This is a genomic window from Actinomadura citrea (genome assembly GCF_013409045.1).
Taxonomy (GTDB): Bacteria; Actinomycetota; Actinomycetes; order Streptosporangiales; family Streptosporangiaceae; genus Spirillospora; species Spirillospora citrea.
In genome coordinates this window covers 3768568-3823981 of the sequence record NZ_JACCBT010000001.1, presented here as the reverse complement: position 1 = coordinate 3823981, position 55414 = coordinate 3768568, and the positions used below count along the sequence as shown (strand labels likewise).

At 73.3% G+C, this 55414-nt stretch carries 51 protein-coding genes and 1 riboswitch; of the genes, 24 read left to right on the top strand and 27 right to left on the bottom strand.

Annotated elements, in window-relative coordinates:
• The first annotated feature begins 275 nt into the window (after window positions 1–275).
• A complete protein-coding gene (locus BJ999_RS18000; protein ID WP_179838629.1) occupies window positions 276–1142 on the top strand; it encodes a helix-turn-helix domain-containing protein in 867 nt (288 codons plus the stop codon).
• A gap of 10 nt (window positions 1143–1152) precedes the next feature.
• Here the strand turns inward: BJ999_RS18000 and paaI are convergent, their stop codons facing one another.
• Window positions 1153–1593 (bottom strand): hydroxyphenylacetyl-CoA thioesterase PaaI, encoded by a 441-nt coding sequence (gene paaI / locus BJ999_RS17995; protein WP_308427296.1) that lies wholly within the window; start codon window positions 1591–1593, stop codon window positions 1153–1155.
• A gap of 90 nt (window positions 1594–1683) precedes the next feature.
• Between paaI and BJ999_RS17990 the strand changes: the two genes are divergently transcribed.
• The 9 genes from BJ999_RS17990 (at window position 1684) to BJ999_RS17950 (ending at window position 10263) form a co-directional block, all read left to right on the top strand.
• A complete protein-coding gene (locus BJ999_RS17990; protein ID WP_179834367.1) occupies window positions 1684–2085 on the top strand; it encodes a nitroreductase family deazaflavin-dependent oxidoreductase in 402 nt (133 codons plus the stop codon).
• Window positions 2086–2190: 105 nt separating this feature from the next.
• On the top strand, window positions 2191–3342 hold the full coding sequence (locus BJ999_RS17985; protein WP_229810697.1) for a phosphotransferase enzyme family protein: 1152 nt from the start codon (window positions 2191–2193) through the stop codon (window positions 3340–3342).
• A 151-nt stretch (window positions 3343–3493) separates the two neighbouring features.
• On the top strand, window positions 3494–4360 hold the full coding sequence (locus BJ999_RS17980; RefSeq protein ID WP_179834366.1) for an NAD(P)-dependent oxidoreductase: 867 nt from the start codon (window positions 3494–3496) through the stop codon (window positions 4358–4360).
• 62 nt (window positions 4361–4422) lie between these two features.
• Window positions 4423–4812, top strand: coding sequence for a VOC family protein (locus BJ999_RS17975; protein WP_179834365.1), 390 nt, complete (start codon window positions 4423–4425; stop codon window positions 4810–4812).
• A gap of 13 nt (window positions 4813–4825) precedes the next feature.
• Entirely contained in the window at window positions 4826–5428 is a 603-nt protein-coding gene (locus tag BJ999_RS17970; protein WP_179834364.1) for a class I SAM-dependent methyltransferase, read from the top strand.
• A gap of 66 nt (window positions 5429–5494) precedes the next feature.
• Window positions 5495–6334 (top strand): hypothetical protein, encoded by an 840-nt coding sequence (locus BJ999_RS17965; RefSeq protein WP_179834363.1) that lies wholly within the window; start codon window positions 5495–5497, stop codon window positions 6332–6334.
• Window positions 6331–7425 (top strand): hypothetical protein, encoded by a 1095-nt coding sequence (locus BJ999_RS17960; RefSeq protein WP_179834362.1) that lies wholly within the window; start codon window positions 6331–6333, stop codon window positions 7423–7425. The genes BJ999_RS17965 and BJ999_RS17960 overlap by 4 nt, the downstream gene beginning before the upstream one ends.
• A 7-nt stretch (window positions 7426–7432) precedes the next feature.
• Window positions 7433–8905 (top strand): hypothetical protein, encoded by a 1473-nt coding sequence (locus BJ999_RS17955; RefSeq protein ID WP_179834361.1) that lies wholly within the window; start codon window positions 7433–7435, stop codon window positions 8903–8905.
• A 29-nt stretch (window positions 8906–8934) separates the two neighbouring features.
• A complete protein-coding gene (locus BJ999_RS17950; protein WP_373292894.1) occupies window positions 8935–10263 on the top strand; it encodes an AAA family ATPase in 1329 nt (442 codons plus the stop codon).
• 33 nt (window positions 10264–10296) lie between these two features.
• Here the strand turns inward: BJ999_RS17950 and BJ999_RS17945 are convergent, their stop codons facing one another.
• The gene (locus tag BJ999_RS17945; RefSeq protein WP_179834359.1) at window positions 10297–11085 is read right to left on the bottom strand and encodes an ABC transporter ATP-binding protein; all 789 of its coding nucleotides are present in this window, start codon (window positions 11083–11085) and stop codon (window positions 10297–10299) included.
• 193 nt (window positions 11086–11278) lie between these two features.
• On the opposite strand from BJ999_RS17945, the gene BJ999_RS17940 reads away from it, so the two are divergent.
• The 3 genes from BJ999_RS17940 to BJ999_RS17930 all read left to right on the top strand — a co-directional run bounded on the left by BJ999_RS17940 (window position 11279) and on the right by BJ999_RS17930 (window position 12939).
• Window positions 11279–11794 (top strand): hypothetical protein, encoded by a 516-nt coding sequence (locus tag BJ999_RS17940; protein WP_179834358.1) that lies wholly within the window; start codon window positions 11279–11281, stop codon window positions 11792–11794.
• 101 nt (window positions 11795–11895) lie between these two features.
• Window positions 11896–12585 (top strand): thioesterase family protein, encoded by a 690-nt coding sequence (locus tag BJ999_RS17935; RefSeq protein WP_179834357.1) that lies wholly within the window; start codon window positions 11896–11898, stop codon window positions 12583–12585.
• Window positions 12586–12717: 132 nt separating this feature from the next.
• Entirely contained in the window at window positions 12718–12939 is a 222-nt protein-coding gene (locus tag BJ999_RS17930) for a hypothetical protein (RefSeq protein WP_179834356.1), read from the top strand.
• Window positions 12940–12972: 33 nt separating this feature from the next.
• Here BJ999_RS17930 and BJ999_RS17925 read toward each other — a convergent pair whose 3' ends face one another.
• Both BJ999_RS17925 and pip read right to left on the bottom strand, forming a co-directional pair.
• Window positions 12973–14505 (bottom strand): coiled-coil domain-containing protein, encoded by a 1533-nt coding sequence (locus BJ999_RS17925; protein WP_179834355.1) that lies wholly within the window; start codon window positions 14503–14505, stop codon window positions 12973–12975.
• 27 nt (window positions 14506–14532) lie between these two features.
• Complete coding sequence (pip, locus tag BJ999_RS17920; RefSeq protein ID WP_179834354.1) at window positions 14533–15540, bottom strand: prolyl aminopeptidase; 1008 nt, start codon at window positions 15538–15540, stop codon at window positions 14533–14535.
• Window positions 15541–15615: 75 nt separating this feature from the next.
• Between pip and BJ999_RS17915 the strand changes: the two genes are divergently transcribed.
• Window positions 15616–15840, top strand: coding sequence for a hypothetical protein (locus BJ999_RS17915; RefSeq protein ID WP_179834353.1), 225 nt, complete (start codon window positions 15616–15618; stop codon window positions 15838–15840).
• Here BJ999_RS17915 and hrpA read toward each other — a convergent pair.
• Window positions 15837–19769 (bottom strand): ATP-dependent RNA helicase HrpA, encoded by a 3933-nt coding sequence (gene hrpA, locus BJ999_RS17910; RefSeq protein ID WP_179834352.1) that lies wholly within the window; start codon window positions 19767–19769, stop codon window positions 15837–15839. The genes BJ999_RS17915 and hrpA overlap by 4 nt on opposite strands.
• Before the next feature lie 218 nt (window positions 19770–19987).
• Here hrpA and BJ999_RS17905 point away from each other — a divergent pair, with 218 nt between their 5' ends.
• On the top strand, window positions 19988–21406 hold the full coding sequence (locus tag BJ999_RS17905) for a serine/threonine-protein kinase (protein WP_179834351.1): 1419 nt from the start codon (window positions 19988–19990) through the stop codon (window positions 21404–21406).
• Between the two features lie 14 nt (window positions 21407–21420).
• Here the strand turns inward: BJ999_RS17905 and BJ999_RS17900 are convergent, their stop codons facing one another.
• Entirely contained in the window at window positions 21421–22329 is a 909-nt protein-coding gene (locus tag BJ999_RS17900) for an SDR family oxidoreductase (RefSeq protein ID WP_179834350.1), read from the bottom strand.
• Entirely contained in the window at window positions 22326–23099 is a 774-nt protein-coding gene (locus tag BJ999_RS17895; RefSeq protein WP_179834349.1) for an SDR family oxidoreductase, read from the bottom strand. The genes BJ999_RS17900 and BJ999_RS17895 overlap by 4 nt, the downstream gene beginning before the upstream one ends.
• Window positions 23100–23210: 111 nt before the next feature.
• On the opposite strand from BJ999_RS17895, the gene BJ999_RS17890 reads away from it, so the two are divergent.
• From BJ999_RS17890 to BJ999_RS17875, 4 genes are read left to right on the top strand one after another with little or no spacing between them, the layout of a single operon-like run.
• Window positions 23211–23957 carry an enoyl-CoA hydratase family protein gene (locus BJ999_RS17890; protein ID WP_179834348.1) on the top strand — a complete coding sequence of 249 codons (747 nt, stop codon included), beginning with the start codon at window positions 23211–23213 and terminating at the stop codon, window positions 23955–23957.
• Entirely contained in the window at window positions 23954–24817 is an 864-nt protein-coding gene (locus tag BJ999_RS17885) for a CoA transferase subunit A (protein WP_179834347.1), read from the top strand. The genes BJ999_RS17890 and BJ999_RS17885 overlap by 4 nt, the downstream gene beginning before the upstream one ends.
• Window positions 24814–25545, top strand: a complete 732-nt coding sequence (locus BJ999_RS17880) for a CoA-transferase subunit beta (protein ID WP_179834346.1) — start codon at window positions 24814–24816, stop codon at window positions 25543–25545. The genes BJ999_RS17885 and BJ999_RS17880 overlap by 4 nt, the downstream gene beginning before the upstream one ends.
• Window positions 25542–26639: an NAD(P)H-dependent flavin oxidoreductase gene (locus BJ999_RS17875; RefSeq protein ID WP_179834345.1), complete on the top strand. Its 1098-nt coding sequence runs from the start codon at window positions 25542–25544 to the stop codon at window positions 26637–26639. The genes BJ999_RS17880 and BJ999_RS17875 overlap by 4 nt, the downstream gene beginning before the upstream one ends.
• Here the strand turns inward: BJ999_RS17875 and BJ999_RS17870 are convergent.
• A complete protein-coding gene (locus tag BJ999_RS17870) occupies window positions 26636–27256 on the bottom strand; it encodes a TetR/AcrR family transcriptional regulator (protein ID WP_179834344.1) in 621 nt (206 codons plus the stop codon). The genes BJ999_RS17875 and BJ999_RS17870 overlap by 4 nt on opposite strands.
• A gap of 67 nt (window positions 27257–27323) precedes the next feature.
• On the opposite strand from BJ999_RS17870, the gene BJ999_RS17865 reads away from it, so the two are divergent.
• A complete protein-coding gene (locus tag BJ999_RS17865; protein ID WP_179834343.1) occupies window positions 27324–27905 on the top strand; it encodes a peroxiredoxin-like family protein in 582 nt (193 codons plus the stop codon).
• Between the two features lie 33 nt (window positions 27906–27938).
• On the opposite strand, the gene BJ999_RS17860 is transcribed toward BJ999_RS17865, so the two are convergent.
• The 7 genes from BJ999_RS17860 to BJ999_RS17830 all read right to left on the bottom strand — a co-directional run bounded on the left by BJ999_RS17860 (window position 27939) and on the right by BJ999_RS17830 (window position 34906).
• Window positions 27939–28919, bottom strand: a complete 981-nt coding sequence (locus tag BJ999_RS17860) for a quinone oxidoreductase family protein (RefSeq protein WP_179834342.1) — start codon at window positions 28917–28919, stop codon at window positions 27939–27941.
• Window positions 28919–29929, bottom strand: coding sequence for an aldo/keto reductase (locus BJ999_RS17855; RefSeq protein ID WP_179838626.1), 1011 nt, complete (start codon window positions 29927–29929; stop codon window positions 28919–28921). The genes BJ999_RS17860 and BJ999_RS17855 overlap by 1 nt, the downstream gene beginning before the upstream one ends.
• Window positions 29930–30035: 106 nt before the next feature.
• Window positions 30036–30896 carry a helix-turn-helix transcriptional regulator gene (locus tag BJ999_RS17850; RefSeq protein ID WP_179834341.1) on the bottom strand — a complete coding sequence of 287 codons (861 nt, stop codon included), beginning with the start codon at window positions 30894–30896 and terminating at the stop codon, window positions 30036–30038.
• A 58-nt stretch (window positions 30897–30954) separates the two neighbouring features.
• Window positions 30955–32157, bottom strand: a complete 1203-nt coding sequence (locus BJ999_RS17845; protein WP_179834340.1) for a CaiB/BaiF CoA transferase family protein — start codon at window positions 32155–32157, stop codon at window positions 30955–30957.
• Window positions 32154–33335: an acyl-CoA dehydrogenase family protein gene (locus tag BJ999_RS17840; protein WP_179834339.1), complete on the bottom strand. Its 1182-nt coding sequence runs from the start codon at window positions 33333–33335 to the stop codon at window positions 32154–32156. Before BJ999_RS17840 ends, BJ999_RS17845 begins: the two co-directional genes overlap by 4 nt.
• A gap of 13 nt (window positions 33336–33348) precedes the next feature.
• On the bottom strand, window positions 33349–34149 hold the full coding sequence (locus BJ999_RS17835) for an enoyl-CoA hydratase/isomerase family protein (RefSeq protein ID WP_179834338.1): 801 nt from the start codon (window positions 34147–34149) through the stop codon (window positions 33349–33351).
• A gap of 67 nt (window positions 34150–34216) precedes the next feature.
• On the bottom strand, window positions 34217–34906 hold the full coding sequence (locus tag BJ999_RS17830; protein ID WP_218935111.1) for a GntR family transcriptional regulator: 690 nt from the start codon (window positions 34904–34906) through the stop codon (window positions 34217–34219).
• A gap of 127 nt (window positions 34907–35033) precedes the next feature.
• Between BJ999_RS17830 and BJ999_RS17825 the strand changes: the two genes are divergently transcribed.
• Window positions 35034–36203: an acyl-CoA dehydrogenase family protein gene (locus BJ999_RS17825; RefSeq protein ID WP_179834336.1), complete on the top strand. Its 1170-nt coding sequence runs from the start codon at window positions 35034–35036 to the stop codon at window positions 36201–36203.
• Here BJ999_RS17825 and glpK (BJ999_RS17820) read toward each other — a convergent pair.
• Both glpK (BJ999_RS17820) and BJ999_RS17815 read right to left on the bottom strand, forming a co-directional pair.
• Complete coding sequence (glpK, locus tag BJ999_RS17820) at window positions 36200–37726, bottom strand: glycerol kinase GlpK (protein WP_179834335.1); 1527 nt, start codon at window positions 37724–37726, stop codon at window positions 36200–36202. The two genes, BJ999_RS17825 and glpK (BJ999_RS17820), sit on opposite strands and share 4 nt — an antisense overlap.
• Window positions 37727–37795: 69 nt before the next feature.
• Window positions 37796–38563 carry an IclR family transcriptional regulator gene (locus BJ999_RS17815; RefSeq protein WP_179834334.1) on the bottom strand — a complete coding sequence of 256 codons (768 nt, stop codon included), beginning with the start codon at window positions 38561–38563 and terminating at the stop codon, window positions 37796–37798.
• A gap of 246 nt (window positions 38564–38809) precedes the next feature.
• Here BJ999_RS17815 and BJ999_RS17810 point away from each other — a divergent pair, with 246 nt between their 5' ends.
• The 3 genes from BJ999_RS17810 to BJ999_RS17800 all read left to right on the top strand — a co-directional run bounded on the left by BJ999_RS17810 (window position 38810) and on the right by BJ999_RS17800 (window position 43009).
• Window positions 38810–39634 carry an MIP/aquaporin family protein gene (locus tag BJ999_RS17810; protein ID WP_179834333.1) on the top strand — a complete coding sequence of 275 codons (825 nt, stop codon included), beginning with the start codon at window positions 38810–38812 and terminating at the stop codon, window positions 39632–39634.
• Window positions 39635–39676: 42 nt separating this feature from the next.
• Window positions 39677–41197 (top strand): glycerol kinase GlpK, encoded by a 1521-nt coding sequence (gene glpK / locus BJ999_RS17805; protein ID WP_179834332.1) that lies wholly within the window; start codon window positions 39677–39679, stop codon window positions 41195–41197.
• Between the two features lie 147 nt (window positions 41198–41344).
• Window positions 41345–43009 carry a glycerol-3-phosphate dehydrogenase/oxidase gene (locus BJ999_RS17800; RefSeq protein ID WP_179834331.1) on the top strand — a complete coding sequence of 555 codons (1665 nt, stop codon included), beginning with the start codon at window positions 41345–41347 and terminating at the stop codon, window positions 43007–43009.
• Between the two features lie 16 nt (window positions 43010–43025).
• Here the strand turns inward: BJ999_RS17800 and BJ999_RS17795 are convergent, their stop codons facing one another.
• The 10 genes from BJ999_RS17795 to BJ999_RS17750 form a co-directional block, all read right to left on the bottom strand.
• Window positions 43026–43832: an HTD2 family dehydratase gene (locus BJ999_RS17795; RefSeq protein WP_229810687.1), complete on the bottom strand. Its 807-nt coding sequence runs from the start codon at window positions 43830–43832 to the stop codon at window positions 43026–43028.
• Window positions 43833–43851: 19 nt separating this feature from the next.
• Window positions 43852–44829, bottom strand: coding sequence for an SDR family NAD(P)-dependent oxidoreductase (locus BJ999_RS17790; RefSeq protein ID WP_179834330.1), 978 nt, complete (start codon window positions 44827–44829; stop codon window positions 43852–43854).
• 34 nt (window positions 44830–44863) lie between these two features.
• Window positions 44864–46030, bottom strand: coding sequence for an NADH:flavin oxidoreductase (locus BJ999_RS17785; RefSeq protein WP_229810686.1), 1167 nt, complete (start codon window positions 46028–46030; stop codon window positions 44864–44866).
• A gap of 91 nt (window positions 46031–46121) precedes the next feature.
• Entirely contained in the window at window positions 46122–47279 is a 1158-nt protein-coding gene (locus tag BJ999_RS17780) for an acetyl-CoA C-acetyltransferase (protein WP_179834328.1), read from the bottom strand.
• A 25-nt stretch (window positions 47280–47304) separates the two neighbouring features.
• Entirely contained in the window at window positions 47305–47922 is a 618-nt protein-coding gene (locus BJ999_RS17775; RefSeq protein ID WP_179834327.1) for a TetR/AcrR family transcriptional regulator, read from the bottom strand.
• Window positions 47923–47948: 26 nt separating this feature from the next.
• Entirely contained in the window at window positions 47949–48728 is a 780-nt protein-coding gene (locus tag BJ999_RS17770; protein ID WP_179834326.1) for an SDR family oxidoreductase, read from the bottom strand.
• On the bottom strand, window positions 48725–49963 hold the full coding sequence (locus BJ999_RS17765; protein ID WP_179834325.1) for an acyl-CoA dehydrogenase family protein: 1239 nt from the start codon (window positions 49961–49963) through the stop codon (window positions 48725–48727). The genes BJ999_RS17770 and BJ999_RS17765 overlap by 4 nt, the downstream gene beginning before the upstream one ends.
• A gap of 24 nt (window positions 49964–49987) precedes the next feature.
• Window positions 49988–51250 carry a glycosyltransferase family 4 protein gene (locus tag BJ999_RS17760; RefSeq protein ID WP_179834324.1) on the bottom strand — a complete coding sequence of 421 codons (1263 nt, stop codon included), beginning with the start codon at window positions 51248–51250 and terminating at the stop codon, window positions 49988–49990.
• Window positions 51234–54125 (bottom strand): bifunctional glycosyltransferase/CDP-glycerol:glycerophosphate glycerophosphotransferase, encoded by a 2892-nt coding sequence (locus BJ999_RS17755; protein ID WP_179834323.1) that lies wholly within the window; start codon window positions 54123–54125, stop codon window positions 51234–51236. Before BJ999_RS17755 ends, BJ999_RS17760 begins: the two co-directional genes overlap by 17 nt.
• Window positions 54126–54329: 204 nt before the next feature.
• Window positions 54330–55097, bottom strand: a complete 768-nt coding sequence (locus BJ999_RS17750; RefSeq protein ID WP_179834322.1) for a CHAP domain-containing protein — start codon at window positions 55095–55097, stop codon at window positions 54330–54332.
• 11 nt (window positions 55098–55108) lie between these two features.
• A riboswitch (cyclic di-AMP (ydaO/yuaA leader) is annotated at window positions 55109–55264 on the bottom strand.
• Window positions 55265–55414: the final 150 nt, after the last annotated feature.

Below are 55414 nucleotides of genomic sequence, written 5' to 3'. Positions count from 1 at the left end.
CAACTCGGATGCAACGACACTGCAACGTTCCGCAGCCGCACCGCCACCGACAGCACTGGTCACGGGACTCTGCGGCGGCTTCGCGCACGTCAACCGCCGTTCGGGCGCACCCGGACCGCAAGGCGGTATTCCAACTTCCCAAAATCGTCCGCGCATCCTCTAACATAGGGCGGTGCCGTTCCGCCCACGAGCAGACCCGTCGACTGGCTGGTGACCCCTTGTCCCAGGATTCAGCTGCCCCAACACCTCCGTCCGAAGGTGATCCGGCCGGACGGCTGATCGATTATCCGCGCCGCGGCGGGCCCACGGTCCTGCGCATTCTCCTCGGCGCGCAGTTGCGGCGGCTGCGCGAGTCGCGCGGCATCTCCACCGAGCAGGCGGGCTACGAGATCCGCGGCTCGCACTCCAAGATCAGCCGGATGGAGCTGGGCAGGGTCGGCTTCAAGGAGCGCGACGTCGCCGATCTGCTCACCCTGTACGGCGTCTCCGATCCCGCGGAGCGGGCCCCGCTGCTGGCGCTCGCCAAGGAGGCCAACACCCCCGGCTGGTGGCACCGGTACGGCGACATCCTCCCGAGCTGGTTCGAGGTGTACCTGGGGCTGGAGGAGGCCGCCTCCCTGCTGCGCACCTACGAGCTGCAGTTCGTGCCCGGGCTCCTGCAGACCGAGGACTACGCGCGTGCCGTCGTCCGGCTCGGGTACTCCGACGCCAGTGACGAGGAGGTCGAGCGCCGCGTCCAGGTCCGCACCACCCGGCAGGAGCGGTTCACCTCCCCCGAGGCGCCGACCCTGTGGGCCGTGCTGGACGAGGCGGTCGTGCGCCGTCCGCTCGGCGGCCGCGAGGTGATGCGCGAACAGATCCGGCACCTGATCGAGGTGTCGGAACTGCCCAACGTCACGCTGCAGATCGTGCCGTTCGGCGCGGGAGGGCACGCCGCCGCGGGAGGCCCGTTCACCATCCTGCGCTTCGCCGAGCCCGGCCTGTCCGACGTCGTCTACCTGGAGCAGCTCACCAGCGCGCTCTACCTCGACAAGCCGACCGACGTCGACACCTACATGCGCGCGATGAACAACCTGTGCATCACCGCCGAGCGTCCCGACGAGACCTCGCGCTACCTCACCAGGGTCCTGGACGAGCTGTGACCCGTGCGCCTCAGGGCGCGCCGCCGTCCAGGACGCGCTGGTCCCGGCTGCGGCTCCCGCCGCGGAACTCCGCGATGACCTCGCCGCCGGGGACGCGGCGGACCGTGACGTCGTAGATGCCGCTCCGCCCGTACCGGGTGCGTTCGACCGCGGTCGCTTCCAGGACGTCACCGCCGCGCGCGCTCGCGACGAAGACCACGTCGGCCGACGCCGCGACCGTCACGGAGTCATAGGTGTTGCACGCGTAGGCGAAAGCCGAGTCGGCGAGCAGGAACAGGTAGCCGCCGTGAGCGATCCCGTGCCCGTTCACCATGGTGCCGGCCACCGTCATCCGCAGCCGCGCCCGCCCCGGTGCGATCTCGGTGATCTGCATGCCGAGGTCCTGCGCCACCCTGTCCTGCGCGTACATCGTCTCGGCGCACCGCCGCGCCACCTCCGCCGCATCATCCACCACGCCAGGGTAGTGATCCCGAGAAGGGCGGCTCCGACCCGCGGGTTGCAGAAGAGCGCCCTTATGGCCATGGCAAAGTGAGGGGAAACCATGCTGTACGGCAAGGAACACGTCGAGCGGTACCAGGAGACCGACGGCGCGGAGGGACACGACTGGCAGGGCACCGTCACCCTCCTGCTCACCACCACCGGGCGGCGCAGCGGCAAGGAGCGCACGACGCCGCTCATCTACCAGCCGGAAGGCGACGCCTACCTCGTCGTGGCGTCCAAGGGCGGGGCGGACGCCCCGCCGCTCTGGTACCTCAACCTCCGGGACAACCCCGAGGTGAAGGTGCAGGTGAAGGGCGACAGGTTCACCGCTCGGGCCCGCACGGCGACGCCGGAGGAGAAGCCCGCCCTGTGGCGGAAGATGACCGCCACCTGGCCGGACTACGACGAGTACCAGAAGAAGACGGACCGCGACATCCCCGTCGTCGTCCTCGAACGCGCCTGAGGCGCCGGACCGCGCGGTTCACTTTCGCGCCACGGCCGGGACGTGTAGCGTCGGCGTAGAACATCCATTCGACCGCCGTCCGTCCGAAGCAGCCGAGGTGCCGAGGTGCCGACGTCCCAGAGTGCTGACGCCAGAGACAGGGCTGACACCGAACACCGGGCCGGCGCGGCGAACCGGGCCGACGGGAGCGGGCAGGCGAAGGCGGACGGCGGGCCCGGCGCCGAGCCTCTCCCGCCCCGGCTGCTGAAACGCTGGGAGATCGGCGCGCCGGACGTGAGGACCCCGCCGGCCACCGGGCAGGGCCACCGGAGCTGGCGCGTCGACACGGCCGGCGGCGCGTTCTTCCTCAGGGAGCACGCCGGCGCCGACCGGCGCCGCGTGCTGTTCCAGCACGGCGTCACGGCCGCGCTCGACGCGGCCGGTCTTCCGGTGCTCGCGCCCGTGCCGGCGCGCGGCGGCCGCACGCTGGTCACCGCCGCCGGCCGCGGATACGCCCTGTACCCGTGGGTCGGCGGCCGCGGCCGCGGCGGCCTGGAGCTGACGTTCGCCCAGTGCGAGGCCCTCGGCGAGCTGCTCGGACGGCTGCACGCCGCGCTCGACGAGCTCACGCCGCCCGTCCAGCAGAGCATGCTCGTGCCGGCGCCGCGGGCCGCCGACGCGGCCGCGGCCGTCGAGGCGACGCTGCGCGACGTCCCGGACGGCGGGGGCGGCACCGACTTCGACGCGCTGACCGCGCGCCGCCTTCGCGAACGCCGCGATCTGCTCACCGAGTTCGCCGGGCACCAGCCGCCCGACGTCGAGGTGAGCACGGTCGGGCACCTGCACGGCTCCTTCCACGCCGAGCACCTGCGCTACGGCGGGTCGGGCAACGTCACCGCCGTGCTCGGCTGGGGCGGCCTCACCACGGGCCCGGTCGCCGGGGAGGTCGTGCGCTCGGCGGCACGGCTGTTCGCCTGCGAGGACGAGCGCGGCCTCGATCTCGACCGCGTCCAGGCGTTCGTGCGCGGGCACCGCTCCGCCTTCCCGCTGGACGCCGGGCAGATCCAGTCGGCCGTGCACCGCGAATGGTGGGAGCGGCTCTGCGACGTCGCGCCGCTGCGGCACCGCTACCTGGGCGGGCACGGCGCGGGCGAGCGGGGTCCATCCACACTCGTGAGCTGGTGGTCGGCCCACCTCGACCGCACCCTCGACGCCTTCGCCGTGCCCTACACCGCCGTGTACGCCGACGCGCCCGGCGACAGCCCCGCCTACGGCTGACCGGCCCGGCCGGCCGCCGCCCGATCGGACGGCGCGGCGAGGCATTCCCGCCTCCGGACGGGTAGGGGTTCCTGCGGATGCGCATCAGGCCGTGATGTGCGAATGTTGTCCCCGCACCATTCTGTATCAAGCAGTCCAAAAGGAGGGGCAGATGACTCAGGTCGCAGTGCTCGGCACCGGGATCATGGGCGCCGCGATGGCCCGCAACCTGCTGAGGAACGGCCACGGGGTCGCCGCCTGGAACCGCACGGCCGCCCGCGCGGAACCGCTCGCCGCCGACGGCGCCGCCGTCGCGGCCTCCCCCGCCGACGCCGTCCGGGACGCCGACGTGGTCATCACCATGCTGAACGACGGGGAGACGGCCCTGGCGGTGATGAACGACGCCGCGCCCGCGCTGCGCGCCGGGCAGGTCTGGGCGCAGATGGGCACGGTCGGCGTCGCGGACGTGCCCGCGCTGGCGCGGCTCGCCGCCGACCACGGGCTGACGTTCGTCGACTCCCCCGTCCAGGGCACCAGGCAGCCCGCCGAGCAGGGCAGGCTCGTCGTCCTCGCCGCCGGGCCGCAGGACGCGCGCAAGGCCCTGGGGCCGGTCTTCGACGCGGTCGGCGGCAAGACGGTGTGGCTGGACGAGGACGGCGCGAGCGGCGCGGGCACCCGGCTCAAGCTGGCCGCCGTGAGCTACGCCATCTCGCTGACCTCGGTCGTCGCCGAGTCGGTGGCGCTGACCAAGGGCTTCGGACTCGATCCGTCCCTGCTCGGCGAGGTCCTCACCGGCGGCCCGCTCGACAGCCCCTACCTGCAGACCAAGATGAAGGCGATGCTCGACGGCGACTTCGAGCCGAGCTTCGCCGTCCGCAACGCCGAGAAGAACACCCGGCTCATCCACGACTCCGCCGAGGCGGCAGGCGTCCGCGTCGACGTGAACGACGCGGCGGGCGAGCGTTTCCGGCGTGCCATCGAGCAGGGGCACGGCGACGAGGACATGGCCGCCACCTACCGCGCCAGCTTCGCGGACTGACCCGGGCCGGCACCGGGCGCGCCGGTGCGCGCGCCGGGCGGCGCCGGGGTCAGGATGGTGGCATGGACGTACTGAGCAGCCGCATCCTGCTTCGCTCCGGCGACCCGGCGCGCACCCGGCGCTTCTACCGTGACGTGCTGGGCCTCGCCGTGTACCGGGAGTTCGGCCCGGCCGACTCTCCCGGCGTGGTGTTCTTCCTCGGTCCGGGCTTCCTGGAGGTGTCGGGGCACGGCGACGGCGGGGCCGGGGCGTCGCCGATGCTCTGGCTCCAGGTCCGCGACGTCCGGGCCGAGCACGAACGGCTCGCGGCCGCCGGTGCCCGCGTCACGCGGGAGCCGCGGGAGGAACCGTGGGGACTGGTCGAGATGTGGATCGAGGACCCCGACGGCGTCAAGATCGTTATTGTGGAGGTGCCGGCGGGGCACCCTCTCCGCCGCGACCCGCGCTCCTGACCCGGCGGTGACGATGACCGGCGACTACTGGAACCACAACACGCACTACCACGGTGTCGTGCTGCGCAACGTGCCGCGCGGGTGCGGGGAGGCGCTGGACGTCGGCTGCGGGGACGGCCTGCTGGTGCGCCGCCTCGCGCCCCGCGCGACGCATGTCACCGGTCTCGACCGGTCGCCGGACATGGTCGCCGAGGCGGCGCGGTCGAGCAGGGGCGCCGGCAACGTCGACTTCGTCGAGGCGGGTCTCCTCGAATACGACCTGCCGGAGGACTTCTACGACTTCGTCTGCAGTGTCGCCGCGATCCACCACATGGACTTCGCCAAGGGCCTGTCGGCGATGCGCGGCGCCGTCCGGCCGGGCGGCAACCTCGTGGTCATCGGGCTGGCGAACAACAAGGGGCTCCGTGACCGGGCGTACGCTGCCACCGGCCTCCCCGCGCACTACGTCCACCGGCTCCGCAACCGGGGGCGCGCAGGCAACCCCGGCGCCCCGGTCATGGATCCCGACATGACGTGGGGCGAGGTCCGGGACGAGGCACTGCGGCTGCTGCCCGGCGCCGTGTTCCGCAGGCACCTGCTGTGGCGCTATTCCCTCGTGTGGCGCAAGCCGCGCTGAGCCCGCCTGACACCACAAAACTGGAAAACACTGGAAGTGTCGGGAAGTACCTGTACTGTCTGCCGCATGTCCCGGTCCCCCGGCGTCCCGTCCCCCGACGAGCTGGAGACGCGCATCGCCGAGCTGCGCGCAGCCGTGCGCCGGGCCATGGCCGCCGGCGACCGGGCACGGGCCCGCGAGCTGCGCTCTGAGCTGCGCAGCACCGAGACCGCGTGGGACGACGCCGTCCTCGGCGACACCACCGGGTCCGGCGGCCGCCGCGACGAGGACGACGGCCCGCGCGGCCTGCTGCCCGTCCGGGAGCAGGTCCACCAGGCGCTCACCCTGCTCGGGGCGCCCGCCGCGCCGAAGCTGATCGGGTCGGTGTACGCGGCGTTCTTCCCCGGCCGGATCCCGGGGAGCCGCCTGACGAGCCTGCGCCGCGACGAGGAGCGCTCCTTCCGCACCGCCCCGTACGCGCGCCCGTACTACCTGTGCGCCGCGCTGACCGCCGACCTGCTCGCGCCCGCGCGCGGGCTGCTCACCGTGAGCACGTGGCCGCTGGAGCAGCGCATCGTCGGGCCCCTCAGCCCGCGCACCGACTTCCTCACCTGCGCGCTGCGGCTGGCCGAGCACGCCGGGCGCGGGACGCCGTCGCCGGACGTGCAGCGGCTCCTGTGGCGTTTCGCGTCCAACATTCCCGGTGCGGTCACCGGTACGGTCGGTACAGTCGATCCGGCCGTGCTCGCCGAGGCCGCCCGGGCCGAGCTGGACGTGCACCGCGACCCGGACCGGCGGCGGCGCGAGTCGGCCGCGGCACGCGCCCGGGAGCGGCTCGACGACGCCGAACGGCTGTTCGGCACCCGGCTGCGGGCCCTGCGGGATCCCGGCCGGCGCCCCGCCATCAACGGAGAGACGGACCGATGACCGACACCGCGCCGGACCTGGACCGGCTGCGCGGCGACGCGCCCCCGCGCAACCACGACGCCCGCACGATCGCCGCGCTCACGTCCAATCCGGGCTGCGCCCGCCGCGGGGTGATGGACGCGGCGGGAGTCGACAAGGACGCGGTGGCGCGCGCACTGGGGTTCCCCGCGCCGTTCGGCCAGTCCCAGTTCGCGATAACGCGCGGGAACGCGTTCGAGGCGCAGGTGAAGGCGGACGGCTGCGCGGAGCTGCTGACACTGCTGCGCGAGCGGATCGGCCTCGCCGTTCCCGAGGTCGCCTACGACGACCTTGAGGTGGTCGCGGGCAACGAGGGCCGGGAGCTGCGGCACTCGCGCACGCGGCGGCTGGTCGCCCGCGCGCTGGAGACCGGCGAGGGGACGCTGTTCGACCATCCGCTGCTGCGGCTGGAGATCGGCGGGCGGCCCGCCTACCTGGAACCGGACGTGATCGCGTTCCAGCTCGAAGGCCGGATGCACGTCATCGAGATCAAGTCGTTCGCGGTCGTGGACGGGCAGGCCGAGCCGGAGCAGGTCGCGGCGGCGGCCCGCCAGTCGGCGGTGTACGTGCTGGCGCTGCGGCGGCTGGCGGCGGAGCTCGGGCACGACCCGGCGCGCGTGTCGCACGAGGTGTTCCTCGTCTGCCCGGAGAACTTCTCGAACCGTCCCACGGCGACGCCGCTGGACGTGCGGCCGCAGCTCGCCGTCCTGGAACGGCAGCTCACGCGCCTCACCCGCGTCGACGCCATCCTCGCCGAACTGCCGGACGACCTGTCGTTCGAGCCCGGGGAGGCGCTCGCGGAGTCCGTGCGGGCCGTCGAGGCGCGGTACGCGCCCGAGTGCATGGCGGGCTGCGAGATGGCGCTGTTCTGCCGGGACGAGGCGCGGGCGTGCGGCGCGACGGGCGCGCTCGGCCGGTCCGTCCGCGACGACCTCGGCGGCGTCGACACGATCGGCGCCGCGCTCGCGCTGGCGGACGGGTCGCTGCATCCCTCCGACGACCTGGCCGAGACGGCCGAGCAGCTGCGCGCCGCGGCCCGTCTGCGCGACGAGGCGCTGCACGGGGCCGCGTGATCCGCCCATGACTGCGCTGTCCTCGCTCGCGCGGTTGCAGGCGGTGTCCGCCGGGATCGCGCAGCCGCTCGCGACCGTGCGGCACTGTCATGTCTCCGGCGCCCCGCTCGTGCTCGTCCCACTGAAGCTCGCCGGGGAGGCGGCGGCACCGCTGGCCGTGATGCTCGGCAGCGCGCCGGACGACGCGACGGTGCTCGTGGTCCCGCAGCCGCGCAACCGCGACCTGCGGTTCGCCTTCGCGGCGACCCTCGCCAAGCTCGTGCTGAACCACATCGAGACGAGCCGGGGCCCGGTGGAGGAACTGCCGCCCGGCAAGGACGGGGAGGAGCGGATCCGGTACGGGGACGCGCCGCAGCTGCTCGTGCCGAACCGGGGCGGCGTCGCGTTCCTGCGGATGGTGGGCCGGTCGACGCGGTTCCGCAGCACCGAGGGCCCGTACGCGGTGGACCCGGCGGTGCCGGTGCTCGGCCGATGGCTGACCTGGTTCGCCGACCGCCACGACCATCCGGGGTCGTCCCTGCTCGGGGCGGTGACGGAGCTGCTGCGGCTGCACTGGGCGACCGGGCAGAGCTCGCTGGAGGACGGCAACCTCGCCGCGCTGATCGGCTGGATCGAGCCGCCGGACGGCCTCGACGGCCCGGCCGCGGCGGCCCGCGCCGAGGACCCCGTCGTCTGCCCGCCCGCGGGCCCGACGACCGACCCGACCTTCGACAACGAGGTCCTCGCCCCCGCGATCGCCGCCTACGACCGGTCGGGCGGGGCCCCCGCCACCGAGGAGCGGCTGCGCGCCGCGGTCGCGAGCCAGCTGACCCCGACCTGGGAGCTGATGTGGCGGGCCGTCGGGCTGCTGCGCGCGCTGCCGGAGGGGGCGAGCGTCCCGCGCCGCTGGGAGCGCGACCGGGACGCCTTCACCTATTACCACCAGACGTTCGGCGAGGCGTATCCTCAGGCGCGCCGAGACCCGCCCGTCCGCGCGGCGCGGCGGCTGCACGACCTCGAACGCGCGCAGGACGCCTACGACGCGCAGCGAGCGTTCGACGACCCCCTGGTGATGGCCGAGCACCGGCTGGCCGGCCAGGCGTTCGGGGGGACGGTCACCGAGTGCGACCCCGCCCGGCTGGACGAGACGGGCAAGCGGCCGAAGCTGCGCCCGCTGCTGCGGGTCGGCACCCGGGACCCGGTGCGGCTGGACGCCGGCACGACCGTGTGCAGTGCCGCCAGACCGGCGCTCAAGGGGAGGATCGTGGAGTTGGACGACGGCGGCGTGCTGCTGGAGCTGACCGGCGGGATGGGCCGCAAGCTCACCCCCGAGGCGGGCTCCGTGCCCGAGGTCGGCGACCGGGTGTGCTTCACCTCGCTGACGGAGGGCTCGTTCGGCGCGGCGAGGTTCCCCGACCGGGAGGACACGCCGTGGACGCACGGCGGGCCGCCCGTCGAGTACGTGCCGACCGACGAGGACGCCGAAGAGGAATGGTCGTGACCGGATACGCGGGCCGTCACCTGGCGCCGGTGGCGGCGCGGGACCCGGAGCCGTCCCTCGATCCCGGCGTCGCCGCGGCGCGGGTCGTGGACGGCGTCCTGGCCGACCTCGGCGGCGGGCACCGCGGCGTGGTGGTCGACTCCCCGCCGGGCGCGGGCAAGTCGACGCTGGTGGTCCGCGCGGCCGCGCACCTGGCCGAGGCCGGCGAGCGGCTGATGATCGTGGCGCAGACCAACGAGCAGGTCGACGACCTCATCGACCGGATCGCCGCGAAGCACCCCGGCATCACGCTGGGACGGCTGTCGGCGTCGGGCTACCTGCCGTCCGAGCGGGTCATGGCGCACCCGTCGGTACGGGTGGCGCAGAAGGCCGACGACCTCGCCGAGCACACCGTCGTCATCGCGACGGGCGCGAAGTGGGCCACGCTCTCGGAGGGGTCGTGGCCGTGGGCGATCGTGGACGAGGCGTACCAGATGCGCTCGGACCTGCTGCTGCGCATCGCCGGGCGGTTCGAGCGGGCGCTGTTCGTCGGCGACCCCGGCCAGCTCGACCCGTTCTCCACCGTCGAGGTCGAACGCTGGGCGGGCCTGACCTGGGACCCGATGCGCAGCGCCGTGTCGGTCCTGCTGGCGCACAACCCGGAGCTTCCCGTCCACCGGCTGCCGGTGTCATGGCGGCTGCCCGCGTCGGCGGCGCCGGTGGTCTCGGAGGCGTTCTACCCGTTCACCGGATTCCGCGCCGGGACGGGGCCGGGCGACCGGAGGCTGGAGTTCGCCGCGCGCGGCATGGGCACCACCTACGACCACGCGCTCGAAGAGGCGGCGGCCACCGGCTGGGCCCTCTACGAGCTGCCCGCCCGGCACACGCTGCGCACCGACGCCGAAGCCGTCCGCGCGACGGCGGCGCTCGCCGTCCGGCTGCTGCAACGCGGCCCCGTCGCCCACTCCGAGCTGGGCTCTGACCCGGTGGACGCCGCGCGCGTCGCGATCGGCGCGGCCCACCGCGACCAGGTCACCGCGATCCGCGCCGCGCTCGGGCCGCACGGCGAGGGCATCACCGTCGACACCGCCAACCGGCTCCAGGGCCGCGAGTACGACGTGACGGTCGTGCTGCACCCGCTGTCGGGGCGCCGCGACGCGACCGCGTTCCACCTGGAGTCGGGGCGGCTGTGCGTGCTGGCGTCGCGGCACCGCCACGCGTGCGTCGTGGTGGCGCGGGCGGGCATCCCCGAACTGCTGGACGCGCATCCGTCCGCCGAGCCGGTGCACCTCGGCGTGCCGGTCAAGTTCCCGGACGGGTGGGAGGCGAACCAGTCGGTCCTGGCCCACCTGGCCAAGCACCGCGTCGCCGGCGGCTAGCCCGGGGAACCGCCGGCGCTCGGGAGGGGCCGGTCAGGCTCGTCCGGCGGTCGCGGCCCAGCGCCCGCGGTTCCGGCTGATGGTGATCGGATGGTCGAAGCACGCGCTGACCAGCTCGGTCGTGAGGACGTCGTCGGCCGGGCCGGAGGCGAGCACCCTGCCCTCGCGCAGCAGCAGCGCGTGGCTGGTGCTGACGGGCAGCTCCTCCAGATGGTGCGTGACGAGCACGGTGGTCAGGTCGGGCCGCCCGGCGCGCAGCTGGTCGAGGCCGGCGAGCAGCCGCTCACGGGCGGCGACGTCCAGCCCCGTGGCGGGCTCGTCGAGCAGCAGCAGCGGCGGGTCGGGCATCAGCGCCCGCGCGATCAGCGTGCGTCCCCGCTCCCCCTGCGACAGGTTCGGCCAGCGGGCGTCCGTGCGGGGCGTGAGGCCCATCAGCGCGATCAGCTCGTCCGCCCGGCGCAGGTCCTCCGCGGCCGGCGTCCAGCGGGGCACCAGCTCGATGGTGCCCGTCACGCCGGTCAGGACGATCTCGCGCACCGTCCGCGCCGACTCCAGGGGGTGGCGCGGGTCGACCTGCCCGATCAGCCTGCGCAGCTCCCGGACGTCCACGCGGCCGAGCCGGCGCCCGAGGATCTCCGCCGTGCCGCGCGTCGGGTGGGTGTAGGCGCCGAGGATGCCGAGCAGCGTGCTCTTGCCGGCCCCGTTCGGGCCGATCAGCGCCCAGTGCTCGCCGCGCAGCACCGTCAGCGTGACGCGGTCGAGCAGCGGCCGCCGCTCGCGCACCAGATCGATCTTGTCGGCGTTCAGCACGACATCGGGCACGGGACCTCCCGTTCGAGAGCACGGAATGAGGGCACGCGGATGGATGTGCGGCGTGCGGACGCGGGAGACCGGGGTCGCCGGGGCGGATGCGTCGGTGAAGGGTCCTCAACGTACCCGAACGCCGCGGCCTGGTACGAGCGAGGCGTCCGGACGGATACTGTGAGAGCCGGTGCCTCAGCGATCGGGGAGGGACATGGAGGACCTCGGCTTCATGTGCGCCCGCTGCGGCGGCGAGGTGCACGACGTGACGCACAACCGCGAAGGCTCGCTCGACGGCGTCGGCTACCGCCACAACCGGCGGGTGGAGCCGTGGGACCACGAGCTCGAGCTCGCGGTCGGCGAGCCCGCCCCGCTCGACCAGGTGTGCGACTTCTGCGGCGTGGCCGCGCCGCGCTGGCTCTACTACCCCACGCTCGACCCCGACGACACCGACATGTTCGAGGTCGAGCTGGACACCACGCACCTGTCGGACGACGACACCGCCGTGGCCGTTCTCAACATGCTCTATCCCTGGTACGGGTGCGACACGTGCTCCGTCCTCGTCGCCGACCGCAACGTCGACCTTCTCATCGACCGGGCCCTCGACCGCACCCCCGTCCCCGCGGACGGTCCCGTCGACGAGGACACCGCCCGGGCCCGCCTGCGGGGCTCCCTCTCGGTCTTCTTCACCACCCGTCCGGGCAGGCCGCAGCCTTCCCGGGCGGTGTAGCGCGGGCGGCGCCCGGCTACCCCCGGGGGGTGGGTTGTCGGTGGGGCTCAATATGATCGGTCCCGTTTTGGTTTGGCGGTTGTGAGCACGGGGGACATGAAATGATCATCGAGAGGCGGTTCCACGGGCCGGACGGGTCCGGGAACGGCGGGTACGTGGCGGGGCGCCTGGCGGGGAGGGTGCCGATCGACACGGTGACGGTGACGCTGCGGCGGCCGCCGCCGCTGGACACCGAGCTCCGCGTCACGGTCGAGGACGAGCGCGGGCACAGCGCGCGGCTGTGGGACGGCGACCGGCTCGTCGCCGAGGCGCTCGCGGGAGCGATCGTGGTACCGCCCATCGCGGCGGTGCCGTTCGAGGAGGCGCTGACGGCGGCGGAGAAGTACCGGACGGCGGAGAACCACCCGTTCCCGGGCTGCTTCGTGTGCGGGCCGGAGCGCGAACCCGGCGACGGGCTGCGGCTCGAACCGGGGCCCGTCTCCGAGGGCACCGTCGCGGCGCCGTGGATCCCCGAGCGGGTGCCCGAGCGGGAGCTGGTGTGGGCCGCGCTGGACTGCCCCGGCGGCTGGTCGTTCGACGTGGCGGGCCGCCCGGCGGTCCTCGGCACGATGACGGCGCAGGTCATGGACGTGCCGGAAGCCGGCGAGCGATGCGTCGTGATGGGTCTCGCGCGCAGCCGCGAGGGCCGCAAGATGCACGCGGCGACCGCCCTGTACGGGGCGGACGGGCGGCTGCTGGGCCGCGCCGAGCAGATCTGGATCGAGGTCGATCCCGAGACGTTCGGGCGCTGACCGTCCGGCCGACGATCCGACGGCGCAGCCGCCCGGGTCCGCCCGTTTCGGCGAACTGTGTCGTCCGACACTGTCACTCGCGCCGGATCCGCTGTTCAATCTGAGCTTCCGCGGAAAACGGGAGGCGGATCGATGCGCGGAGACGGGTTGCTCATCGTGGGGCTGGCGGCGCTGACCGTGTACATCGGGGCTTACTGGGAGCACGCCCGCCGCGCCGCGGTGGACATGGGGCGTGGCCATCGGAGGGTTCTCACGCCGCGGCGGATCGCGGCGAGGAAGCGCGACCAGGTCCTGGTGTCCGCCTCGGTGGCGGCGCTGGCGCTGGCGCTGGTCCTCGTGGTCGGCCTCCGCTGAGCCCGGACGGCGCGGCCGCCCGGGCCCGGTCGGTCAGGGACCGGTGAACAGGGGGTCCTCCCAGTCGACACCGTTGAGGGAGCGGCCCTGGTCCGGGGGGTTGCCGCCCGGGGCGGGATGGCCGCCGGTGGTCGAGGCCGGCGTCCCGTTCGGGGCGGGAGGCGGGTTCGGGACGGGGGCCCCGAGGGGTACCGGCGCGCCGGGGCGGGCCGGCGTGCCGCCCGGGAAGGGGCCGCCGATCGGGGGCGGGCCCGGCGGCATGCCGGGCGCCGGGGCGGTGCCGGGGGCTCCGGTGGGCGGCACGCCGGGCGGGGGCCCCGGGTGGCCGCCGCCGGACATCCGCCCGCCGGGCGGGAAGTTCGACGAGAGCGTGTTGTGGGTGAGCTGGTCGATCTGGCGCCGGGCGCGGTCGGCCTCGGCGCGGGCGGCGTCGCGCTCCTCGGCGAGGGCGGTGAGCGCGGCCTGCTGCTCGGCGACCGACTGCGACAGCTGCCGCAGCTGCACCGCCTGGTCGTTGACCTTGGTGTTCAGCTCGTCCCGCTCGGCCGTCGCGGCCGTGGCCTGCGCCTGCGCGGCTTCGCGCTCCTTGGCGGCCTCGTCGGCGCGGGCGTTGGCGCGGACGACCTCCGCCTCGGCCTCCGACTGCGCGCGCAGGGCGGTGGTGCGCTCGGCCTCGGCCTTGCTGGCGGCCTGCATGGCGCGCTGCCGCTGGGCCTCGGTGTCGCGCATGGCGTTGCGCAGGTCCTCGGCGCCCTGCTTGGCGACCGCGGCCTCCACGCGCTGCGCCTCGGCGGCGCCCTCAGCCTCGGCGAGCTTGGCGTGCAGGCCGACGAGCTCGGCCCGCGCGGCCTCCAGCGCGGCGAGCAGCTCGGTCTCCCGTGCCGCGACCCGGTCGCGCTCGCTCTCGGCCGCGAGCTTGGCCGTCATGGACTGCTGCGCGATCTGGTGGGCCTCCTCCCACGCCTGCTGCGCCGCGTCACGCTTGGCGGTGGCGAGCTTGGCCTCCTCGCGGGCGCGCCCGGCGTCTCCCTCGGCCGTCTCGGCGCGCTTGCGGGACGAGACGGCCTCGTGCCACGCCTCCTCGGCCTTGCGCTGGGAGGCGTCGCGCTCGCTCTGCGCGATGGCGAGCTCGCGGGCGGCCTCGGCGCGCACCTCGGCGACGCGGCGCTCCACGCCGGCGACGCTCAGCTCGGAGGTCAGCGACTCGGCGAGCGCGTCGGCGGCCCGCTCCATCCGCTCGACGAGCTCCCACGCCGACGCGACCTGCCCGGTGAGGCCCGGCGCGTCCCGGCCGCGGTCGCGGCGCTCGCGCGCCTCGCGGGCGCAGGCGCCCTCGTTGTCCTGGCAGTAGCGGACGGTGCGGGCGGCGCCGACCGGCTGCGGGACGGGCCTACCGCAGTTGGCGCACGGCCAGACCGTGACCGGGTCGCCCATGCGCGCGACCGCGGTCTCGGCGGGCGCCCCTGACACCGTGCCCTCGTACGCCGAGCCCTCGGAGACCGCGCCCTGGGGAGCCGCGGCCATCTCCTGGGGGCCGCTATTGTCGCGCTCATCGCTGTTAGGCATGGAATGAACCTTACGCACCCCTGCGCGTCACTGCAGTGACTTGGGTGGTACATGTGGGGGCGCCCACTTCGTGGAGAAGTGAGCGGCGAAAGCGTCGGTGGCCTCGATGAGGCGGTCGCGCGTGCCGGGCTCGCCGCCGCCGTGCCCGGCGTCCTCGACGATGTGGAACCTCGCCTCCGGCCACGCGCGGTGAAGATCCCACGCCTGCTCCAGCGGTGTCTTCATGTCGTAGCGCCCGTTCACGATCACGGCGGGGATGTGCCGGACGCGGTCCACGCCCGCGAGCAGGCCCCCGGCCGGGAGGAAGCCCCCGTTCGCGATGTAGTGGTGCATGATGCGGGCGAAGGCCACCGTCACCGCGTCGTCCAGCTCCGGCGGCGGGACGGGCAGGAGCGTGTTGGCCGTCAGCTCCCACGCGGCCCAGGCTCGGGCGGCGGGAACGTGGACGGCCGGGTCCGGGTGGCCGACGCGGCGCCCGTAGGCGGCCAGCAGGTCGTCCCGCTCGGCGGGCGGGATCGCGTCCCGGAACGCCTCCCACTCGGCCGGGAAGAGACGCGCCGCACCGGTCGCGGCCAGCCCCCACGCCTCGTCCCACGGGCGGACGAGCCAGATGCCGCGCAGCACCATCGCGCTGACCCGGCCGGGATGCGCCTGCGCGTACGCGAGCGCCAGGGTGCTCCCCCAGCTGCCCCCGAACACGAGCCAGCTCTCGATCGACAGGTGCTCGCGCAGGCGCTCGATGTCGGCCACCAGGTGCGGCGTGGTGTTGTGGTCGAGGGACGCCGCCGGGTCGCCGGCGCAGGGCAGGCTCCGCCCGCAGTTGCGCTGGTCGAACAGCACGATGCGGTACCGGGACGGGTCGAAGAACCGCCGGTGGTCGGGCAGGACTCCGCCTCCGGGCCCGCCGTGCAGGAACACCGCGGGCAGTCCCTCCGGATTGCCGCAGGTCTCCCAGTGGACACGGTTGCCGTCGCCGACGTCCAGCAGCCCGGAGTCGTACGGCTCGATCGGTGGGTAGTACTCCCGCGAGGCCATGTCCCAGTATCACCCGAATATGATCATGCGTCAGCCCCCGCCCCCCGCGCCCGCATGACCCGCTACCCTCCCGGCATGACGCAGCCGACGTGCACGCAGTGCGAGGGCGACGACCTCGAATTGGGCTTCATCGAGGACGCGGGCGAGTCCTCCCGCGGTTACGCCCGCTGGATCCTCGGGCCGCTGGAGAAGGGGGTCTTCGGCGGGGCCAAGCGCATGGGCCGGCCCCGCTGGCAGATCGACGCGCTGCGGTGCCGCCGGTGCGGGCACCTGGAACTGTTCGCGCGCACCCCCGCCTAGAGCTGGGCCATCGCCTTGCGGATGCGCTTGTCGGAGACGGGGAAGCGGGTGCCGAGCTGCTGGGCGAAGAGGCTGACCCGCAACTCCTCCAGCATCCAGCGGATCTGCCGCGCCGGCTCCTCCTCGCGCCGGGCCGGATGGAGCCGGCGCAGGGTCTGGTCGTACTCCTGCGTCAGGACCTCGACCTGGTGCGCGAGCATGCGGTCGCGTCCCGGGTTCTCGGGGAGCTTGTCGAGCCTGACCTGCAGGGCGCGCAGGTAGCGCGGCAGATCCGGCAGCCGGGCCCAGCCGGTCGCGGTGACGAACCCCGGCCGGACGAGCGTGCCGAGGTGGCCGCGGACGTCGGTGAGCGCCGGGACCAGGGTCAGGCTCGCCGTGCCGCGCAGACGCCGGTCGATCTCGTGCGCCTCGGCGAGGACGCGCTCGACCAGGCCGACGATCTGGGCCGTGGCGTCGTGCAGGTCGGCGCGGACCCGGTCGTACAGGGCGCGGTAGCCGTCCTCGTCCCACGCGGGTCCGCCCGCCTCGGCGATGAGCCGGTCGGCGGCGGCGGTGACGCAGTCGTCGAACAGCGCCGCGACGGAGCCGTGCGGGTTGTGGCTGAGCGCCAGCTTGCCCTGGTTGGTCAGGCGGCCCTGGATGAGCTTCACCGGCGACGGCGCGTTCAGCAGGATCAGCCGCCGCGTGCCGAGCCACATCGCGCGCCGCTGCTCGGCCTCCGTCTCGTACATGCGGACGGCGACGGTGTCGCCCTCGTCGGTGAGCGCGGGATAGGCCTTGACGTCGTAGCCGGCCTGGTTGCGCTCATAGGTGCGGGGCAGCTCGCCGAGCGTCCACGCGGTGAGCCCGGACCGCTCGATCGTGGACGCCGCCTTGGACAGCGTCCCGCGCACCTTCCCGGCTAGGCGGCGTTTCAGTTCGTCCAGGTCGGTGCCCTCGCCGAGGGACCGGCCTGCCGCGTCCACGACCCGGAAGGTGATGCGCAGGTGGGCGGGCAGCCGGGACGGGTCCCACGCCTCGCGTGCGACCGGCACGCTCGTCATCGCCGTCAGCTCGCGCTCCAGGGCGTCCAGCAGGGGCTCGGTGCGCGGTGCGACGCGGTCGAGGATCTTGCGCGCGTAGTCGGGCGCCGGGACGAAGTTGACGCGCAGCTGCTTCGGCAGCGACCGGATCAGCTCGGTGACCAGTTCGGTGCGCAGGCCCGGCACCTGCCAGTCGAAGCCGGCCGGCCGCACCTGGTTGAGGACCTGGACGGGGATGTGCAGGGTGACGCCGTCGGCGTCGGTGCCCGGCTCGAACTGGTAGGTGAGGCGCAGCCGCAGGGCGCCCTGCTGCCACACGTCCGGGTAGTCGGACTCGCTGACCCCGCCCGCGGACTCGTTGATGAGCATCGACTTCTCGAACCCGAGCAGGTCGGGGTCGGCGCGCCGGGCCTTCTTCCACCAGGCGTCGAAGTGCCGCCCGGACACGACGTCCTCGGGGATCCGCGCGTCGTAGAAGTCGAAGAGGGTCTCGTCGTCGACGAGAATGTCGCGGCGCCGGGCGCGGTGCTCCAGCTCCTCCACTTCGTCCAGCAGGGCGCGGTTGTCGTGGAAGAACCGGTGGTGGGTCTCCCAGTCGCCCTCGACGAGCGCGTGCCGGATGAACAGCTCGCGTGACAGCGCCGGGTCGATGGCGCCGTAGTTGACGCGGCGGTCGGCGACGATCGGGACCCCGTAGAGGGTGACCTTCTCGCGCGCCATGACGGCCGCCTGCTTCTTCGACCAGTGCGGCTCGCTGTAGTTGCGCTTCACCAGGTGCTGCGCGAGGGGCTCGACCCACTCGGGCTCGATCCGGGCGTTGATCCGCCCCCACAGCCGGGAGGTCTCGACCAGCTCGGCCGACATCACCCAGCGCGGCGGCTTCTTGAACAGCGACGACCCCGGGAACACCGCGAACTTCGCGCCCCGGGCGCCGAGGTACTCCTGCCCGCGCCGCTGCTTGTCCTTCTTGTCGACGTCCATCAGGCCGATGTGGGAGAGCAGGCCGGCGAGCAGCGAGGTGTGGATGCGGTCGGGCGGCGCGTCGGCGGTGTTGAGCGTGACGCCGAGCGACTTTGCGACCTGCTTGAGCTGGCCGTGCAGGTCCTGCCACTCGCGGATGCGCAGGTAGTGCAGGAACTCGTTCTTGCACATGCGGCGGAACGCGCTGCCCGACAGCTCCGCCTGCTGCTCGCGCAGGTGGTTCCACAGGTTCAGGTAGGCCAGGAAGTCGGAGCCGGGGTCGGCGAACCGGCGGTGCCTCTCGTCGGCGGCCTGCTGGTTGTCGGCGGGGCGCTCGCGCGGGTCCTGGATGGACAGCGCAGCCGCGATGATCAGGACCTCGCGGACGCAGCCGTTGCGGTCGGCCTCCAGGATCATGCGCCCGAGCCGGGGGTCGACGGGCAGCTGGGCGAGCCGGCGGCCGAGCTCGGTGAGGCGCTTGCGCGGGTCCTTCTCGGCCGGGTCCATCGCGCCGAGCTCGTGCAGCAGGTCCACGCCGGCCTTGACGTTGCGGCGGTCCGGCGGCTCCACGAACGGGAAGGCGGCGATGTCGCCGAGGCCGAGCGCGGTCATCTGCAGAATGACCGACGCGAGGTTGGTCCGCAGGATCTCCGGCTCGGTGAACTCCGGGCGGGACTCGAAGTCCTCCTCGGAGTACAGCCGGACGCACACGCCCTCGGAGACGCGGCCGCAGCGGCCCTTGCGCTGGTTCGCCGAGGCCTGCGACACCGGCTCGATCGGGAGCCGCTGGACCTTCAGCCGGTGGCTGTAGCGGGAGATGCGCGCGGTGCCGGGGTCGACGACGTACTTGATGCCGGGGACCGTCAGCGACGTCTCCGCGACGTTGGTGGCGAGCACGACCCGCCGCCCCCGGTGCGGCTGGAACACCCGGTGCTGCTCGGCCGACGACAGCCGCGCGTACAGCGGCACGACCTCGGTCGTCCCCTTCTGCCGGGTGAAGTGCTTGGTGAGCGCGTCGGCGGTGTCGCGGATCTCCCGCTCGCCGCTGAGGAACACCAGGACGTCGCCGGGCCCCTCGCGGCCGAGCTCGTCGACCGCCTCGACGATCGCCTGGACCTGGTCGCGGTCGGGGTCGGCCGACGGGTCGTCCGGGTCGGTGACGGGGCGGTACCTGACCTCGACCGGATAGGTGCGCCCGGACACCTCCACGATCGGCGCGTCCCCGAAGTGCGCGGAGAACCGCTCCGGGTCGATCGTGGCGGAGGTGATGATCACCTTCAGGTCGGGGCGCCGGGGCAGGATCTCCCTGATGTAGCCGAGGAGGAAGTCGATGTTCAGGCTGCGCTCGTGCGCCTCGTCGATGATGAGCGTGTCGTACTGGCGCAGCAGCCGGTCGGTCTGGATCTCGGCCAGCAGGATGCCGTCGGTCATCAGCTTCACGAGCGTGTCGTCGCTCGACCGGTCGGTGAAGCGCACCTTGTAGCCGACCGCGTCGCCGAGCTCGGTGCCGAGCTCCTCGGCGATGCGGTCGCCGACCGTCCGCGCGGCGAGCCGCCGCGGCTGGGTGTGGCCGATGGAGCCGAGCACGCCCCGGCCCAGTTCGAGGCAGATCTTGGGAATCTGGGTGGTCTTGCCGGAGCCGGTCTCTCCCGCGACGATCACGACCTGGTGGTCGCGGATCGCGGCGAGGATGTCGTCCTTCTTCTTCGACACCGGCAGCTGCGCCGGATAGGTGATCGCGGGCACGGCGAGGCGCCGCCGCTCGACCCGCCGCTCGGCGGCCTCGACGTCGGCGGCGATCTCCTCGGCGACCCTGGCCCGGCGCGCGGCGTCCCGCGTCTTCTGGGCGCCGTCGATCCTGCGGCGCAGCCGGTGCTGGTCGCGCAGCATCAACTGCGGCAGGCGCGCGCGCAGGCCGGCGAGCGGCGATTCCACACTCGTCCCCATAACCATCGACAAGGATAGGGTTCCGGGCCCCCCGGGCCCCACTGACCCCACAACCTTCGCACCGTAGCCGGAACACGCCGCGTGGGGCGATCCATTATCCGGCCGATACAACGCCGGGCCGGGAGAGCGCATTCCATCGTCCGCGGCCGCATTCCGTACCTGATCCTTCACCCAAAGCCACTGCACCGCCCCTTGTCCGTCATTCATGATTAGGAGACGTGGAGACCCCGATCGCCGCCGGGCGCTACCGGATCGACAGCCATCTCGGATCTGGCGGCTTCGCCTCGGTCTGGCGGGGGCACGATCCCGACCTCGACTCCCCCGTCGCGATCAAGATCCTGGCCGGGCACTGGACGCTGCGCACCGACGTGCGGGACCGGTTCGTCCAGGAGGCGCGGCTGCTGCGCCGCGCCGACTCGCACCGGCTGGTGCAGGTCTTCGACATCGGGGAGCTGCCGGACGGCCGGCCCTACTTCGTGATGACCTACGCCGACCGCGGCACGCTGGCCGAGCGGCTCGCCGGCGGGCCGCTCCCGCCGGGCGAGGCCCTGCGCACCGCGCAGGAGATCATCCGGGGTGTACAGGAGCTGCACGACCTCGGCATCGTGCACCGCGACCTGAAGCCGTCCAACGTGCTGCTGCGGTCCGCGCCCGGCGGCGGCGAGCGCATCATGATCGCCGATCTCGGCATCGCGCGCACCGGGGAGCACCTGTCGAGGCTGACGCTCCCCGCCGGCTCGCCCGGATACATGGCGCCCGAGCAGACACTGGTGGACGGCGCGCCGGACCGCCGCGCGGACGTCTACGGGCTGGGCGCGCTGACCCACCACCTGCTGACCGGCGAACCGCCCGCCGTGCCGCCGCGCCCGCCCGGTCAGACCCGGGCCGCGATCTCGCCCGGGGTCAGCGCGGCCGTGATGCGCGCGCTCCATCCCGACCGGGACAAGCGCTGGGCGTCGGCGGCGGACTTCGGGGCGGCACTGGCGCGAACCTCCGGGGAGACGCGCACCGGCGCGTTCACCCCGAGGAGGCGTCCGCTGGGAAAGCGCTCGCGCGGCCGGCGGCGGGCGGTCGCGGGAGCCGGGGTGGCCGCCGCGGTGGCACTGGCCGCCGTCGCGTTCATGGGGCTCCCCCACCGGGGCGACGGCGGCACGGCGCCGGAGGAGCGGAACCGGCAGTGGCTGCGGGCGGGATCGGACGTCCCCGCCCGCTACCGGGACCTGATCGTCCAGGCCGGGACGTGGTGCGAGCTGCGCGGGCTGAGCCCGACGCTGATCGCGGCGATGCTGAAGGCGGAGAGCGGCTTCGACCCGCACCTGTCCGACCCGGCGCACGACGAGTACGGCATCGCCCGGTGGACTCCGCACGTCCTGGCGTTCTGGCAGCCCGGCGGGCTCGACAACCCCGAGCCGAGGCCCGCCCAGATCACGCCGGAGCTGTCCATCCCCGCGATGGGGCGGTTCCTGTGCTACTGGGGGAAGGACCTGAAGGACCTTCCGGGCGACCCGGCGCTGAACCTCGCCGCCGCCTACCGGACCTCGGCCACGACGGTGGTGAAGACGGGCGGCGTCCCTGCCAGGACCCGGCCCTACGCGGAGCAGGTGAGCCGGTACATGGACGGCTACCGGCCTCAGTGAGGCGCGGGCGCCGGTCAGCCCGCTCCGTACACCGGTTCGGGGTTGGGGGCCTTCGCCAGGAGGTCCCTGACGACGTCGCCGACCTCGGCCGGGTCCCACCTCGCGCCCTTGTCGGCGGCGGGGCCGTGGCGGAAGGCGTCCATCACGCAGATCTTGCCTCCCTCGGCCTCGAAGACCCGCCCGGTGACGTCCCGCGACTGCGCGGAGCCGAGCCAGACGACGAGCGGCGAGACGTTCTCGGGCGCCATGGCGTCGAACTCGCCCTCGGCGGGCGCGGCCATCGTCTGCGCGAAGACCTCCTCGGTCATCCGGGTGCGGGCGGCGGGCGCGATCGCGTTGACCATCACGCCGTACCGGCCGAGCTCGGCGGACGCCACGAGCGTCAGCCCGACGATGCCCGCCTTCGCGGCGGAGTAGTTGCCCTGGCCGACGCTGCCGAGCAGCCCGGCACCGGAGGAGGTGTTGACGACGCGCGCGTCCACGGCGCGGCCGGCCTTGCTCTCGGCCCGCCAGTGACGCCCGGCGTGCTTGAGCGGCAGGAAATGGCCCTTGAGGTGCACGCGCATGACGGCGTCCCACTCGTCCTCACCGAGGTTGACCAGCATCCGGTCGCGCAGGAACCCGGCGTTGTTGACCAGGGTGTCCAGCCGCCCGAACGTGCCGGTCGCCGCGGCGACGAGCGCGGCGGCGCCCTCGTCGGTGGCGATGTCGTCGGTGCTGGCGACCGCCCGTCCGCCGAGCGCCTCGATCTCCCGCACGACGTCGTGGGCGGGGCCCTCGGAGGCGTCGCCGGTGCCGTCGCGCGCGACGCCGAGGTCGTTGACGACGACGAGGGCGCCCTGCCGGGCGAACTCCAGCGCGTGCGCGCGGCCGAGGCCGCGTCCGGCGCCGGTGACGGCGACCACCCGGTCCTTGCAGATCATCGCGTTTCCTCCTTGTTGACGGTGGCGGCGTCCAGGAAGGCGGGGCGCTCTCCCCCGCCGTGCACCTGCATCGACGAGCCGGTCACGTAGGACGCCAGGTCGGACGCCAGGAACACGCAGGCGGCGCCGATGTCGTAGGGGTCGGCGAGGCGGCCGAGCGGGACGGTCCTCGCCACCGCCGCGATGCCGTCCTCGTCCCCGTAGTGCAGGTGCGCCAGCTCGGTCCGGACCATGCCGAGGATCAGCGTGTTGACCCGGATGTGCGGCGCCCACTCGACCGCCAGGGACTGGGTGAGGTTGTGCAGCCCCGCCTTGGCCGCGCCGTAGGCGGCGGTGCCCGGCGACGGGCGCACCCCGCTCACGCTGCCGATGTTGATGACCGAGCCGCCGCCCCGCCTCATGATCAGCGGCCGCAGCGCGCGGGCCATGATCAGCGGCGCCGTCAGGTTCAGCTCCATGATCTTGACGTGGGTGCGCAGGGCGCCGTCCGCCACCGGCAGGTACGGGGCGCCCCCCGCGTTGTTGACGAGCACGTCCGCGCGGTCGAGGTCGTCCGCGAAGTCCTGTACGGCGTCGGGGTCGCGCACGTCCAGCGAGACGAACCGCGCGGTCCGGCCGCCGGCCTCGGGCACCGAGTCCGGCTCGCGGCGGGCGACCGCGACCACGTCGGCGCCCGCCTCCAGGAAGGCGCGGCTGATCCCGGCGCCCACCCCGCGCACGCCCCCCGTCACCACGACGGTCCTGCCCTCCAGGTCGAGCGTCAGCGACATGCCGCCTCCGGCTCCGAGTGACCTGCCGCCTCCGGCTCCGATGACATTCCGCCTCCTCCGAACGGCTCTGCTACCGTCTGTTCTAACAAATGTTTGGTGGAAAGGTAGCGCATGGGAGTCTCCACCACGACCCTGGACGGGGTCGCCGAGATCGTCGTGGACGCGCCGCCGGTCAACGCCCTGACCGTCGCGGGCTGGTACGAGCTGGCCGACGCGGTGCTCGCGGCGGGCCGCGACCCGGGGGTCGGCGCCGTCGTGCTCCGCGCCGAGGGCCGGGGCTTCAACGCGGGCGTCGACATCAAGGAGATGCAGAGCACCGCGGGCCACGCCGCGCTGGTCGGCGCCAACCGCGGCTGCTTCGCGGCGTTCGCCGCCGTCTACGACTGCGAGGTCCCGGTCGTGGCCGCGGTTCACGGCTTCTGCCTCGGCGGCGGCGTCGGCCTCGCCGGCAACGCCGACATCGTGATCGCCTCGCGGGACGCCTACTTCGGGCTTCCCGAGGTGGACCGGGGCGCGCTCGGCGCCGCCACCCACCTGGCCCGGCTCGTCCCGCAGCACCTGATGCGGGCGATGGTCTACACGTGCCGCAACGTCACGGCCGAGGAGCTGCACCATCACGGCTCGGTACTGGAGGTCGTCCCGGCCGAGGAGCTGCGCGCCAAGGCGATGGAGGTCGCCACCGGCATCGCCGCAAAGGACCGGTACGTGATCCGGCGCGCCAAGGAGTCCCTCAACGGCATCGACCCGGTCGACGTCAGGCGCAGCTACCGCTACGAGCAGGGGTTCACGTTCGAGCTGAACCTCGTCGGCGCGGGCGACGAGCACCGCGACGCGTTCGTCGCCAAGGGGGCCCGATGAGCTCCAAGGTGATGTCCGTCGAGGAGATCGCGGGGTCGCTGGAGAGCGGCATGACGATCGGGATCGGCGGCTGGGGCTCCCGGCGCAAGCCGATGGCGCTGGTGCGGGCGATCCTGCGCTCCCCCGTCACCGACCTCACCGTCGTCGCCTACGGGGGGCCGGACGTGGGGCTGCTGTGCGCGGCGGGCAAGGTCCGCCGGCTCGTCACCGCGTTCGTGACGATGGACTCGATCCCGCTGGAGCCGCACTTCCGGCGGGCGCGCCAGTCCGGGGCCATCGAGCTGACCGAGTACGACGAGGGCATGTTCATGTTCGGGCTGTACGCGGCGGCGCACCGGCTGCCGTTCCTGCCCACCCCGGTCGGCCTCGGCTCCGACGTGATGAAGGTCAATCCGGAGCTGCGGACGGTCCGGTCGCCCTACGAGGACGGGCGGGAGCTCGTCGCCGTCCCCGCGCTGCGCATGGACGCGGCGCTGGTGCACATGAACCGCGCCGACGCGCGCGGCAACGCCCAGTACCTCGGCCCCGACCCGTACATGGACGACCTGTTCGCCAAGGCGGCCGACCGGACGTACGTGTCGTGCGAGCGGCTCGTCGACACCGCCGACTTCGCCAAGGAGGGGCCGGTGCAGTCCCTGCTGATCAGCCGGTCGCAGGTGGCGGGCGTGGTGGAGACGCCGAACGGCGCGCACTTCACCGACTGCCTGCCCGACTTCGGGCGGGACGAGGCGTTCCAGAAGCTGTACGCGCAGGCGGCGGCCGGTCCGGACACGTGGTCGGCCTTCAGCGAGCGATTCCTGTCCGGCGACGAGGCCGCCTACCAGGACGCGGTCCGGGTCTGGCGGGAGGAGGCGCGATGAGCGAGGCGACCAGGGCCGAGGTGTGCGCGGCCGCGTGCGCGGACCTGTTCCGGGGAGACGGGGAGATCGTCGCGGCGGCGGTGGCCGGATTCGTCCCCATGCTGGGATCCAGGCTGGCGCGCGCGACGTTCGCGCCCGATCTGCTGACCACCGACGGCGGCCCGTCGCTGAGCGCCGAACCCGTCCCGCTCGGCGCGCAGGCCGGGACGGTCGAGGGCTGGCTGCCCTTCCGCGACCACCTGTGGCTCGTCCTGAACGGGCGGCGGCACGTGGTGATGGGGCCGAGCCAGATCGACGCGCACGGCAACACCAACATCTCGTGCATCGGCGACTGGAAGCAGCCCTCGCGGCAGCTCCTCGGGGTGCGCGGCGGGCCGGGCAACACGCTGCTGAACACGACGAGCTACTGGGTGCCGAAGCACTCGACGCGCGTGTTCACCGAGCAGGTCGACATGGTGAGCGGCGTCGGGTGGGACCGCGGCGCGCACGAGATCCGCGCCGTGGTGACCAACCTGGCCGTGCTCGACTTCGAGACGCCCGAAAGGCGGATGCGGCTGCGCTCGGTCCATCCCGGCGTGCGCGTCGAGGACGTGCTCGCGGCGACCGGCTTCGAGCTCGCCGTCCCGGACGAGGTGCCCGAGACGCGCCTGCCGGACGCCGAGGAACTGCGGATCATGCGGGAGGTCCTCGACCCGAAGGGTCTGCGGGAGCGCGAGGTCCCCGCATGAGCGGGGCGGACACCGGACAGGTGCTCGACACCCCGCTGACCCGCCTGACGGGGGTGCGGCACCCGATCGTGCAGACGGGCATGGGGTGGGTGGCCGGGCCGCGGCTCGTCACAGCCGTGGCGAACGCGGGCGGGCTCGGCGTGCTGGCGTCGGCGACGATGACGCTCGACCAGCTCGCGGACGCGATCCGCGAGGTCAAGGACCGCACGGACGCCCCGTTCGGCGTCAACCTGCGGGCCGACGCCGGGGACGCGGGCGACCGCATCGACCTGCTCATCAAGGAGGGCGTGAAGGTCGCCTCGTTCGCGCTCGCGCCCAAGCGGGAGCTGATCGCCAAGCTGAAGGACGCCGGGCTCGTGGTGATCCCCTCGGTCGGCGCGCGGCGGCACGCGGAGAAGGTCGCGGGCTGGGGCGCGGACGCCGTCCTGGTGCAGGGCGGCGAGGGCGGCGGGCACACCGGCCCCGTCGCCACCACGCTGCTGCTCCCCCAGGTCGTGGACGCCGTGGACATCCCGGTGATCGCGGCCGGCGGCTTCTTCGACGGGCGCGGCCTCGCCGCCGCGCTCGCCTACGGCGCGGCGGGTGTCGCGATGGGCACCCGGTTCCTGCTGACGTCCGACAGCTCGGTGCCGGACGCGGTCAAGCAGGTCTACCTCAAGACCGGCGAGACCGTGGTCACGCGGCAGGTGGACGGCATGCCGCACCGGGTGCTGCGCAGCGGGCTGGTCGACGCGCTGGAGGACTCCGGCCGCGTCGGCGGGCTGGTCCGGGCGCTGCGCAACGGCGCCCGGTTCAAGAAGCTGTCCGGCATGTCGTGGCGCGAGATGATCGCCGACGGGAAGGCGATGAAGCACGGCAAGGACCTGTCGTGGTCGCAGGTCCTGATGGCCGCCAACACGCCCATGCTGCTGCGGGCCGCCATGGTGGACGGCCGGCCCGACCTCGGCGTGATGGCGTCCGGGCAGGTCGTCGGCGTGATCGACGACCTGCCGGACTGCGCCGGCCTGATCGGCGCGATCGTGCGGCAGGCGGCCGAGGCCATCGCCGCGCAGCAGTCGTACCTGGCGGGCCGGAAGGGGGCGGAACCCGTCTAGGACGCACCTTCGCCCAGGCCGCGCAGCACGGCCGCCAGACCCCCGCGGAACTCCTCGTCGGGGCCGATCCGGCGGCCGTGGTGCGCGGTCCGCGTCAGATGGGGGAAGTCGTCGGCGGGCAGCCCGGCGATCACGGCGGTCCCCTCCCCCTCCAGCCCGCCCAGGTGCTCCAGCTGGATCGCGCCGACGATGTAGGCGATCAGCGCGCGGAGCGCGATCGCCGCGCGCGGGCCGGCGAAGCCCGCGTCGGCGAGGATGCCGGCGACCGCCTCGCCCCAGCAGAGCGATCCCGTCGAGTCGTGCCTGCGCGTGAGCGTCAGCGGCATGATCGCCGCGTGGGCGCCGAACGCGTCCCGCAGCCGCAGGGCCATGGTCTCGATCCGCCCCTCCCAGGGCCCGGGGGGCGGCGGCGCGGGATCGACCTCGGCGTACACCAGGTCGACGACCAGCCCTTCCAGCTCCTCGCGGTCGCGCACGTACCGGTAGAGCGCCATGGTGCTCATCCCGAGCTCCTTGGCGACGGCGCGCATGGACAGCCCGGCGAGGCCGTCCCGGTCGATGACGGCGAGCGCGGCTCGCGCGAGCCGCTCGGTACTGAGCGAGCGTGGTCGAGGCATGGCGCTTGACAGCGTACGGCATACGCTTACGATCGTAGGCGTACGCCATACTCTTAAAGGAGTGCCCATGCACCTGGCACCCGGTTCCGATGTCCCCGCGCGGGAGCTGACCCCGGTGAGCGGCCCGCCGATCCCGATTCCCGATCCCGGCCGCCTCGTCCACCTGCAGTTCCGCCGGTTCGCCGGCTGCCCGATCTGCAACCTGCACCTGCGCTCGATCGTGGCGCGGCACGAGGAGATCGAGGCCGCCGGGATCGGCGAGGTCGTCGTCTTCCACTCCTCCGCGGAGGAACTGCGCGAGCACGTCGACGGCCTGCCGTTCCCCGTGGTCGGCGACCCGGCGAGGCGGCTGTACGCCGAGTTCGGCGTCGAGCCGGCACGGCGCGCCCTCCTCCACCCGCGCGTGTGGGGGACGGTCGTCCGGGCCGTCGCCCGCGGCACCTGGGACATCCTCCGGCGACGCGAGCGGGCTCCCCGGCTGTTCCCCGACGGCGGCCGCTTCGGTCTGCCCGCCGACTTCCTGATCGGACCCGACGGAAGGGTCGTCGCGGCCAAGTACGGCGAGCACGCCTACGACCAGTGGACGGTCGACGCGCTGCTGGCCCTGGCCTCTCAGGCGCCGGCCTCCGGCCGGAAGGCGGCGAGATGACCGCCCCCCGGCCGGAGGAACGCCTCCGGAGGGTCAGCCCCTGACCGCCAGGACGAGCTTGCCGGTGGTGGCGCCCGACTCGATGCGCCGGTGCGCCTCGGCGGCCTGCGCCAGCGGCAGTTCCTCGACCTGGACCCGCAGGTCGCCGGAAGCGGCGGCGGCGACCGCGCGGCGCAGGGCACGTCCGGCCTCGGCCGGTGCGACGCCCGCGAACGCCGCGAGGTTGAACCCGGACACCGTCTTGTTGGTGAACCACAGCTCGTTCGCCGGGACGCCCACATCGTCGGCGCCGGACGCGTTGCCCATCACGACCATCCGGCCCATCGGGGCGAGGGCATCCAGGCTCGCGCGGCGGGCGGGACCGCCCACCATGTCCACGACGATGTCGAAGCCGCGCCCGCCGGTGAGGCCCGCGACCTCGCCCGGCAGCGCCTCGCGCAGGACGACGTCGTCGTAGCCGAACCCGCGCGCGGCCTCGATCTTGGCGGGGCCGCCGACCGTGCCGGCCACCCGGCCGGCGCCGAGCAGCCGGGCGGCCTGGCCGAGCTGGCTGCCGACGCCCCCGGCGGCCGCGTGCACCAGCACGGTCTCACCCGGCTCGATGCGCGCGACGCGGTCCAGGACGAGGAACGCGGTGGTCCCGTTGGACGGGACGGCCGCGGCGACGTCCAGGCCGAGGTCGAGGCCGTCCAGCGGCGCGACGAGGTCGGCGGAGGTGACCGCGACCTCGGCGTAGCCGCCGCTGTCGACGATCGTCAGCGCGGCGACGGGCTGGCCCCTGCGCAGCCCCTCCACGTCGGGCCCGACCGCACGGACGTGACCGGACACCTCGATGCCGGGGACGAAGGGCAGCGGCACGTCCACGACGCCCCGCCGGTACAGCACCTCGGCGAAGTTCGCGCCCGCGTACGCGACGTCGATGGACACCTGGCCGGGCCCCGGCTCGGGGACCTCGACCTCGGCCTGGCGCAGCACGTCCGCGCCGCCGAACCCGGGGATCGTGACGGCCCGCATCAGTACCGCCCCCCGACGGGCGCGGGCACGCCGTCCAGCTCGGCGAGGTCGGCCTCGGTGAGCTCCAGCGCGGCGGCGCCGGCGTTGTCGCGCAGGTACCTCTGCTTCTTGGTGCCGGGGATCGGGATGACGTGCTCGCCCTGCGCCAGCGTCCAGGCGATGGCGACCTGCGCCGGCGTGGCGCCGTGCCGCGCGGCGACAGCCTTGACCACGTCGACGATGCGCAGGTTGGCCTTCAGCGCGTCCTCCTGGAAGCGCGGGTTGCCGCCGCGGAAGTCGGTGTCCTCGAAGTCGGCCGCGGTGACCGTCCCGGTGAGGAAGCCGCGGCCGAGCGGCGAGAACGGCACGAACGCCGCACCGTTGGCGGCGCACCAGCCGACCACGTCGCCCGGCCCTTCCGCCGTCCCGGTGGCGTCGCCCGGCATGGTGCCGGCCATTCCCCCGGGCGCGCCCATGGCGTCGCGGGTCCACAGCGACAGCTCCGACTGGACGGCCGCGACCGGGTGGATCGCGTGCGCCTCGGCGGCCTGCGCGACGCCGACCTCCGACAGTCCCAGCCTGCGGACCTTGCCCTCGGCGACCAGCTCGGCCATCGCGCCCCAGGTGTCGGCGAGGGGCACCTGCGGGTCGACCCGGTGCAGGTAGTACAGGTCGATCGCCTCCGTGCCGAGACGGCGCAGGCTGTCCTCGGCGGACGCCTTGACGTGCTCCGGCCGCCCGTTCCGGACGATGTTCCTGGTGGCCATCGACTCCACGACCAGGCCCGTCTTCGTGGCGACGACCGCCTCGTCCCGGCGTCCCGCCAGCGCCCGCCCGACCAGGGCCTCGTTGTGGCCGTCGCCGTAGGGCTGCGCGGTGTCCAGGAACGTCACGCCGAGGTCGAGCGCCTCCCGGATCAGCGCCACCGAGGCGTCGTCGTCGCGCTCCGACTCGGTGTAGGCCCAGCTCATGCCCATGCACCCGAGCCCGACGGCGCCCACCGGCGTTCCGGCGAAGTCCCGCGTCCTGATGATGTCTCCTTCGTTCCTCATGAGGACGATCGTGGTGGACGGACGGGAGGGGAGACAGACTCCGTTCATCCTGGGTGTGGCACCACCACCCTCGGCGGAGGCCGGGTCAGCCGGCGGCGGCGAGGTCGCGCCGCGCCATCAGCCGTTCGAGGCGCTCCTGCGTGCCGGTGCCGGGGCGCGGGTTGTGCAGCACCAGGTGGTGGCCCGGACGGTCGGCGAGCGGCAGCAGCGTGCCCTCGAAGACCATCTCGCCCGCGTCCGGGTGCCGGATGCCCTTGACCGCCTGGGCGCCAGCGCTCACCTCGTGGCGGGGCCACAGCTCGGCGAACTCCGGACTGACCGCCAGCAGGTCCTCGATGATCCGGTCGAACTCGGGGTCGTCGGGGTAGCGGGCGGCGTCGGCCCGGAACCGCGCCACGACGTCGGGCGCGGCGGCGGCCCAGTGGGTGTGCATCGACCGGTACCGGACGTTGGTGAAGTAGGTGACCAGGCAGTTGTGGTCGATGTCGCCGTACCCGAACACCTCGCGGGCCGCGTTGTTGATCGCGACGAAGTTCCAGTGCCGGTCGCGGACGTAGGCGGGGCGCGGCGACCAGGCGTCCAGCACCCGCTGCAGCTCCGGTGTGATCGGCACGGCGGGGCCCGCCTCCGCCTGCGGCGGGTTCAGCCCGGCGAGCAGGTACAGGTGCTCGCGCTCGGGGCGGTCCAGCCGCAGGGCGCGGGCGATCGCGTCGAGGACGTCCCCGGACACCTTGATGTCGCGGCCCTGCTCCAGCCACGTGTACCAGGACACGCCGACCCCCGCGAGGACGGCGACCTCCTCACGGCGCAGGCCCGGCGTCCGGCGCCGTCCCACGTCGGGCATGCCGACGTCGGCGGGGGCGAGGCGGGCGCGGCGGGTGCGCAGGAAGTCGCGCAACTCCTCCCTGCGGCGACCGGGGGCTGAGGCGGGAGTCTGGCTGGCCATGCCGCCACGATATCCGGCGGCCTCGGCGGTGCGGTCGCAGGTCGCGACGGTGCGGCGGTCAGGCGACCGCGCCGGCGGAGCGCAGGGCCGCGATGGCGGCGTCGTCGCGTCCCAGCTCGCGCAGCACGGCGTCGGTGTGCTCGCCGAGCGCCGGGACCGGGTCCATGCGCGGCTCGGCGCCGGCGAAGGTGATCGGCGGGAGCAGGGCCCGGATGCCGCCGACCGGCGAGCCCACCTCCCGCCACCGGTCCCGTTCGGCGAGCTGTGGATGGGCGACGAGGCCGTGCCCGTCGTTCAGGGACGCGCTCGGCACGCCCGCCTTGTCGAGCCGCCGCAGCAGCTCCTCCCGTCCCATGCGGGACGTGACCCCGGCGACGAGCGCGTCCACCTTCTCCCGGTTGCGGACTCGCGCCTGATTCGTCGCGTACTCGGGGTCGATCACGAGGTCGGGCCGCTCCAGGACGCCGGCGGCCAGGGCCGCCCAGCCGCGGTCGTTCTGGACGCCGATCACCACGTCGACGCCGTCGGACGTCGGGTAGGCGTCGTAGGGCGCGATCACGGGGTGGCTCAGCCGCGTGCGCGGCGGCGGGGAGCCGGTGTAGAGCGTCGTGTACATCGCCTGGCCCATCCACTCGGCGACCGCGTCGAACATCGTGATCTCGATCGACGCGCCCTCGCCGGTGGCGCCGCGCCGCACGAGCGCGGCGAGCGTCCCGGAGAAGGCGTACATGCCGGCCGCGATGTCGGCCAGCGGCGAGCCCGCCTTCACGGGCGTCTCGGGCGTGCCGGTGACCGAGATCAGCCCCGCCTCGGCCTGGACGAGCATGTCGTAGGCGCGCTTGTCGCGGTACGGTCCGCGCGTCCCGTAGCCGGACATCTCGACCACGATCAGCCGGGGGTCGCGGGCGCGCAGCTCGCCGGCGCCGAACCCGAGCCGGGCGGCCGCGCCGGGCGCCAGGTTCTGCAGGAACACGTCGGCGCGGGCGACGAGGTCGGCGAGGATCGCGCGGCCCTCGTCCCGCTTGAGGTCGAGCGCGACCGACTCCTTCGACCGGTTGAGCCACGCGAAGTGCGTGCCGAGCCCGCCGCGCACGCCCGTGTCGTACGCGCGGGCGAAGTCGCCGCCGTCCACGCGCTCCACCTTGATGACGCGGGCGCCCTGGTCGGCGAGCTGCCGCGTGGCGAACGGCGCCGCGACCGCCTGCTCCAGCGCGACGACGGTGATCCCCTCCAGCGGCAGCCGGGCGCCCGCGTCGGTCACCGCTCCTCCAGCAGCCTGCGGCCGATGATCATCTTCTGGATGTCGGCGGTGCCCTCGCCGATCAGGAGCATCGGGGCCTCCCGGTACAGGCGCTCGATCTCGTACTCCCTGGAATAGGCGTAGCCGCCGTGGATGCGGAACGCGTCCTCCACGACCTCCTTGCAGTACTCGCCGGCCAGGTACTTGGCCATCCCGGCCTCCAGGTCGTTGCGCTCGCCGGAGTCCTTGCGGCGCGCCGCCATCACCATCATCTGGTGCGCGGCCTCGACCTTGGTCGCCATCTCGGCCAGGCGGAACAGGACGGCCTGGTGCTCGGCGATCGGCCTGCCGAACGTCTCGCGCTGCCGCGCGTAGGCCAGGGCGAGCTCGTAGGCCCGGCGGGCCACGCCGCAGCCGCGCGCCGCCACGTTGACGCGGCCGACCTCGACGCCGTCCATCATCTGGTAGAAGCCGCGTCCGGGCGTCCCGCCCAGGACCTGCGCGGACGGGATCCGGTAGGAGTCGAACACCAGCTCGGTGGTGTCGACGCCCTTGTACCCCCCCATTTTGTCGATCTTGCCGGGGACGGTGAGGCCGGGGGCGACCTCGCCGAATCCCGGCTGCTTGTCCACCAGGAACGTCGTCATGCCGCGATGGCCCGCGGCGGGGTCGGTCTTGACCAGCGTCGCCACCAGGTTGGCCGTGCCGCCGTTGGTCAGCCACATCTTCTGACCGTCGATCACGTAGTCGTCCCCGTCCGGGACGGCGCGGGTCCTGATGGCCGAGACGTCCGACCCGCAGCCCGGCTCCGACATCGAGAACGCGCCGCGGATCTCGCCGGTCGCCATCCTCGGCAGGTAGTGCGCCCGCTGCCCGGCGGTGCCGTGCTGGGCGATCATCCAGGCGACGATGAAGTGGGTGTTGACGATGCCCGACACGCTCATCCAGCCGCGCGACAGCTCCTCCACCACCAGCGCGTAGGTCAGCAGCGAAGCGCCGAGCCCGCCGTGCTCCTCGCCGATCGTCAGGCCGAAGAGCCCGAGCTCCTTCATCCCGTCGACGATCGCCTGCGGGTAGGCGTCGGCGTGCTCCAGCTCGGTCGCGACCGGGAGGATCTCCTGGTCGACGAACGCCCGCACGGTCGCGATGATCTCCCGCTGCTCGTCCGTCAGCCCGTGGGTCTGCTGCAGCCTGCTCACGTCCCGGTCCTCCCTAGCGGCCCTCGAAGCGCGGCGGGCGGCGCTCGGCGAACGCGGCCCGTCCCTCGGCGAAGTCGGCGCTGCCGAACAAGGAGGTCTGCTCGTCCCGCTCGGCCTCCAGCAGGCGGTCCAGACTCTGGCCGGTCCGGGCGAGGAGGCGCTTGGCGGCGGCGACCGACAGCGGGGCGAGCGCGGCCGCCTCGGAGGCGCGCTCCAGGGCCGCGTCCAGGGCCGTGCCCGACGGGGCGAGGGAGTCCGCCAGCCCGATCTCGTAGGCGCGGGGTGCGGGCACGGTCTGGCCGAACACCAGCATCTGCTTGGCACGGCCCATGCCGACGCGCTGCGGGAGCGTCCAGAGCAGCCCGCCGTCGGCGACGAGGCCGACCTTGCCGAACGCGGCGACGAACCGGGCGTCCTCGGCGGCGACGACGTGATCGCACACGGCGGCGAGGGAGACGCCGAGCCCGGCGGCGGCGCCCTCGACCGCCGCGATGAACGGCGTCCCGCAGGTCGCGATGAGCCGGACGGTCTCGTGCACGGGATCGAGCCGCGCCCGGACGGCGTCCGGTCCGGCGCCCTCCATCGAGCGGACGTCCCCGCCCGCCGAGAACGTCCCCGCGGCCCCGGTCAGCACGACGGCTCGGACGCCCGGGTCGTCCGCGGCGCGCCGCACCTCGTCCGCGAGCCGCTCGCGCATCGGGATGTCGATCGCGTTGCGGGCCTCGGGCCGGTTCAGCGTCAGCACCCGCGTCGCACCGTGGTCGAGTGCGGTGACCACGGAGCCGTGTGCCGGTTCGGGGTACCGGTCGTCCATCAGCCCTCCTGGAAATTTTTTATACGATATGTGAGTCCCTGAAGCCGGTGGAAGGGGGCCTGGGACGTCAGCCGGGTTGCTCGCTCCAGAAGCCCTGCGCCTCCAGGTGCACCACGAGCAGCGTCCCCGCGTGCCGGATGTGGGCGCGCATCGCCTGCCGCGCCGCGTCGCCGTCCCCGGCCCGCAGCGCGGCGAGCACGAGATGGTGGTCGTCGACCGACGCCTGCGTCCAGCCGTCGATGCTGGAGTAGAAGCGGCTCGGGGCGTACCGCACCACGAGCTGCAGCAGCCAGGACGACTTGGGCGAATCCGCGCACAGGTTGATGATCCGGTGGAACCGGTGGTTGGCGCGCTCGATGGCCGCGGAGTCGCGGGCCTTGGACGCCTCCTCCAGAAGCGCCTGCGTCCGGTCGAGCGCCTCCAGCTCCGCCTCGGTGATCCTCCCGGCGGCGCGGGCGGCCAGCTCGCCGGCGAAGTACGCCTGCGCCTCGAACAGGTCCTGGACGTCCTGCCGGGTGAGCGGCGCCGGCATGAACCCGCGCCGCGGCTCCAGCGTGACGAAGCCCTCGCCGCGCAGCGACAGCAGGGCCTCCCGGACGGGGGTGACGCTGACCCCGAGATCCTCGGCGATGCGCTCCAGGCGGAGGAACTCCCCGTGCCTGACCTGGCCCGACATGATGAGGTCGCGGACGTAGGCGGCCACCTCGTCGCTCAGCTGGCGGCGCCGGCCGAGGGCCCGGTCACCGGAAAGTGCCACTCTCATCGTCTCCCGTGCGCCTGGTGGTGGGGTCACATTATGGACGGGCGACCACCCTCCCTCCCGTCGACGGCAGGTATCTTCCTATCAAATATATGAAACACGAAGCGGGAGGAGAGGCGGAGCCGTGTTCACGCTCAGCGACGAGGAACGCGCCATCGTCGAGGTCGTCGCGGACTTCGTCGACAAGGAGGTCCGCCCGGTCGCCCGGGACCTGGAGCACGCGGACACCTATCCCGCCCATCTCATCGACCGCATGAAGGGGCTCGGCGTCTTCGGGCTCGCCGTGCCCGAGCCCTACGGCGACGTCGGAGTCTCCAAGACCTGCTACGCGCTCGTCACCGAGGAGCTTGCGCGCGGCTGGATGACGCTCGCGGGCGCGTTCGGCGGGCACACGGTCGTCTCCCACCTGCTCGCGGTGTACGGCACCGAGGAGCAGAAGGCCCGGTACCTGCCCCGGATGGCGACCGGCGAGCTGCGCGCCACGATGGCGCTCACCGAACCGTCCGGCGGCTCGGACCTGCAGGCCATGGGCACGACCGCGCGCAGGGACGGCGCCCGGTACCGTGTCGACGGCGCCAAGATGTGGATCACCAACGCGCGCACGTCCGGTCTCATCGCGCTGATGTGCAAGACCGACCCGGCCGCGTCCCCACGGCACAGGGGGATCAGCATCCTGCTGGTGGAGAAGGGCCCCGGGCTGACCGTCTCCCGCGACCTGCCGAAGCTCGGCTACAAGGGCGTGGAGAGCTGCGAGCTGTCCTTCGACGGCTACGAGGCGCCGCTCGACGCCGTGCTCGGCGGCGAGGAGGGGCGCGGCTTCGCCCAGATGATGCGCGGCCTCGAAGTCGGCCGCATCCAGGTCGCGGCGCGCGCTCTCGGCGTCGGGCGCGCCGCACTGGAGGACTCTCTTCGCTACGCCCAGCAGCGCGAGGCCTTCGGCAGGCCGATCTGGCAGCACCAGTCCATCGGCAACTACCTCGCCGACATGGCCACCCAGCTGCGGGCGGCCCGGCTGCTCACCCTCGACGCCGCCGAGCGCCTGGACGCGGGCGAGCGCTGCGACATGGAGGCCGGGATGGCCAAGCTGTACGCGTCGGAAGCGGCGATGCAGATCGCGCTCAACGCGGTCCGCATCCACGGCGCGGCCGGCTACTCCACCGAGTTCGACGTCGAGCGCTACTTCCGGGACGCCCCGCTGATGATCGTCGGCGAGGGGACCAACGAGATCCAGCGCAACGTGATCGTCCGGCAGCTCGTCGAGCGGCACCGAGTCCGGGGAGCAGACCGGGCCTAGGGCGCCGCGGCCGGGTCCTCCCCCGCGCGGATCCAGTCGAACGTGCGCTCCACGGCGCGCTTCCAGTTGTCGTACTCGGCGGCCCTCTGCGCGGGTTCCATCGCCGGAACCCAGCGGGCGGCGCGGTGCCAGTTGCGGCGCAGCCCCTCCAGCCCCGCCCAGTAGCCGACCGCGAGGCCGGCGGCGTAGGCGGCGCCGAGCGACACCGTCTCCACGACCATCGGGCGCGCCACCGGCACGTTCAGCACGTCGGCGACCATCTGCATGACCAGGTTGTCCGACGTCATGCCACCGTCGGCCTTGAGCTCCTTCAGCGAGAGGCCGGAGTCGGCGTTCATCGCGTCCACGACCTCGCGGGTCTGCCAGCCCGTCGCCTCCAGCACGGCCCGCGCCAGGTGCCCCTTGGTGATGTAGGAGGTCAGGCCGACGATGATGCCCCGGGCCTCGCTGCGCCAGTGCGGGGCGAACAGCCCGGAGAACGCCGGGACGATGTAGCAGCCGCCGTTGTCGTCGACGGTCCGGGCCAGGGTCTCGATCTCCGGCGCCGTGGTGATCAGCCCGAGGCCGTCCCGGAACCACTGGACCAGCGCCCCGGTGATCGCGATCGAGCCCTCCAGGGCGTACACGGCGGGCTCGTCACCGATCTTGTAGCCGACGGTGGTGAGCAGCCCGTTGTCCGACTTGACCGGCGTCGTGCCGGTGTTCATCAACAGGAACGCGCCCGTCCCGTAGGTGCACTTGGTCTCGCCCGGGGAGAAGCACGTCTGCCCGAACAGCGCGGCCTGCTGGTCACCGAGGGCGGCGCCGACGCGCACGCCGGGGAACACGCGGCGGGCCGTCCCGTAGGTCTCGGTGGACGACCGGATCTCCGGCAGCATCGCCTTCGGCACCCCGAAGAAGTCGAGCAGTCCGTCGTCCCAGCTCAGCGTGTGCAGGTCCATCAGCAGCGTGCGGCTGGCGTTGGTCACGTCGGTGACGTGGACGCCGCCGTCGACGCCGCCGCTGAGGTTCCAGATCAGCCAGCTCTCCATCGTGCCGAACAGGACCTCGCCGCGCTCGGCGCGTTCCCGCAGGCCGGGCGTGTGGTCCAGCATCCAGCGGACGCGCGGGGCCGAGAAGTAGGTGGCCAGCGGCAGCCCGCTGCGCTCGGTGACCATCGCGGCGCCCGGGGCGCGGGACAGTTCGTCCACGAGCGGGCCGGTCCGCATGTCCTGCCAGACGATGGCGCGGCCGATCGGGACGCCGGTCAGCCGGTCCCACAGGACGGTCGTCTCCCGCTGGTTCGCGATCCCGACCGCCGCGACCTGGCCGGGCGTCGCGCCCGCCTGGGCGAGCGCCTCCGGGGCGATGCGCTCCAGGTTGCGCCAGATCTCCATCGGGTCGTGCTCGACCCAGCCGGGCCTCGGGAAGTGCTGCCGGTGCTCGCGCTGCGCCACCGAGACCAGGCGGCCGCCGTGGTCGAACAGGATGCACCGGGTGGACGTGGTGCCCTGGTCGATCGACATGACGTACCGTTCGGTCACGGTCTGCCTCCTCCCCCCGGACGGGCCTCCCCGCGCCGGCGCGGCGGCGTCAGGACGGGTGACGGGGCGTCACCAGCGCGAGCCGCCGAGGTCACGGGAGACGGCGCGGGCGGCGTCGCGCACGTAGGCCACGAGCCTCGGGTCGGGGACGCGGCGGGAGTCGCAGATCCGCTCGACCGCGCCGGAGATGCCGATGGCCCCGACGACGAGTCCCCCGTGCCCGCGGATCGGGGCGGCGATTCCGGCCTCGCCGATGGACAGCTCCTCGGTCTCGGCGGCCCAGCCGTTCTCCCGGACGCGGGTGGCGGCCCGTGCGAGTTCCTTGGGGTCGGTGATGGTGCGCCGGCAGTAGGACTCCAGGACCGTGTCGCGGATGGACGCCGCCGCGTTGGCGTCGTGCGCGAGCAGCGACTTGCCGAGCGCGGTGGCGTGCAGCGGCAGCAGCGAGCCGACGTCCATGGCCTGGAGCGTGTCGTCCGGGCGGAACACGTGGTGGACGACCAGGACCTTCCCGTCCAGCAGCGTCCCGATCCGGACGGCCTCGCCGCTGCGCGAGGCGAGCGCGTCGGCCCAGTTGATGGCGCGGGACCGCAGCTCGTTGACGTCCAGGTAGCTGGTGCCGAGGTGCAGCAGCGCGGCGCCGAGCTGGTACTTGCCCGTGCCGCCGTCCTGCTCGACGAAGCCGACGCGCTCCAGGGTGCGCAGGATGCCGTGCGCGGTGCCCCGGGCGAGGCCCAGCGAACTGGCGATCTCGCCGACCCCGAGCCGGCCCGAGCTCGCCGCCAGCAGGCGCAGGATCGCGGCCGCCCGCTCGATCGACTGCACAGGTCCGGGCATGGCCTCGATGGTAGTTCTATCGGCGATGTGCCGACAATGTCGGCAGCCGCCGCAATCATCGTCCGATGCGCCCTGAACTGCCCGGATTCTGTGATCTGGTGCACAGGGTGGAGAGTAACCGCCGCCGGGCTACGACGAAAGTGTTCGACATTGTCGGCAGCCTCCCGTTGTCAGACGTTCCGTCCCGGCTTACGGTCCAGCCAGCCTCACGGGGCTCGCGTCCACCCCACCTGCCGAGGAGTACCCATGGCGGAACGCACCCGAATCCCCCCGCTGGCCGGTGAGCTCGCCGCCGAGTTCGCCGGCACCCTGATCCTCATCCTGTTCGGCGTCGGCGTCGTCGCGCAGGTCGCCGGGGCCGAGATCGGCGACCACGACAGCATCGCCTGGGCCTGGGGCCTCGGCGTCACGCTCGGCGTGTACGTCGCGGCCCGGATCAGCGGCGCCCACCTCAACCCCGCCGTCACCATCGCGCTCGCCGCGTTCAGGGAGTTCGCCTGGCGCAAGACGGCGCCCTACATCGCCGCGCAGACCGCGGGGGCGTTCGTCGCGGCCCTGATCGTCCGCTGGAACTACAGCGAGGTGCTGGCCAAGATCGACCCCGGCCACACCATCAAGACCCAGGGCGTGTTCTCCACCCTGCCGGGCAACGGCACGCTCCCGGTCGGCACCTGGGGCGCGTTCCGCGACCAGGTGATCGGCACCGCCATCCTGCTCTTCGTGATCAAGGCGCTCACCGACGTGCGCAACTCCCCGCCGCTCGCCAACCTCGCCCCGCTCATGATCGGCCTGCTGGTCGTCGGGATCGGCATGGCGTGGGGCACCGACGCCGGCTACGCGATCAACCCGGCCCGCGACTTCGGGCCCCGGCTCGCCTCGTTCCTCACCGGCTACGGCAGCGCGTGGCGGGACCAGAACGGCGATCTCTACTTCTGGGTGCCGATCATCGGCCCGCTGATCGGCGGAGTGCTCGGCGTCGGGCTCTACAAGGCGCTGATCGGCCGGTTCCTGCCGGCGGAGGAGAACCCGCAGGAGCCCACGACGCCCGAGCCCCAGTACGAGACGGCGTGAAGCGTCCCGTCCCGCCCGTCACGACTCCAGGAGAAGGCACGCATGGCTGACTTCGTCGGGGCCCTCGACCAGGGCACGACCAGCACCCGATTCATGATCTTCGACCACGGCGGCAACGAGATCGCCCGCCACCAGCTCGAACACGAGCAGATCCTGCCCCAGGCCGGCTGGGTCGAGCACAACCCGACCGAGATCTGGGAGCGCACCCGTTCCGTCATCGAGAGCACGCTGAACAGGGCGAACCTGTCCCACGGCGACCTGGCCGCGTTCGGGATCACCAACCAGCGCGAGACGACCGTGGTGTGGAACCGGCGCACCGGTCGCCCCTACTACAACGCGATCGTCTGGCAGGACACCCGCACCGACCGCATCGCGTCCGCGCTCGAACGCGACGGCCGGGGCGAGACGATCCGGCACCGCGCCGGGCTGCCGCCCGCGACGTACTTCTCCGGCGGGAAGATCCAGTGGATCCTGGAGAACGTCGACGGCGTCCGCGAGGCCGCCGAGAACGGCGACGCGGTCTTCGGCAACATCGACACCTGGGTGCTGTGGAACCTCACCGGCGGGATCGACGGGGGCGTGCACGTCACCGACCCGACCAACGCCAGCCGCACCATGCTGATGGATCTGGAGACCCTCTCCTGGGACGACCAGCTCCTGTCGTTCTTCGGGATCCCGCGCTCCATGCTGCCGGAGATCAAGCCGTCCTCGGCGCCCGACGCCTACGGGACGACCCGCGCGAACGGCCCGCTCGGCGGCGAGGTCCCGCTCACCGGCATCCTCGGCGACCAGCAGGCGGCGACGGTCGGGCAGGTGTGCTTCTCTCCCGGCGAGGCCAAGAACACCTACGGCACCGGCAACTTCCTGCTGCTCAACACAGGTGAGGAACTCGTCCGCTCCAAGGCGGGGATGCTCACCACGGTCTGCTACCAGTTCGCCGACGACGCGCCCGTCTACGCGCTGGAGGGTTCGATCGCGGTGACGGGGTCGGCGGTGCAGTGGCTGCGCGACCAGCTCGGCATCATCTCCGGCGCGGCGCAGAGCGAGTCGCTGGCCCGGCAGGTCGACGACAACGGCGGGGTCTACTTCGTCCCGGCCTTCTCCGGCCTGTTCGCCCCCTACTGGAGATCGGACGCCCGCGGCGCCATCGTCGGCCTCTCGCGCTTCAACACCAACGCCCACCTGGCCCGCGCCACCCTGGAATCCATCTGCTACCAGTCCCGCGACGTCGTCGAAGCCATGCGCGAGGACTCCGGAGTCTCCCTGGACGTCCTCAAGGTCGACGGCGGCGTCACCGCCAACGAACTGTGCATGCAACTCCAGGCCGACATCCTCGGCGTCCCGGTCTCCCGACCCGTCGTCGCCGAAACCACCGCCCTGGGCGCCGCCTACGCCGCCGGCCTCGCCGTCGGATTCTGGAACACCACCGACGAACTCCGCCAGAACTGGAACGAAGACAAACGCTGGCAACCCACCTGGAACAACGACCAACGCCAACAAGGCTACGCAGGCTGGAAAAAGGCCGTCGACCGGACGCTCGACTGGGTCGACCTGAGTGACTAGGTAGGGAGCCCGGTCCCTCCGCAGGGACCGGGCGCGCCTTCTCATCGCCGGGGTGCGGCGGGTTGTTGTCCTGGAGGTCCTCCGGGCGACGGCTCGCCGCAACCCGGCCGCACGACACTGGATCCGACCTCTCTTCGGGAGCGTGCAGTGACATCTGTAGCCCTCGGCCCCCAGCACCGCGAGGACACCTTGCGCGACCTGGCGGATACCGAGTTCGACGTCGTGGTCGTCGGCGGCGGCATCGTCGGCGCCGGCGCGGCGCTCGACGCGATCTCGCGGGGCCTGTCCGTCGCCCTCGTGGAGGCGCGGGACTGGGCGGCCGGCACGTCCAGCCGGTCCAGCAAGCTGATCCACGGCGGTCTGCGCTACCTCGAACAGCGCGACTTCGGGCTGGTCAGGGAGGCGCTGCGGGAGCGCGGCCTGCTGCTGGAGCGGCTCGCTCCGCACCTGGTGCGTCCCGTCCGGTTCCTCTACCCGCTGCGCAACCGTGTCTGGGAGCGGGCGTACGTCAGCGCGGGCGTGACCCTGTACGACACGATGGGCGGTGCGCGGTCCCTGCCCCGGCATCGCCAGCTCACGCGGCGGGCCGCGCTGCGGGAGGCCCCGGCCCTGCGGTCGGACGCGCTGGTCGGCGCCGTCCAGTACTACGACGCGCAGGTCGACGACGCCCGCTACACGATGATGGTCGCCCGCACCGCCGCGCAGTACGGCGCGAAGGTCGCCACCCGCGCCGAGGCGACGGGGTTCCTGCGCGAGGGCGAGCGGGTGACCGGCGTCCACGTCCTGGACCTGGAGGGCGACCGGGAGATCGCCGTGCGGGCCCGGCGCGTGGTGTGCGCGACCGGGGTGTGGACGGACGGCGCGCAGGCGATGACCGGGTCGCGGGCCGCGTTCGGCGTGCGGGCGTCCAAGGGCGTCCACCTGGTCGTGCCGCGCGACCGGATCCCGATGGGCACCGGGCTGATCACGCGGACCTCCAGGAGCGTCCTGTTCATCATCCCGTGGGGGCGGCACTGGCTCGTCGGCACCACCGACACCCCGCACGCCGACGGCCCCGACGAGCCCGTCGCCCACCACACCGACATCGGCTACCTCCTCGACCAGGCGAACGCCGTCCTGCGGACACCGCTCACGCACGACGACATCGAGGGCGTCTACGCGGGGCTGCGGCCGCTGCTGTCCGGCGAGGTGGACGACACCACGCGGCTGTCGCGCGAGCACGCCGTCGCCGAGCCGGTGCCGGGCCTCGTCGTCGTGACGGGCGGGAAGTTCACCACCTACCGCGTCATGGCGCGGGACGCGGTCGACGTGGTCGCCGAGGGCCTCGACGCCTCAGTCCCCGCGTCGGTCACCGGCCGGCTGCCGATCCTCGGCGCCACCGGGTACGAGGTGCTGTGGAACGAGCGGCGCAGGCTCGCCGCCGAGTCGGGCCTGCACGTCGCGCGGATCGAGCACCTGCTGCACCGGTACGGATCATGCGCCCGGGAGGTGCTGGCCATGGTCGCGGACGACCCGGCGCTCGGCGCCGCCATCCCCGGCGCCGAGGACTACCTGTGCGCCGAGGCGGTCTACGCGGTGACGCACGAGGGCGCGCTTCACCTGGAGGACGTGCTGTCGCGGCGGCTGCGCGTCTCGATCGAGGAGTGGGACGGCGGCGTGGCCGCGGCGTCGCGCGTCGCCGAACTCGTCGCGCCCTGGCTCGGCTGGGACGCCGAGCGGGTCAGCGGCGAGGTCAAGCGGTACGTCCTGCAGGTCGCGGCGGAGCGCCGCGGCGGCCCGGCCGTGCAGGAGGCGCCCGTCACCGCCGCCTAGGCGAGATCGCCGGCGGCTACGCGAAGGTGGCGGTCATCGCCGTGACGTCGCCCGGGGCGTGGATCGAGAGGGTGCCGTCCGGGGACCCGGCCGCCACGAACGGCTGCCGCGCGTAGACGGGTCTGCGGGCGCGGAACGAGAGTTCGCGCACCTTCAGGCCCGCCCGGCGCGGCAGTTCGAGGCAGAGGATCGCGAGCAGCGGCCCATGGACGACGAGCCCGGCGTGCCCCTCCGCCCCGGTCGCGTACTCCTCGTCGTAGTGGATGCGGTGGGCGTTGTAGGTGAGGGCGCTGAACCGGAACAGCATGACCGGATCCGCGGCCGTCTTCAGCGTCCACGGCGCGTCCACGTCCGGTGCCTCGAACGCCGTCCGCTCCGGGCGGGACGCCGTGCCGCCGCTGCGGTACACGAGGTCCTGCTCCTCGACCGCGATCTCGGCGCGGCCCCGCACGAAGGTGTGCCGGACGGTCACGAACAGCATCTCCCCGCTGCGCCCCTGCTTCACCGCGGTGGAGGCGAGTTCCGTCCGACGCGTGACGGCGTCCCCGACACGCAGGGGCTCGTGGATCCGGAACCGCCCGCCGGCGAACATGCGGCGCCGCTCGGGAATCGGCGGAAGGAACGGTCCCTCGCGCGGATGACCGTCTGGCCCCAGCTCACGCTGCGCGGGCCGGTCCAGGAAGTGCAGCCAATGCCAGAGGGGCGGCAGATCGTCCCCCGGCGGCTCGACGTCGAGCATCCCGGCCAGCGCCGCCGACGGCCCGGCGCCGACGGCCTCGGTCGTCTCCTGCGGTTCCGGGGCCCACCCCGCAATGTCGATCACGGCCCCATCGTCGCAGGCGCTACGCGAACGCGTTCACTCCGGTCAGCTCCGCCGACAGCTCCCACAGCCGCCGGGCCTGCGCCGGGTCGGTCGCGTAGGAGCGCACCCCGCTGGAGGGCGCGTCGATCCGGCCGCGGCGCTCGGGCCCGCCGTCCGGGACCTGTTCGGCGACGTCGCAGTCCTCGCAGTACACCCCGCCCATGCCGGCCAGTCGCGGGGACGTGGCCGCCCACACCGCCGTCGCCGCGCCCTGTTCCGGCGTCTTGAACCCCTGGCCGATCTCGTTCCCGTCCTCGTCGATCCAGCCGTTCGCCACCTTCTCCTCCAGGGGGATGTGGCGCTGGAGGGGCGTCAGGATGCTCCCCGGGTGGAGCGAGAAGGCCCGCACCGCGTCCTTGGCGAGCGCGTCCAGGTGAACGGCGAACAGCACGTTGGCCGTCTTCGCCTGCCCGTACGCCTCCCATTTGTCATAGCCGTGCTCGAACTGCACGTCGTCCCACCGGATCGGGGAGAAGTGGTGCCCTCGCGACGACACCGCGACGACCCGGGCTCCCGGCGTGACAGCCGGCCACAGACGGTTCACCAGCGCGAAATGGCCGAGGTGGTTGGTGGCGAACTGCGCCTCCCAGCCGGGCCCGACGCGCGTCTCCGGGCAGGCCATGACCGCCGCGTTGTTGATGAGGACGTCGATGCCGCGCCCGGACGCGAGGAACCGCTCCGCGAACCCGCGCACGCTCGCCAGGTCCGCCAGGTCCAGTTCGCCGACCTCCACGCCGTCGATGCCGCCGACGGCCTCCTTCGCCGCCTCCGGCCGCCGCGCGGGGACCACCACCTGTGCCCCGGCGCCCGCGAGAGCCCGCGTCGTCTCCAGCCCGAGCCCCGAGTAGCCGCCGGTGACGACGGCGAGCCTTCCTGAGAGGTCGATGCCCTCAAGGACGTCCCGGGCCGTGCTCTCGAAGCCGAATCCCGATCCGATCGTGTGCTGTGGAGTGGTCATGCCCCGAACGCTACGAGCTGGAGCGCGCTCCAGGTCAATCCGGTTGCGGGACGAGCGGGCAGTGGGTGCCCCGGTAGACCGTCGGGACGCAGCGGTTGCAGTGGATGCACAGGGACGGCGTCGACGGGTCGGCGGCGATCCGGTTCACGAGGTCGGGTTCGCGGAGGAGGGCGCGGGCCATGGCGACGAACTCGAAACCCTCCGCCATCGCCGTGTCCATGGTCGCGCGGTCGGTGATGCCGCCCAGAAGGATCAGGGGGAGGTCGAGCTCGGCGCGGAACCTGCGGGCGTGCTCCAGCAGATAGGTGTCCTGGTAGGGGTAGGCGCGCAGGAACCGCTTGCCGAACATCCGCAGGCCGATCCGCATGGGCAGCTTGTAGCTGGCCGCGAACTCGGGGATGGGCATCTCCCCGCGGAACAGGTACATCGGGTTGAGCAGCGAGCTGCCGGCGGTCAGCTCCAGCGCGTCGACGGTGCCCTCCTCCTGGAGCCCGCGGGCGACGTGGAGGCTGTCGTCGATCTCCAGTCCGCCGCGCACGCCGTCGCGCATGTTGAGCTTGGCGGTGATCGCGATGCGGTCGCCGACCTCGTCCCGGACGGCGCGGGCGATACCGAGCGCGACCTTGGCCCGGTTCTCGATCGGTCCCCCGTAGCCGTCCTCGCGGCGGTTGAGGCGGGGGCTGAGGAACGAGCTGGCCAGGTAGTTGTGCCCGAGGTGGATCTCGACGGCGTCGAAGCCGGACTCGACCGCGAGCCGGGCCGCCTCGGCGTGGGCGCGGGTGATGCGCTCGATGTCCTCCGCCGTGGCCACCTTGGTGAAGGCCATGCCGAGCGGGTTGAAGAACCGGCCGGCCGAGACGGCGGGCACCCTGTTGGAACTGGCGTCGGCGACCGGGCCGGCGTGCCCGAGCTGCGCGGACGCGGCGGCGCCCTCCGCGTGCACGGCGTCGGTGAGGCGCCGCAGCCCGGGGACGGCCTCCGGCCGCATCCAGATCTGCCGCCGCTCGGTCCGCCCCTCGGGCGCGACCGCGCAGTACGCGACGGTGGTCATGCCCACTCCCCCGGCGGCCGGGCGCCGGTGGTACTCGATCAGGTCGTCGGTCACCAGCGCGTCGGGCGTCATCCCCTCGGACGTGGCCGCCTTGATCACACGGTTCCGCAGCGTCACCGGCCCGAGCCGCGCCGTTTCGAAGACCTCCACAACCAACTCCCAGCCTCACTGAATCCGAACATCAGCCACGACCAGGGGGCGCCCGGCTCGTGACGGGGGTTCCAGGGGGTCGCCCCCTGGGCTAGTGCAGCCGCTCGATGATGGTGACGTTGGCCTGGCCGCCGCCCTCGCACATGGTCTGGAGGCCGTAGCGGCCGCCGGTGCGGTCGAGCTCGTGCAGGAGGGTGGTCATCAGGCGGGCTCCGGTGGCGCCGAGGGGGTGGCCGAGGGCGATGGCGCCGCCGTTGGGGTTGGTCGTCGCCGGGTCGGCGCCGGTCTCCTTGAGCCAGGCGAGGACGACGGACGCGAACGCCTCGTTGATCTCGACGGCGTCGATGTCGCCGATCGTCATCCCGGTCTTCTTCAGCGCGTGCGCGGTGGCGGGAATGGGGGCCGACAGCATCCGGATGGGGTCCTCGCCGCGCGCGGAGAGGTGGTGGACACGGGCGCGCGGGGTGAGGCCGTGGTCTTTGACGGCCTGCTCGGAGGCGATGAGAAGCGCGGCGGCGCCGTCGGAGATCTGCGACGAGACGGCCGCGGTGAGGCGACCGCCCTCCACGAGGGTCCTCAGGCCCGCCATCTTCTCCAGGGTGGTGTCGCGGCGCGGGCCCTCGTCGGCGGTGACGCCCTCGAAGGGGACGGTCTCGCGCTCGAAACGGCCCTCGTCGATCGCGCGGATGGCGCGCTGGTGCGACTCGTAGGCGAACGCCTCCATCTCCTCGCGGGAGATGTCCCAGTCGCGGGCGATCATCTCGGCGCCGTTGAACTGCGACACCTCGGCGTCGCCGTAGCGGCGCGACCAGCCCGTCGAGCCCGCGAAGGGGCCCTCGGTGAAGCCGAGCGGCGCCGCGGCGGTCATCGCCGAGGCGATCGGGATCTGCGACATGTTCTGCACGCCGCCCGCGACGACCAGGTCCGACGTCCCGGACAGGACGGCCTGCGCCGCGAAGTGCACGGCCTGCTGGGAGGAGCCGCACTGCCGGTCGACCGTGACGCCGGGGACCTCCTCGGGGAGCCCGGCGGCCAGCCAGCAGGTGCGGGCGATGTCGCCGGCCTGCGGGCCGAGGGTGTCGACGCAGCCGAAGACGACGTCCTCGACGGCGCCCGGGTCGATCTTCGTCCGGTCCATGAGGGCGGTCAGCACGTGCGCGCCGAGGTCGGCGGGGTGCACACCGGCGAGCCCGCCGTTGCGGCGCCCGACCGGGGCGCGGACCGCGTCGACGATGTAGGCCTCGGCCATGGGGGTGTCTCCTTCGTACGGGGGCCTAGCTCGCCCGGATCCCTTCGAGGAACATGGCGAGGTACTGCTTGGCGATGTCGTCGGCGGACAGCCGCCCGCCGTGCTGGTACCAGTTGGCCGCGACCCAGACGGTGTCGCGGATGAAGCGGTAGATGAGGGTCCGGTCGAGGTCGGCGCGGAAGGCGCCCTCCTCGACGCCGCGGTCCAGCAGGGACAGCCACATCTCCTCGAACCGTCGCTGGGAGTCCAGGAGGTAGCGGAACCGCTCGCTGGTCGCGAGGTGCTTGGACTCGTTCTGGTAGAGGACGACGGCGGGACGGTGCTTGTCGATCGAGCGGAACGACTCGACGACGACGGCCTCCAGGGTGTCGCGCGCGCTGAGCCCGGCGTCCAGGACGCGGTCGTAGGCGGCCCACATGTCGTCCAGGAACGTCGACAGGATCTCGTCGGCCATCGACTCCTTGGAGTCGAAGTGGTAGTAGAGGCTGCCGCCGAGGATCCCGGCGGCGTCGGCCACCTGCCGGACGGTGGTGGCGGAGTAGCCCTGGGAGGCGAACACCTCGGCGGCCGTGGCGAGCAGCTCGGCCCGCCGTCCCGCGCGGGCGACGGCGGTGCCCTCGGCGTCGCGCCGTCGTGGACTCATGCGCTGTTCCTCATGTACCGGTGTTCCTATGCGTGCTGGGAGGAGACGGAGACGACCTCGCCCGTCATGTACGACGAGTAGTCGCTGGCCAGGAAGACGATAACGTTGGCCACCTCCCACGGCTCGGCGTAGCGGCCGAACGCCTCCCGGCGCGTCAGCTCCTCCAGCAGCTCCTCGGACGTCACCTTGACCAGGTGCGGGTGCATGGCCAGGGACGGGGAGACGGCGTTGACCCGGACGCCGAAGCCGGCGGCCTCCAGCGCGGAGCAACGGGTGAGCGCCATGACCCCGGCCTTGGCCGCGGCGTAGTGCGACTGGCCCTTCTGGGCCCGCCAGCCGATCACCGAGGCGTTGTTGACGACGACGCCGGAGCCCTGGTCCCGCATGAGGCGCAGGGCGGCGCGGGTGCAGCGCATCGTGCCGGTGAGGGTGATGTCGAGGACGCGGCCCCACTGCTCGTCGGTCATGTCGACGAGGTCCGCCGTCCCGCCGAGGCCGGCGTTGTTGACCGCGACGTCGATGCGCCCGAACCGCTCCACCGCCCGGCCGTAGAGGGCCTGGACCTGCTCCTCGGAGGTGACGTCGCAGGGCAGCGAGGCGACCCGGTCGGCGCCGAACTCCTTCTCCAGCTCCGCCGCGGTCGCGGCGAGCCGCCGCTCGTGCGCGTCCGAGACCAGGACGCGGGCGCCCTCCTCCAGGCAGCGGCGGGCGGTGGCGCCGCCGATCCCGGCTCCGGCCGCCGCGGTGATCACGACGGCGCGGTCGGCGAGCAGGCCGTGCCCGGGGACGTAGGGGGGCGGGGTCATCCGCGTGCCTTCCTGTCGGCGGCCGGTTCACGGGGCAGGCCGAGCACCCGCTCGGCGATGACGTTGCGCTGGATCTCGTTCGACCCGGCGTAGATGGTGTCGGAGCGGGAGAACAGGAAGAGCCGCTGCCAGTCGTTCAGGTCGTAGGGCTGCGCCTGCGCGGACCCGCCGTCCGGGCCCGTTCCCGGCGCGCCGTCGGCGATGAGGCCGGCGGCGCCGAGGACGTCCATGGCCAGTTCGCCGAGTTCGCGGTGCCAGGTGCCCCAGACGAGCTTGGAGATGGACGACTCGGGGCCGGGCGCGCCCGCTGCGACGCCCGCCATGGTGCGCACCGCGTTCAGCCGCATGATCTCCAGGCCCATGTAGGACCGGGTCAGCCGGTCGCGCAGCAGCGGGTCGTCGATGGCGCCGGTGCGCCGGGCGAGACCGGCGACGCCCTCGAACTCGCGGCGGAATCCCACCTGCTGGCCGAGCGTCGCGACGCCGCGCTCGAACCCGAGCGTCGCCATCGCGATCCTCCAGCCCTCGCCGGGCGCCCCGACGATGTTGCCCGCGTCGGTGCGGGCGCCGTCGAAGAACACCTCGTTGAACTCGGAGGTGCCGGTGAGCTGGACGATGGGCCGGATGTCCACGCCGTCCTGGCGCATCGGGACCAGCAGGTACGACAGGCCTTTGTGGCGGGACGACCCCGGCTCGGTGCGGCACACGGCGAAGCACCAGTCGGCTTCGAGGGCCAGCGACGTCCACACCTTCTGCCCGTCGACCAGCCAGTGGTCCCCGGCGAGTTCGGCGCGGGTCTGCACATTGGCCAGGTCGGAGCCCGCGTTCGGCTCGGAGTACCCCTGGCACCACAACTCCCGGGCCGCCACGATCGGGGGCAGGAAGCGGGCGCGCTGCTCGTCGGTGCCGAACGCGATGATCGTGGGCCCGAGCAGGTTCTCGCCGATGTGGTTGACCCGGGCGGGCCCGTCGGCGAGCGCGTACTCCTCGTGGAAGATCACCTGCTGCTCGACGGTGGCGCCGCGGCCGCCGTACTCGCGGGGCCAGCCGACGCACGTCCAGCCGGCGGCGGCCATGTGCCGCTCCCAGGCCAGCCGCTCCTCGAACGCCTCGTGCTCGCGGCCGGGGCCGCCGAGCCCGCGGGCGTGCGCGAACCCGCCCGACAGGTTGCTCTGAAGCCAGTCGCGGACCTCGGCACGGAACGCCCGGTCCGCGGGGGACTCGTTCTGCTTCACGCCGCGAACTCTACCAAACAGTTGTTAGAAAGAATCACCCCCCAGGGCGGGTTCGGCCTCCCGCGCCGCGACCCGGCCCGGGACGGGAGCCCCGGCACGGGCCGGCGCGGGAGCCGGCGCGTCGGCCGCGAGCCGGCGGTGGAGCAGGTCGAACAGCCGGTCCCAGCGGGCGAGGACGGCGTCGGGGCTGAACCGCAGCACCGACGCGCGGGCGCCTGTTCCGAGCGAGCGGCGCAGCTCCGGATCCTCGATGAGCCGGCCGAGCGCGGCGGCGAAGGCGGTGACATCGCCCGGGGCGGCCAGCAGGCCGTCCCGCCCGTCCTCGATCAGGGCCCGGACGCCCGGCGCGCAGTCGAACGCCACCGTGGGCAGCCCGTAGGCCATGGCCTCCAGCACCGACATCGGGAAGCCTTCGGCCCGCGAGGGCAGCGCGAACACCGACGCCTCGACGAGCGCCTCCTCGACGTCGGACACCACGCCCCGGAACTCGACGGAGCCGGACAGCCCGGCGGCGTCCGCCCGCGCCCGCAGTTCCGGCTCGTCCGGGCCGTTGCCGTAGACGTGCAGCCGCCACCCCGGATGCCGTCCGGCGACGCGCTCCCACGCCTCCAGCAGCAGGTCCACGCCCTTCTCGTAGGCCAGGCGGCCGACGCAGGCGACGACGGGCAGGTCGAGCGTGGGATGCACGCCGGGCGTGATGTGCAGCGCGTTCGGGATGTGGGCGACGTTGGTCATGCCGTCCCTGGCCCAGGCGTCGGCGTCCTCGGCGGTGAGCACCAGCATCCGGTCGGCCAGGGCGTAGTGCTCCTTGACCCGCCGGTACCGCGACGACCCGCGGGTCGCCTGGTAGGACTCGTGGCTCATGCCCACGACGCGCAGCCCGGAGGTGTCGGCGAGCCGCACCCACTCCATCGCCCACACCTGCGCCACGATGACGACCGCCCCCGGCCTCGCGGCGGCGAACAGCTCCGACAGGCGTGCCGCGCCGCGCCGCTGGGCGGCCGTCCGCCACAGGTCGCGGGCCCGCGCCGCCGGATCGAGCCGCCGCAACGCCTTCCGCGGACGCCAGGCGAGGACGGGCGCCCGCCACTCGCCGTGCAGCACCTCGACGGCGTAGGACCCGTCGCGGCCGTGGTGGTAGGGCTCCGCCCCCCGCGTGATGCCGACGAGGGTGACGCGGTCGCCGCGCCCGGCCAGCAGCCGCGCCATGTGGTGCGCCCACCGCTGGAGGCCGCCCATGTCGTCGGCGTTGTTGCACACGATGAAGACGTCACGCGGCGCGGCCATGGCGTCTCCCCCTCCTGCTCGGCGCGGCCGGGAAGTAGCGGTCCGCCACCGTCCGCGCGGCGGTGCCGCGGTCGTGCTCGCCGAAGCGCATGGCGAACGCGCGCCGCCGCCCGGCGTGCTCGGCCTCGGCCGCGTCCAGGCCGGCGAGCGCGGCGACGAGCTCGTCCTCCGTACGCGTGATCGGCCCGGGGGCGTGCCGCTCCAGGTCGAAGTAGCCGGTGGCGAGGTCCCTGCCGTCCGGGAGGTGCAGCACGATCGGCCGGTCCAGCAGGGCGAAGTCGAACATGATCGAGGAGTGGTCGGTGACGAGCGCGTCCGCCAGTAGCAGGAGCGGCGTCACGTCGGGCACCGCGCCGACGTCCCGCATGACCGCGCGGGCGCCCGGCGGCACGTTCGCCCGGCACAGGTAGTGGGGCCGGACGAGCAGGACGTACTCCTCCCCCAGCTCCTGCGCGAAGACCGCCGGATCCACTGGCGCGTCCAGGAGCCGGACGGGACGTCCCTTCGGCCCGGTGGCGTACGTGGGCGCGAACAGGACGGCGCGGCGCCCGTCGTCCAGGCCGAGCGAGTGGCGCAGGGCCGCGACCTCGGCGGCCAGCTCCGGATCCCCGTCCACCCCGTTGACCAGGGCGTCGTTGCGGGGATACCCCACCGGCAGCAGCTCGGAGCTGACGCCGAGGCCGCTGCAGAGCGTCTCGGTGTCGTGCCCGGAGCGCACCAGGAAGCAGTCGAAGCGCTCCACCATCCGCCGCAGCCGCGCCTGGTCGCCGGCCGGGCCCGACTTCAACCGCGGCTGGTCCAGCCCCATCAGCTTGAACGCCGACCCGTGCCAGGTCTGGATGTAGGTGGTCTCGGGACGCTTGCGCAGCCGGTCCGGGAAGCCCTGGTTGTCGATCCAGAACTGGGCCCGCGCGAGCGCCAGGTAGTACGCCCATGATCCGCGCTTGACGAGACGGGCGTCGTCCGGGAACCCCTTGGGGGACGACGCGTACGACCACACCGCCGTCACCGGACGGCCGGACCTGCGCAGCTCCCGGTAGATGTACTTCGGGTTGTCGGAGTAGTGGCGGCCGAGCTGGCTCTCGAAGACCGCCAGGCCGGTCCGGACGGGCAGCCGGCTCAGCACCCGGTTGAACACGACGATCTTGGTGTTCCGGCCGGTCAGCGTCCGGCGCACCGACCTGCTCACCTCCCGGGCCCGCTGCCGGGCCAGCCGTGCCGGCCGGGACAGGGCGGCGCGCCGCGCGACGGCGCGGGTGAGCTGCGCCCACGGGCTCCCCGTCTCCAGGGCGAACGCCAGGTGCCCTCCCTCGGTGACGTACGAGCGGAGCCGGTCCCCCGCGAACCGTGTCAGCCGCGGCCGGACGGGCAGCGCGACGCCGCCGAGCGACGGCGAACCGCGGCCCTCACCGAGCCGGGTGACCACCTCCTCGCCGTCCACCCGGATGCGCAGCCGGACGTCCCAGACGGGGTCGACGAACCCGAAAGGGCGGATCTTCTGGACGGGGTCGAACTCGGCCCGCCAGGTGAGCCGGTCGCCCTCGTGCCGGACGGACGCGCGGACCCGTCCGGTCCTCGAGCGGCGGCGCCGGTCGCGGAACTCCAGCGTCCCGGACAGCTCGGCTCCCCGCGGGATCCGCTCCAGCGGGTTCAGCACGTAGCCGGCCATGAGCACGCGGCCGCCGCGCGTCTCCAGCCGTGTGACGGTGTTCGCCGGGCGCAGCTCCCGGAGGGGCCGCACGTGGAAGCCGAAGGCCGTGACGTCCAGGACGCGGCGGCCGAGCGTGCCGCGCGGGCGCCCGGCCCCCCAGTAGACGCGCCCGTCCCGCTCCACGAGGCGGGCGCGCAGCTCGGGACGTTTCACGGGGTCGTACTCGGCGGCGGCGAGAGCCCCCGTGTGGTCGCCCTCGCGGATCAGGTGCGCCGCGATCGCGGGCAGCGGGTTGGCCTGCTCGAAGACCCGCGGGTCCAGCTCGGCCAGGTAGGCGGCGGCCAGGTCGAGGAAGCGCGCCTGGTGGTCGGGGTCGCGGTCGCGCAGCTCGCGCAGGTAGAGCACCAGGTCGTGGTTGACGAACTTGACGTCCTTGGCCCGCTGCAGGTCGTAGGCGCCGCGCAGCGCGAAGAGCATGTCGATGCGGCGGTGGATCTCCAGCCGGTCGGCGAAGTTGGCCGGCTCGGCGCGCCGGTTGGAGATCGACGGCGCCGGCGTCCGCTCCCTGACCAGCCAGTTGTAGACGCGGTGCGGGATCAGGGCGGTCCGTCCCGCCTCCAGGTAGGCCTCGGCGGTGAACAGCAGGTCCTCGTAGTGCAGCCGCTCGACGAACCGCAGCCCGTGCTCCTCCAGGAAGCCGCGCCGGTACGCCTTGTTGGTCGAGAGGGTGTCGTAGAGGAGATCGGGGTTCTCGCTCAGCGAGTCGTAGACGACGCTGTGCCGGTAGAGCCACGGGTACCAGGGGCGGATCCGCCCCTTGGCGCCCTCGGGCAGGTCGAGGAAGATCCGGTCGCAGAGCCCCGAGACCATGTCGGCGCCGGTGTCCTCGGCGGCGGCGAGGAGGTTGAGGCAGGCGTGCCGGTCCAGCAGATCGTCGCTGTCGAGGAACATCACGTACCGGCCGGTGGACGCCTCGATCCCGGTGTTGCGGGGGCGGCCGCAGCCGCCGGAGTTGACCGGCAGGTGGACGGCCCGGACCCGCCCCGGATGGGCTGCGGCGAGCCGGTCGGCGGCCTCGCCCGTGCCGTCGGTGCTCGCGTCGTCGACGATCAACGTCTCGACGCCGCCCAGGGACTGCGCCAGCGCCGAGGCCACCGCCCGCGGAAGCCTCCGGGCGTCGTTGTAGGCGATCACCACCACGCTGACATCCGGGCGCACCGCCATGGGCATCCCCCTCCGCAGACTCCGGCGTGCTGGATACCTATCCAGGAACTCCGCACTGAGCTCCAAGGGGGATCAAAGGCTGTCAACGCTTAGCATTACCCACCGTCAGCGGAGGCATTGGGCACAACACCCGGAACGCCAGAAGGCGCCCGGCGGGAGGCCGGGCGCCTTCGTCACACGTGCGCCGTCTCGTAGGGCGTCGCGTCAGCGGGCGTAGTCGGGGTAGCCGTAGCCGACGACCTGCGACTTGTCGCGGACCTTCTTCTGCACCGCGTTGTCGGTGTTGCCCTCGATGGTGGAGATGGTGCCGTTGCCGTTGTCCTTGACGACGATGCCGACGTGGTCGATGTCGCCGATGCCGGCCTTCGAGCCGTCCTGCCAGTCGTAGAACACCACGGCGCCGGGCTTGGCGGTGTGGCCCCAGCGATCGGTCTGCTTGAACCAGCTGGCGTGCTGGACGGTGTAGGCGTCCCAGCCCATGTTCTTGACGCCGGTCTGGGCGCCGAGCCAGGAGACGAACATGTTGCACCACTGGGCGCCGTTGTACTCCTTGACCGAGAAGCCGCCGTCGCGCTTGGCGGTGGCCTTTGCCTGGGGAGTCGAGACGTACCACTTGTGGTACTTGGTCTCACCACCCTTGCCCTCGTGGATGCCGACCTGCTTCTGCGCGAGCTTGATCACTTCAGCGGGCTTGACGGCGTGCGGGGGGACCTTGAAGCCCTCGCGCCGGGCCTCGGCCGCGGCGTTCTCGGCCTTCACCGTCTTGGCCTTGGAGGACTTGTGCGCGGTGGTGCCCTGCTCGGCGACCACCGCCGTCTGGGTGGAGGTGTCGGCGACCGCGCGGCCGCCGGCGAGGGGGTTGACCACAGAGAGCCCGACCGCGCCCGCCAGGACCGCGCCTACGGCGACGCCGACGGCCTTGTCCTCGGGGCTGAGGCGGTTGAGCGAAAGTCGATCGAAAAGACCGGACATGCAGGGAATCTCCTTGTCTTCCATGGCGCCTACCGGGTTAGCTGACGGATTCGGGCATGGAAGCAGCCCTACGGCGCGACTCTCGGGCGCGCCGATTCACCCCAGAAACGTGGGTCCCCGGCTCCGTTCCGGTCGCACTGACCGGACGGACTCGGCCTCGCACCGCGCGAGCGGTGCAGGTTTACGGATTTCTCACTGACAGATCTTGATGAGGGGGCGCGCGTCACTGGCGCGCATCGCGTGCGGATTCCGCTCCGCGATCCTCGGCCGCGCATGGTGCGGCCGGTGGCAACGCATGGGACGCGTTGCGTGATTCG

What these genes read in the sequence shown, in the direction of transcription:
- BJ999_RS17885 (WP_179834347.1), top strand. Translation starts at nt 23,954, where the DNA reads ATGAGCTCCAAGGTGATGTCCGTCGAGGAGATCGCGGGGTCGCTGGAG.
- BJ999_RS17755 (WP_179834323.1), bottom strand. Translation starts at nt 54,125, where the DNA reads ATGGCGGTGCGCCCGGATGTCAGCGTGGTGGTGATCGCCTACAACGAC.
- BJ999_RS17850 (WP_179834341.1), bottom strand. Translation starts at nt 30,896, where the DNA reads ATGGCCAGCCAGACTCCCGCCTCAGCCCCCGGTCGCCGCAGGGAGGAG.
- BJ999_RS17865 (WP_179834343.1), top strand. Translation starts at nt 27,324, where the DNA reads ATGCACCTGGCACCCGGTTCCGATGTCCCCGCGCGGGAGCTGACCCCG.
- BJ999_RS17940 (WP_179834358.1), top strand. Translation starts at nt 11,279, where the DNA reads ATGGAGGACCTCGGCTTCATGTGCGCCCGCTGCGGCGGCGAGGTGCAC.
- BJ999_RS17810 (WP_179834333.1), top strand. Translation starts at nt 38,810, where the DNA reads ATGGCGGAACGCACCCGAATCCCCCCGCTGGCCGGTGAGCTCGCCGCC.
- BJ999_RS17835 (WP_179834338.1), bottom strand. Translation starts at nt 34,149, where the DNA reads ATGGACGACCGGTACCCCGAACCGGCACACGGCTCCGTGGTCACCGCA.
- hrpA (WP_179834352.1), bottom strand. Translation starts at nt 19,769, where the DNA reads ATGGGGACGAGTGTGGAATCGCCGCTCGCCGGCCTGCGCGCGCGCCTG.
- BJ999_RS17975 (WP_179834365.1), top strand. Translation starts at nt 4,423, where the DNA reads ATGGACGTACTGAGCAGCCGCATCCTGCTTCGCTCCGGCGACCCGGCG.
- BJ999_RS17915 (WP_179834353.1), top strand. Translation starts at nt 15,616, where the DNA reads ATGACGCAGCCGACGTGCACGCAGTGCGAGGGCGACGACCTCGAATTG.
- pip (WP_179834354.1), bottom strand. Translation starts at nt 15,540, where the DNA reads ATGGCCTCGCGGGAGTACTACCCACCGATCGAGCCGTACGACTCCGGG.
- BJ999_RS17760 (WP_179834324.1), bottom strand. Translation starts at nt 51,250, where the DNA reads ATGGCCGCGCCGCGTGACGTCTTCATCGTGTGCAACAACGCCGACGAC.
- BJ999_RS17780 (WP_179834328.1), bottom strand. Translation starts at nt 47,279, where the DNA reads ATGGCCGAGGCCTACATCGTCGACGCGGTCCGCGCCCCGGTCGGGCGC.
- BJ999_RS17775 (WP_179834327.1), bottom strand. Translation starts at nt 47,922, where the DNA reads ATGAGTCCACGACGGCGCGACGCCGAGGGCACCGCCGTCGCCCGCGCG.
- BJ999_RS17870 (WP_179834344.1), bottom strand. Translation starts at nt 27,256, where the DNA reads ATGCCTCGACCACGCTCGCTCAGTACCGAGCGGCTCGCGCGAGCCGCG.
- BJ999_RS17955 (WP_179834361.1), top strand. Translation starts at nt 7,433, where the DNA reads ATGACTGCGCTGTCCTCGCTCGCGCGGTTGCAGGCGGTGTCCGCCGGG.
- BJ999_RS17960 (WP_179834362.1), top strand. Translation starts at nt 6,331, where the DNA reads ATGACCGACACCGCGCCGGACCTGGACCGGCTGCGCGGCGACGCGCCC.
- glpK (WP_179834332.1), top strand. Translation starts at nt 39,677, where the DNA reads ATGGCTGACTTCGTCGGGGCCCTCGACCAGGGCACGACCAGCACCCGA.
- BJ999_RS17770 (WP_179834326.1), bottom strand. Translation starts at nt 48,728, where the DNA reads ATGACCCCGCCCCCCTACGTCCCCGGGCACGGCCTGCTCGCCGACCGC.
- BJ999_RS17925 (WP_179834355.1), bottom strand. Translation starts at nt 14,505, where the DNA reads ATGCCTAACAGCGATGAGCGCGACAATAGCGGCCCCCAGGAGATGGCC.
- BJ999_RS17970 (WP_179834364.1), top strand. Translation starts at nt 4,826, where the DNA reads ATGACCGGCGACTACTGGAACCACAACACGCACTACCACGGTGTCGTG.
- BJ999_RS17900 (WP_179834350.1), bottom strand. Translation starts at nt 22,329, where the DNA reads ATGATCTGCAAGGACCGGGTGGTCGCCGTCACCGGCGCCGGACGCGGC.
- BJ999_RS17750 (WP_179834322.1), bottom strand. Translation starts at nt 55,097, where the DNA reads ATGTCCGGTCTTTTCGATCGACTTTCGCTCAACCGCCTCAGCCCCGAG.
- BJ999_RS17790 (WP_179834330.1), bottom strand. Translation starts at nt 44,829, where the DNA reads ATGACCACTCCACAGCACACGATCGGATCGGGATTCGGCTTCGAGAGC.
- BJ999_RS17980 (WP_179834366.1), top strand. Translation starts at nt 3,494, where the DNA reads ATGACTCAGGTCGCAGTGCTCGGCACCGGGATCATGGGCGCCGCGATG.
- BJ999_RS17875 (WP_179834345.1), top strand. Translation starts at nt 25,542, where the DNA reads ATGAGCGGGGCGGACACCGGACAGGTGCTCGACACCCCGCTGACCCGC.
- BJ999_RS17930 (WP_179834356.1), top strand. Translation starts at nt 12,718, where the DNA reads ATGCGCGGAGACGGGTTGCTCATCGTGGGGCTGGCGGCGCTGACCGTG.
- BJ999_RS17880 (WP_179834346.1), top strand. Translation starts at nt 24,814, where the DNA reads ATGAGCGAGGCGACCAGGGCCGAGGTGTGCGCGGCCGCGTGCGCGGAC.
- BJ999_RS17860 (WP_179834342.1), bottom strand. Translation starts at nt 28,919, where the DNA reads ATGCGGGCCGTCACGATCCCCGGGTTCGGCGGCGCGGACGTGCTGCGC.
- BJ999_RS17895 (WP_179834349.1), bottom strand. Translation starts at nt 23,099, where the DNA reads ATGTCGCTGACGCTCGACCTGGAGGGCAGGACCGTCGTGGTGACGGGG.
- BJ999_RS17935 (WP_179834357.1), top strand. Translation starts at nt 11,896, where the DNA reads ATGATCATCGAGAGGCGGTTCCACGGGCCGGACGGGTCCGGGAACGGC.
- BJ999_RS17815 (WP_179834334.1), bottom strand. Translation starts at nt 38,563, where the DNA reads ATGCCCGGACCTGTGCAGTCGATCGAGCGGGCGGCCGCGATCCTGCGC.
- BJ999_RS17890 (WP_179834348.1), top strand. Translation starts at nt 23,211, where the DNA reads ATGGGAGTCTCCACCACGACCCTGGACGGGGTCGCCGAGATCGTCGTG.
- BJ999_RS17965 (WP_179834363.1), top strand. Translation starts at nt 5,495, where the DNA reads ATGTCCCGGTCCCCCGGCGTCCCGTCCCCCGACGAGCTGGAGACGCGC.
- BJ999_RS17990 (WP_179834367.1), top strand. Translation starts at nt 1,684, where the DNA reads ATGCTGTACGGCAAGGAACACGTCGAGCGGTACCAGGAGACCGACGGC.